52 protein-coding genes (2 of these 52 cut by a window edge) are annotated in these 57,671 nt (G+C 60.5%); 39 read left to right on the plus strand and 13 right to left on the minus strand.

Annotated features, from left to right (window positions below; genetic code table 11):
- The 4 genes from speA to KGB21_RS18770 all read right to left on the minus strand — a co-directional run.
- Positions 1–1,510: the 5' portion of an arginine decarboxylase gene (gene speA / locus KGB21_RS18755; RefSeq protein ID WP_034149725.1), read on the minus strand. The gene continues 404 nt to the left of window position 1, outside the view; the window shows 1,510 of its 1,914 coding nt (coding positions 1–1,510); the start codon lies at positions 1,508–1,510; its stop codon lies beyond the left edge, outside the window.
- A 218-nt stretch (positions 1,511–1,728) separates the two neighbouring features.
- The gene (locus KGB21_RS18760) at positions 1,729–2,100 is read right to left on the minus strand and encodes a translation initiation factor Sui1 (RefSeq protein WP_034149724.1); all 372 of its coding nucleotides are present in this window, start codon (positions 2,098–2,100) and stop codon (positions 1,729–1,731) included.
- A gap of 276 nt (positions 2,101–2,376) precedes the next feature.
- Positions 2,377–2,934, minus strand: coding sequence for an NUDIX hydrolase (locus tag KGB21_RS18765; RefSeq protein ID WP_223506269.1), 558 nt, complete (start codon positions 2,932–2,934; stop codon positions 2,377–2,379).
- Positions 2,935–2,937: 3 nt separating this feature from the next.
- The gene (locus tag KGB21_RS18770; protein WP_034149722.1) at positions 2,938–4,005 is read right to left on the minus strand and encodes a DUF2333 family protein; all 1,068 of its coding nucleotides are present in this window, start codon (positions 4,003–4,005) and stop codon (positions 2,938–2,940) included.
- Between the two features lie 520 nt (positions 4,006–4,525).
- On the opposite strand from KGB21_RS18770, the gene KGB21_RS18775 reads away from it, so the two are divergent.
- The 14 genes from KGB21_RS18775 to KGB21_RS18840 all read left to right on the plus strand — a co-directional run bounded on the left by KGB21_RS18775 (position 4,526) and on the right by KGB21_RS18840 (position 23,230).
- Positions 4,526–6,196: a PleD family two-component system response regulator gene (locus tag KGB21_RS18775; RefSeq protein ID WP_223506271.1), complete on the plus strand. Its 1,671-nt coding sequence runs from the start codon at positions 4,526–4,528 to the stop codon at positions 6,194–6,196.
- A 954-nt stretch (positions 6,197–7,150) separates the two neighbouring features.
- Positions 7,151–8,194: a methyl-accepting chemotaxis protein gene (locus KGB21_RS29655; RefSeq protein ID WP_411741403.1), complete on the plus strand. Its 1,044-nt coding sequence runs from the start codon at positions 7,151–7,153 to the stop codon at positions 8,192–8,194.
- 154 nt (positions 8,195–8,348) lie between these two features.
- Positions 8,349–10,091, plus strand: coding sequence for a protein-disulfide reductase DsbD (locus tag KGB21_RS18785; protein WP_034149719.1), 1,743 nt, complete (start codon positions 8,349–8,351; stop codon positions 10,089–10,091).
- 132 nt (positions 10,092–10,223) lie between these two features.
- On the plus strand, positions 10,224–10,679 hold the full coding sequence (aroQ, locus tag KGB21_RS18790; protein WP_034149718.1) for a type II 3-dehydroquinate dehydratase: 456 nt from the start codon (positions 10,224–10,226) through the stop codon (positions 10,677–10,679).
- Positions 10,680–10,703: 24 nt separating this feature from the next.
- A complete protein-coding gene (gene accB, locus KGB21_RS18795; RefSeq protein WP_034149717.1) occupies positions 10,704–11,168 on the plus strand; it encodes an acetyl-CoA carboxylase biotin carboxyl carrier protein in 465 nt (154 codons plus the stop codon).
- Positions 11,169–11,185: 17 nt separating this feature from the next.
- Positions 11,186–12,544: an acetyl-CoA carboxylase biotin carboxylase subunit gene (accC, locus tag KGB21_RS18800; protein ID WP_034149716.1), complete on the plus strand. Its 1,359-nt coding sequence runs from the start codon at positions 11,186–11,188 to the stop codon at positions 12,542–12,544.
- 328 nt (positions 12,545–12,872) lie between these two features.
- Positions 12,873–13,751, plus strand: coding sequence for a 50S ribosomal protein L11 methyltransferase (prmA, locus tag KGB21_RS18805; RefSeq protein ID WP_223506275.1), 879 nt, complete (start codon positions 12,873–12,875; stop codon positions 13,749–13,751).
- Between the two features lie 30 nt (positions 13,752–13,781).
- Positions 13,782–15,038, plus strand: a complete 1,257-nt coding sequence (locus KGB21_RS18810; protein ID WP_223506276.1) for a DUF3426 domain-containing protein — start codon at positions 13,782–13,784, stop codon at positions 15,036–15,038.
- Positions 15,039–15,223: 185 nt separating this feature from the next.
- Positions 15,224–16,234, plus strand: a complete 1,011-nt coding sequence (dusB, locus tag KGB21_RS18815) for a tRNA dihydrouridine synthase DusB (protein WP_034149713.1) — start codon at positions 15,224–15,226, stop codon at positions 16,232–16,234.
- The gene (gene fis, locus KGB21_RS18820; RefSeq protein ID WP_015093301.1) at positions 16,231–16,551 is read left to right on the plus strand and encodes a DNA-binding transcriptional regulator Fis; all 321 of its coding nucleotides are present in this window, start codon (positions 16,231–16,233) and stop codon (positions 16,549–16,551) included. The genes dusB and fis overlap by 4 nt, the downstream gene beginning before the upstream one ends.
- 81 nt (positions 16,552–16,632) lie before the next feature.
- Positions 16,633–18,240 (plus strand): bifunctional phosphoribosylaminoimidazolecarboxamide formyltransferase/IMP cyclohydrolase, encoded by a 1,608-nt coding sequence (gene purH, locus KGB21_RS18825; protein WP_223506278.1) that lies wholly within the window; start codon positions 16,633–16,635, stop codon positions 18,238–18,240.
- 157 nt (positions 18,241–18,397) lie between these two features.
- A complete protein-coding gene (gene purD / locus KGB21_RS18830; protein ID WP_034149711.1) occupies positions 18,398–19,693 on the plus strand; it encodes a phosphoribosylamine--glycine ligase in 1,296 nt (431 codons plus the stop codon).
- Positions 19,694–19,791: 98 nt separating this feature from the next.
- The gene (locus KGB21_RS18835; protein WP_223506280.1) at positions 19,792–22,569 is read left to right on the plus strand and encodes a hybrid sensor histidine kinase/response regulator; all 2,778 of its coding nucleotides are present in this window, start codon (positions 19,792–19,794) and stop codon (positions 22,567–22,569) included.
- A gap of 64 nt (positions 22,570–22,633) precedes the next feature.
- Positions 22,634–23,230 (plus strand): MarC family protein, encoded by a 597-nt coding sequence (locus KGB21_RS18840; RefSeq protein WP_034149709.1) that lies wholly within the window; start codon positions 22,634–22,636, stop codon positions 23,228–23,230.
- Here KGB21_RS18840 and KGB21_RS18845 read toward each other — a convergent pair.
- From KGB21_RS18845 to KGB21_RS18875, 7 genes are all read right to left on the minus strand, one after another.
- Entirely contained in the window at positions 23,199–23,957 is a 759-nt protein-coding gene (locus KGB21_RS18845) for a hypothetical protein (protein ID WP_034149708.1), read from the minus strand. The genes KGB21_RS18840 and KGB21_RS18845 overlap by 32 nt on opposite strands.
- Positions 23,958–24,020: 63 nt before the next feature.
- On the minus strand, positions 24,021–24,791 hold the full coding sequence (locus tag KGB21_RS18850; RefSeq protein WP_223506282.1) for a hypothetical protein: 771 nt from the start codon (positions 24,789–24,791) through the stop codon (positions 24,021–24,023).
- Positions 24,792–24,987: 196 nt separating this feature from the next.
- Positions 24,988–26,685: a precorrin-3B C(17)-methyltransferase gene (gene cobJ / locus KGB21_RS18855; RefSeq protein ID WP_223506284.1), complete on the minus strand. Its 1,698-nt coding sequence runs from the start codon at positions 26,683–26,685 to the stop codon at positions 24,988–24,990.
- A complete protein-coding gene (locus KGB21_RS18860) occupies positions 26,685–27,416 on the minus strand; it encodes a precorrin-2 C(20)-methyltransferase (RefSeq protein ID WP_223506319.1) in 732 nt (243 codons plus the stop codon). Before KGB21_RS18860 ends, cobJ begins: the two co-directional genes overlap by 1 nt.
- On the minus strand, positions 27,416–28,042 hold the full coding sequence (locus KGB21_RS18865) for a precorrin-8X methylmutase (protein ID WP_034149705.1): 627 nt from the start codon (positions 28,040–28,042) through the stop codon (positions 27,416–27,418). Before KGB21_RS18865 ends, KGB21_RS18860 begins: the two co-directional genes overlap by 1 nt.
- Positions 28,035–29,342 (minus strand): precorrin-3B synthase, encoded by a 1,308-nt coding sequence (cobG, locus tag KGB21_RS18870; protein WP_411741404.1) that lies wholly within the window; start codon positions 29,340–29,342, stop codon positions 28,035–28,037. Before cobG ends, KGB21_RS18865 begins: the two co-directional genes overlap by 8 nt.
- Before the next feature lie 163 nt (positions 29,343–29,505).
- Complete coding sequence (locus KGB21_RS18875) at positions 29,506–30,261, minus strand: hypothetical protein (RefSeq protein ID WP_223506288.1); 756 nt, start codon at positions 30,259–30,261, stop codon at positions 29,506–29,508.
- A 224-nt stretch (positions 30,262–30,485) separates the two neighbouring features.
- Here KGB21_RS18875 and cbiE point away from each other — a divergent pair, with 224 nt between their 5' ends.
- From cbiE to ureC, 24 genes are all read left to right on the plus strand, one after another.
- A complete protein-coding gene (gene cbiE / locus KGB21_RS18880) occupies positions 30,486–31,697 on the plus strand; it encodes a precorrin-6y C5,15-methyltransferase (decarboxylating) subunit CbiE (protein WP_223506290.1) in 1,212 nt (403 codons plus the stop codon).
- Positions 31,690–32,787, plus strand: a complete 1,098-nt coding sequence (locus KGB21_RS18885) for a cobalt-precorrin-5B (C(1))-methyltransferase (RefSeq protein WP_223506292.1) — start codon at positions 31,690–31,692, stop codon at positions 32,785–32,787. Before cbiE ends, KGB21_RS18885 begins: the two co-directional genes overlap by 8 nt.
- On the plus strand, positions 32,784–33,512 hold the full coding sequence (locus KGB21_RS18890; RefSeq protein WP_223506294.1) for a cobalt-precorrin-6A reductase: 729 nt from the start codon (positions 32,784–32,786) through the stop codon (positions 33,510–33,512). Before KGB21_RS18885 ends, KGB21_RS18890 begins: the two co-directional genes overlap by 4 nt.
- A 193-nt stretch (positions 33,513–33,705) precedes the next feature.
- Positions 33,706–34,008, plus strand: a complete 303-nt coding sequence (locus tag KGB21_RS18895) for a type II toxin-antitoxin system RelE/ParE family toxin (RefSeq protein ID WP_223506296.1) — start codon at positions 33,706–33,708, stop codon at positions 34,006–34,008.
- 3 nt (positions 34,009–34,011) lie between these two features.
- Positions 34,012–34,302 carry an addiction module antidote protein gene (locus tag KGB21_RS18900; protein ID WP_034149699.1) on the plus strand — a complete coding sequence of 97 codons (291 nt, stop codon included), beginning with the start codon at positions 34,012–34,014 and terminating at the stop codon, positions 34,300–34,302.
- A gap of 99 nt (positions 34,303–34,401) precedes the next feature.
- The gene (locus KGB21_RS18905) at positions 34,402–34,800 is read left to right on the plus strand and encodes a DUF2946 domain-containing protein (protein WP_223506298.1); all 399 of its coding nucleotides are present in this window, start codon (positions 34,402–34,404) and stop codon (positions 34,798–34,800) included.
- 48 nt (positions 34,801–34,848) lie between these two features.
- Entirely contained in the window at positions 34,849–35,328 is a 480-nt protein-coding gene (locus KGB21_RS18910; RefSeq protein ID WP_223506300.1) for a copper chaperone PCu(A)C, read from the plus strand.
- Positions 35,329–35,349: 21 nt separating this feature from the next.
- Positions 35,350–35,814, plus strand: a complete 465-nt coding sequence (locus tag KGB21_RS18915; protein ID WP_223506302.1) for a DUF2946 domain-containing protein — start codon at positions 35,350–35,352, stop codon at positions 35,812–35,814.
- A gap of 188 nt (positions 35,815–36,002) precedes the next feature.
- A complete protein-coding gene (locus KGB21_RS18920) occupies positions 36,003–38,108 on the plus strand; it encodes a TonB-dependent copper receptor (protein WP_034149695.1) in 2,106 nt (701 codons plus the stop codon).
- A 109-nt stretch (positions 38,109–38,217) separates the two neighbouring features.
- Positions 38,218–39,597: a PepSY-associated TM helix domain-containing protein gene (locus KGB21_RS18925; protein WP_223506303.1), complete on the plus strand. Its 1,380-nt coding sequence runs from the start codon at positions 38,218–38,220 to the stop codon at positions 39,595–39,597.
- 180 nt (positions 39,598–39,777) lie between these two features.
- Positions 39,778–40,566 (plus strand): ABC transporter ATP-binding protein, encoded by a 789-nt coding sequence (locus KGB21_RS18930; RefSeq protein WP_223506304.1) that lies wholly within the window; start codon positions 39,778–39,780, stop codon positions 40,564–40,566.
- Complete coding sequence (locus KGB21_RS18935) at positions 40,563–41,513, plus strand: ABC transporter substrate-binding protein (RefSeq protein WP_223506305.1); 951 nt, start codon at positions 40,563–40,565, stop codon at positions 41,511–41,513. The genes KGB21_RS18930 and KGB21_RS18935 overlap by 4 nt, the downstream gene beginning before the upstream one ends.
- The gene (locus tag KGB21_RS18940) at positions 41,510–42,520 is read left to right on the plus strand and encodes a FecCD family ABC transporter permease (protein ID WP_223506306.1); all 1,011 of its coding nucleotides are present in this window, start codon (positions 41,510–41,512) and stop codon (positions 42,518–42,520) included. Before KGB21_RS18935 ends, KGB21_RS18940 begins: the two co-directional genes overlap by 4 nt.
- A gap of 314 nt (positions 42,521–42,834) precedes the next feature.
- On the plus strand, positions 42,835–44,100 hold the full coding sequence (gene urtA / locus KGB21_RS18945; RefSeq protein ID WP_223506307.1) for an urea ABC transporter substrate-binding protein: 1,266 nt from the start codon (positions 42,835–42,837) through the stop codon (positions 44,098–44,100).
- 208 nt (positions 44,101–44,308) lie between these two features.
- Positions 44,309–45,811: an urea ABC transporter permease subunit UrtB gene (urtB, locus tag KGB21_RS18950; RefSeq protein WP_034149689.1), complete on the plus strand. Its 1,503-nt coding sequence runs from the start codon at positions 44,309–44,311 to the stop codon at positions 45,809–45,811.
- On the plus strand, positions 45,811–46,890 hold the full coding sequence (gene urtC, locus KGB21_RS18955) for an urea ABC transporter permease subunit UrtC (protein WP_034149688.1): 1,080 nt from the start codon (positions 45,811–45,813) through the stop codon (positions 46,888–46,890). The genes urtB and urtC overlap by 1 nt, the downstream gene beginning before the upstream one ends.
- Before the next feature lie 10 nt (positions 46,891–46,900).
- The gene (urtD, locus tag KGB21_RS18960) at positions 46,901–47,773 is read left to right on the plus strand and encodes an urea ABC transporter ATP-binding protein UrtD (protein ID WP_034149687.1); all 873 of its coding nucleotides are present in this window, start codon (positions 46,901–46,903) and stop codon (positions 47,771–47,773) included.
- A 131-nt stretch (positions 47,774–47,904) separates the two neighbouring features.
- A complete protein-coding gene (urtE, locus tag KGB21_RS18965) occupies positions 47,905–48,603 on the plus strand; it encodes an urea ABC transporter ATP-binding subunit UrtE (protein WP_008031204.1) in 699 nt (232 codons plus the stop codon).
- Between the two features lie 160 nt (positions 48,604–48,763).
- Positions 48,764–49,603: an urease accessory protein UreD gene (locus tag KGB21_RS18970; RefSeq protein ID WP_223506308.1), complete on the plus strand. Its 840-nt coding sequence runs from the start codon at positions 48,764–48,766 to the stop codon at positions 49,601–49,603.
- Positions 49,604–49,779: 176 nt separating this feature from the next.
- On the plus strand, positions 49,780–50,082 hold the full coding sequence (ureA, locus tag KGB21_RS18975; RefSeq protein ID WP_223506309.1) for an urease subunit gamma: 303 nt from the start codon (positions 49,780–49,782) through the stop codon (positions 50,080–50,082).
- Positions 50,083–50,091: 9 nt separating this feature from the next.
- Positions 50,092–50,625 carry a GNAT family N-acetyltransferase gene (locus KGB21_RS18980; RefSeq protein ID WP_034149684.1) on the plus strand — a complete coding sequence of 178 codons (534 nt, stop codon included), beginning with the start codon at positions 50,092–50,094 and terminating at the stop codon, positions 50,623–50,625.
- Positions 50,626–50,629: 4 nt separating this feature from the next.
- On the plus strand, positions 50,630–51,163 hold the full coding sequence (locus tag KGB21_RS18985) for a GNAT family N-acetyltransferase (protein WP_034149683.1): 534 nt from the start codon (positions 50,630–50,632) through the stop codon (positions 51,161–51,163).
- Complete coding sequence (locus KGB21_RS18990) at positions 51,163–51,471, plus strand: urease subunit beta (RefSeq protein ID WP_034149682.1); 309 nt, start codon at positions 51,163–51,165, stop codon at positions 51,469–51,471. The genes KGB21_RS18985 and KGB21_RS18990 overlap by 1 nt, the downstream gene beginning before the upstream one ends.
- 159 nt (positions 51,472–51,630) lie before the next feature.
- On the plus strand, positions 51,631–53,331 hold the full coding sequence (gene ureC / locus KGB21_RS18995) for an urease subunit alpha (protein ID WP_223506310.1): 1,701 nt from the start codon (positions 51,631–51,633) through the stop codon (positions 53,329–53,331).
- A gap of 205 nt (positions 53,332–53,536) precedes the next feature.
- Here the strand turns inward: ureC and KGB21_RS19000 are convergent, their stop codons facing one another.
- Positions 53,537–53,932 (minus strand): DUF6124 family protein, encoded by a 396-nt coding sequence (locus KGB21_RS19000; RefSeq protein ID WP_034149680.1) that lies wholly within the window; start codon positions 53,930–53,932, stop codon positions 53,537–53,539.
- Between the two features lie 496 nt (positions 53,933–54,428).
- Here KGB21_RS19000 and KGB21_RS19005 point away from each other — a divergent pair, with 496 nt between their 5' ends.
- On the plus strand, positions 54,429–54,803 hold the full coding sequence (locus KGB21_RS19005) for a DUF6124 family protein (protein ID WP_034149679.1): 375 nt from the start codon (positions 54,429–54,431) through the stop codon (positions 54,801–54,803).
- Positions 54,804–55,045: 242 nt separating this feature from the next.
- Here KGB21_RS19005 and KGB21_RS19010 read toward each other — a convergent pair whose 3' ends face one another.
- Positions 55,046–57,671 carry the end of a dermonecrotic toxin domain-containing protein gene (locus KGB21_RS19010; RefSeq protein WP_223506312.1) on the minus strand. 2,627 nt of this gene lie beyond the right edge of the window, so 2,626 of the gene's 5,253 nt are visible here — the last part of the coding sequence; its start codon lies off the right edge, out of view; its stop codon occupies positions 55,046–55,048.

A 57,671-nucleotide genomic window follows, 5' to 3' on the forward strand; every position in this document is an offset into this window, starting at 1 on the left:
GCAGGACCGCGCGACGCAGCGGCTCTTCATCGAGGCGATGCAGCGGGATGATCGGCAGTACTTGGTCGATGGCCCAGGTGTCGGGCAGGCTCTGGAACACCGAGAAGTTGCAGATGTACTTGTCGGCCAGCTTGTCATTGAGTTCGTCCAGCACCTGACGGTGGGAACGCTGACGAGCCTTCAACGAGTTGTGCAAACGACGGCACACGGCGAAGTAGCATTGCTCGGCCAAGGCTTTCTCGGCCAGGGTCAGCTTGCCGTCGGCGTACTGGGAGGCGACATCGCTCATGTAGTGCGTGGCGCGCCAGTAGGTTTCGGTGACCATCTCGATGTCGGTCGGACCCAGCAGGTCCACCAGCCACTGCACGGTTTCCGGCAGCGCTTCCTTGTTCTCGATCTGTGGCACGTCGTCGTTGTGTTTCTCGACGTCGGTCACCTGAATCACCAGCATCGCGTGGTGCGCGGTCAGGGAGCGTCCGCTTTCGGAGAAGATGTTCGGGTGCGGCAGGCTCTGCGCGTCGCAGAACTCCTTGAGCATCCCGACCACGACACCGGCGTAATCGTCCATGTCGTAGTTGATCGAACTGGCGTTACGCGAGTGCGTACCGTCGTAGTCCACGCCCAGGCCGCCACCGACGTCGATGTGATCCACTGGCAAGCCGAGGTTGCGCAGTTCGCCGTAGTAACGGATCGCTTCCTTGAAGCCGTGCTGGTAGTCAGCGAGGTTGGCGATCTGCGAGCCCATATGGAAGTGCAGCAGACGAATGCCTTGGTCGAGGCCGGCCGCGCGGAAACGCTCGACCACCGACAGCAACTGCGCCGCCGACAGACCGAACTTGGATTTCTCGCCACCGGTGTCCGCCCATTTGCTCGACGCCAGGGACGACAGACGCACGCGCAAGCCGACTTGTGGCTTGACCTTGAGCGAAGCGGCTTCCTCGATCACCAGGCCGACTTCGGATTCTTTCTCGATCACGATGAACACGTTGTGGCCGAGCTTCTGGCCCATCAACGCCAGGCGAATGAATTCGCGGTCCTTGTAGCCGTTGCAGACGATGGTGCCGCCCTTTGGCGCCAGTGCCAGCACGGCCAGCAGCTCAGGCTTGGAGCCGGCTTCCAGACCGATGGAGACGTTCTGGGTGGCGATGATGTTCTCGATCACCGCTTCTTGCTGGTTCACTTTGATCGGGTACAGCGCGGTGTACTTGCTCTGGTATTCCAGACGTTCGATGTTCGAATCGAACGCGCCGGTCAGTTGACGCACGCGGTCTTGCAGAATATCCGGGAAACGCACCAGCAACGGCAACGACAGGCCGCTCTTGCGCAGCTGGTCGACTTGCTCGAACAGATCGATAGGCGAGCTGCTCGGACCGTTCGGACGAACTTCGACGCGACCGGCGTCATTGATCGCGAAATATCCGGCCCCCCAATGGCGAATCCCGTAAACACTGCGGCTGTCCGCAACTGTCCATTGGCTGCCATCGTCTTTGCGTGTGCGTCGTACGGACATCGAAGTCCCCTATAAAGAAGTCATAGTGCGTCGCCTGGTAGCAGGCCGGCGCAGTCTAAAGAATGAAAATGACGGTTCGTCAACGAGGGGATAGACCTCGCCGACCGCAGTGAGTTTAGAAACCGGTCATGAACAGGCTCTGTGAAAACCATGGTGGCGGCGCCAGACCTGAAGGCAAACAGGCTGGATCATGCCGCGGGTGGTTTTCACAGAGGCTGCTAGCCGCCGGACTTCTTTGCTTTGAAACCGTGCTTGATCAACTCGGCCAAGAGTAGCTCGACATGATCGCCCTGGATTTCAATGATCCCGTCTTTCAACGCTCCACCGGTGCCACAGCGTTTCTTCAACGTGGTCGCCAGCTCCTTGAGCGCGTCTTCGGCCAACGGCACGCCGGTGATGGTGGTCACCGTCTTGCCGCCACGGCCCTTGCTTTCGCGACGCACGCGAGCGATGCCGTCGCCTTCAGGGATTACGGTCTGTTTGCAGATGCAAGCGTCCACCGGTTTACTGCAATCCGGGCAATGACGACCTGCGTCGGTGGAAAATACCAGGCCACCAAGGGCGGCGAAGGATGCGGCTTTTTTGGCCACCGGCAATCCTCTTGGGAGGACAAAGACTGGTCGCAGCACTTGGGAAGGCTATCGACCGCGAAGCCCCACTCAGGCAGGGGCAGCGCTACTGAAACGGTACGGCTCTTTGTAGGAGCTGACGATTGCAACGAGGCTGCGATCTTTTGATCTTCAAAAACAACATCAAAAGATCGCAGCCTGCGGCAGCTCCTACAGGAAGCCATACCGGTTCAGCTTGAAAAGGTCGCGCAGTGTAACGGCAAAAACGCCGATTGCTAAGAGCCAATCGGCGCCAATTTATAGCGCTTTTGCGACGTCTTCGCCCCGAGCCCGAAGATAGCGCTTCAACGCTGCCAGAGAGTCCGGGCAGTAAGGCTTTTCCTCGATTTCCCGAAGCACTTCATCGATCGGTATAAAACGCGCTTCCAGCACCTCCTCCGGCTGGAGGATCAATGGACCGTCCCACACCGCCGAAAACGCCGAACACCAAAGCCGATTGCCCGTGTCCTCAAAGAAAAAGTGATCATGTACGGCCAACTCCACGCCGCTCACGCCCAGCTCCTCTTCCAGCTCCCGGGCCGCCGACTCGGCGTAGGTTTCGGTGGCGAGCACCATGCCGCCCGCCGCCACGTCCCAATACCCCGGATAAATAGCCTTGCTCAGGGTGCGCCGGTGCACGCACAGCTCACCAGCAGAGTTGAACAACATAATGTAGGTACCGCGCCCGATCAGCCCGCGCTCCCGCAGGTCGGAACGGACCAGGGCGCCGAGCAGGTTGTCCTGCTCGTCGACCCAGGCGATCTGTTCGGCATCCGAGGCCGCCCGGTGGGCAGCCTCTTTGGCGCTATCGACCATGACTCAGCCCTGATTCAGCAGTTGACGCAGGTCGATCACGGCGGCGTTGGCCCGGGAGATGTAGTTGGCCATGACCAGCGAGTGGTTGGCCAGCACGCCGAAACCGCTGCCATTGAGGATCATCGGGCTCCATACCGCTTCCTGCGACGCTTCCAGTTCACGAATGATCTGGCGCACGCTGACCGTAGCGTTCTTCTTGGCCAGCACATCGGCGAAGTCCACTTCGATGGCGCGCAGCAGGTGGGACAAGGCCCAGGCCTGGCCGCGCGCTTCGTAAAACACGTTGTCGATCTGCATCCATGGGGTTTCGACGATTTCTTCGTCAACCTGCGGCACCTGCCCCGGCGCCACGACTTCGGTTTTCAGTGCGGTGTTGAGCTTGACCCGGCCAACGCTGGCCGACAGTCGTTGCGACAGCGAACCGAGACGCGTCCCGACGTCACCCAGCCAGTTGTTCAGGTTGTCGGCGCGGGCATAGAACAGCGCGCTCTTCTGGTTCGGATCGGACAGACGGGTCTGATAGCGGGTCAGGGAGTTGATGCCTTCCTGGAATTCGGACTCGCTGGACGGCAGCACCCAGCTCTTGTTATCGAAGTTGAAGCGCGGTTCGGCCTTGGCCAGGTCGGCATCTTCGGTGGACTGGGATTGCGAGCGGGCGAAGTCTTTGCGCAGCGCACGGCTCAAATCACGCACCTGCACCAGCACGCCATATTCCCAGCTCGGCATGTTGTCCATCCACAGGCCTGGCGGCAAGCGGTCGTTGGAAATGTAGCCGCCCGGTTTGTTCAGCAGGGTACCGGCGACGGTCTTCAGGGTTTCCACCGTCGTGTAGCCGATCACCATTTGCTTGCCGTCCCGTTCGGCGGCCATTTGCGCATTCTGTTGCACCGGAAACAGCGACGGTTCGTCGCTCCAGTACCAACCCAGAGCAATCGTCACCAGCAGGTAGAAGCCAATCAGCGTGGCCAGCGCCCGGCTGAAAAACAGGCCGCCCAGATAACTGCGGGTAGCCGATTTCGGTTCAGCGGCACGTTCAGGCGCGCTACCGGCGCGGTTCTTCCAGTCCAGCATGGCGATATCCTTTCAATCACTTGAGTTCAACGGTTCGACCACAACCATACAACAACGTGCCTTTGCCCGGCACCCGCCGTTCCGTAGATACGGAAAATTACCACGCCAGCGGGCAAAAAAGGGGTTTCACGCATTAGGCGAGAACCATGGGATCTGTAGGAGCCGGCTCGCTGCGATGGTCGTAAACGATAGTGCAAATGGACGGGTTAAACGCAAAGCCCCCATCGCCAGCAAGCCGGCTCCTACAGATGTTGCGGTGCGGCATCAGGGAATCCCTTAGCCCTGAGCACCTGAAATTAACCTGCAACTGGCGAATCACCACACCGCTTTCGGCAATCACCGTGAATGGGGATCTTCCCCCCCACACCCCGACTTTAAAGGCCAAACCAGACCAATCAGTCACAAACTGAATGCGCTCGCTTTGCAGATTATTGACGTACAGCTCTCATGTAACCGGAAAGAGGTGCTAGCATAGAGCCACCACTCGACCTCAGCGCGCCCCCTAACTAGTAGTCAGGATATGACCGAGCCAGAAGATCCCAGCCGCGAGCGCCTCAAGCACCACTTTGCCCAGCGGGTAATTCATCAGGCACGTCAGATACTTGAGATATGGCAGCGCCTGCAACGCAGTGAGTGGTCGACCACTGAGTTGGCGGAATTGAGCGAGGCCAACCTGCGCCTGCTGCGTTTCGCCGAACGATTCGAACAACCGGAACACGTGCAACTGGCCCACTACATCGGGCAGTCGCTGGAAGCTGTCGAGGCCAATCGTGGCCGCCTGAGCAGCGACCTGATCACTGACCTCAATCGCCTGATGCAGCGTCTGTCACGAACAGGCCTGAGGCATGGCGATCAGCTCGACCAGACCCTCCTTCCGCCCCTGCGCAAGCCGATCTACGTGATGCTGCAGGACCACGACCGTGGCGAGCGCCTGGCCAAACAACTGGAATTCTTCGGGCTCAGCGCCCAGTCTCTGGACAGCGTGCCCGCGTTTCGCTCCTCGATGATCGAACGCCTGCCCGCGGCCATCGTCATGGACGTCGACTTCAGCGGTCCCGGCGTCGGCCTGAAACTGGCCGCCGAAGCCCAGGAAGGCCTTGATCATCAATTGCCGCTGCTGTTTTTCAGCCTGCACGAAACCGACACCCCGACCCGGCTCGCCGCCGTGCGCGCCGGCGGCCAGGAGTTCCTCACCGGAACCCTCGAAGCGTCGAGCCTGCTGGAGAAAATCGAAGTCCTGACCTGCGTCGCCCAGTACGAACCTTATAAAGTGCTGATCATCGACGACTCCCGCGCCCAGGCCTTGCACACTGAGCGCCTGCTTAATAGTGCGGGCATCGTCACGCGCACGTTGATCGAGCCGATCCAGGCCATGGCCGAGCTGGCGGATTTCCAGCCGGACCTGATCATCCTCGACATGTACATGCCAGCCTGCACCGGTACGGAACTGGCCAAGGTGATCCGGCACAACGACCGATATGTCAGCGTGCCGATCATTTACCTGTCGGCCGAAGATGACCTGGACAAGCAGCTCGACGCCATGAGCGAGGGCGGCGACGACTTCCTGACCAAACCGATCAAGCCCCGGCACCTGATCACCACCGTGCGCAACCGCGCGGCGCGGGCGCGCAACCTGAAAGCGCGCATGGTCCGTGACAGCCTCACCGGCTTGTACAACCACACCCACATTCTGCAATTGCTCGAAGACTGCTCGTTCCGCGCCCGCCGCGAGAGCAAGCCACTGAGCTTTGCGATGCTCGACATCGACCACTTCAAACGGGTCAACGACAGCCACGGCCACCCCATGGGCGACCGGGTGATCAAGAGCCTGGCACTGTTTCTCAAGCAACGGTTACGCAAGACCGACTTCATTGGCCGATACGGCGGCGAAGAGTTCGCCATCGTCATGCCCGACACGGATCTCGAAGCGGCCTACGCCGTGCTGGATGAAATCCGTCAGCGTTTTGCCGAGATTCACTACCCTGCCCAGCCGCAGGATTTGTGGTGCACCTTCAGCGCCGGCGTGGTGGAAATGAGCGAAAACTCCGACAGCCTGTTAATGGCCAGTCAGGCAGACGAAGCGCTGTATCGGGCAAAAGATGCCGGGCGCAATCGGGTACAGGCCGAGCGAGCATCAAAGCAAAGTGCCACTTTTTCATCGCAAACGACCCATTCCGTCATAACGCTGTAATAGAAACGCAATAACTTCAGGCGCTTACCATTCTGCCGTTGGTAGACCGCAATGCGCCTTAAGCTGCTGACCAATCTCAACACCCTCCTTTTAGTCGCCGTGTGCGTGGCCCTTGGCGCGACACTTTGGTGGTCGCAAAAGGCCCTCGAACGCCCCTATTTATTAATGGAGCGTTACCTGGGCCTGTCCCAGCAGTTTCAAAATGAAGTGGCGCGCAACATCGAGGAGTACCTCGCCAGCGGCGACGCCCTGCGCCTGAGCAGCGCCAGCCAAGGCATCGACAGCCTGCAAAAAGAACTCGGTGAACTGCCGCCGGCACTGGCCGAAACCTTGCGCCCGAGCCTGTCGAACCTCGACCAATTCAGTAACACCGACCTGCTGGCTGCCGGCAAACTGGCGGGCGACCCGCAAGCCTTGTTGCTGCAAGCCGAACGGGAACTGGGCGCCAGTCTTGATCAACTCAGCCAATACGCCAGCGGGAACCCGGCGTATCTGACACCTTTGCTCGCCGCCGCCCAGCATCTGGGCAAACTGTCGCTGGCCCGGGACAAACTGGTCAGCAGCGGTCGCAGCGAACTGGCTGCCGATGTCGAGCGCGAAGTCGCCAACATCCGCACCCAGGCCGGACAATTGGACGCCCTGCCGTTGCTCGGCGTGGCCGCCAGCAGCGAATCGGGCACCGATGATTTCGCCGCGATGATGGGCCTGGAGAACACCGAAAAAACCGTCGCCGAAGATGCCGGCGTCGGTCTCAAGCGAGAACTGAACAGTCTGCTCACCCGTTACCCGGCGGAACTGGCGCGCACTCGCGAGCAAATCCAGAAACGCACCGATCTCAGCGCCGCGACTCACCTGAAAATCGCCGCTGTGCAGCAGGCTATCGCCGGCCTGGAACCGGTAGTGCGAGCCCAGCACGGCCAGATCCAGAGCGAAGTGCGGCTGATGCAGGGTGTGATGATCGGCCTGATTTTGCTGATCGCCTTGCTCATCGACACACTGCAACGTCGCCTGGCGCGGACGCTGACCAATCTGGCGCCGGCCCTCTCGACCTGGGCCGAAGGCGACTTCAGCCGGGACATTGAATTGGGCAAGACCAATCGTGAACTGCACGACATCCAGGCCTCGCTCAATCGCCTGCGGGCTTATCTGGTGGACTTGGTGGGGACCATTCGCCTCAATGCCGAACAGGTCGCCGGCAGCAGCCGAACCCTCGCTGATTTGAGCAACGACCTGCACAGCGGTGCCGAGCATCAGGCCGGCGACACCGCGCTGATCCGCGATTCCCTCGGTGAACTGGAAGCAACCATCCAGCAAGTCGCCGGCGACGCCAGCCAGGCCGCCGACGCCAGCCGCCATGCCGGGCTGGCAGTGGAGCATGGGCAAAAAGTCATCGGCCTGAGCCTCACCGGCCTGCATGCGCTGGTGGGGGAAGTCCAAGGCAATGCGCAGATGATCGAACACCTCGCCGAAGAGTCCGCCACCATCGGCGGCGTGTTGACCGTGATCCGTTCGATTGCCGATCAGACCAACTTGCTGGCCTTGAACGCCGCCATCGAAGCGGCCCGGGCCGGGGAAATGGGCCGTGGTTTTGCCGTGGTGGCCGAAGAAGTGCGCTCACTGGCGCAACGCACCGCCGGGGCCACCGCCGAGATCCAGACGTTGATCGCCGGCCTGCAAACCGCCGCACGGCAATCGGTCGAAGGCATGCGCGCGCAGGTCGAACATGCCGAAGCCACCGCCAATCAGGCGCAAGCGGCTGACGGTGCGCTGGATAAAATCGTCGGGGCGATCCAGACCATTTCCGACACGGCGGTGCGCATCGCCGATGTCACCGCCCAGCAGAGCGGTGCTGTCAGTGAGATCCGCGATCACAGTGAGCGGATTCACCAGCTGGGCGGGGATAACTTGCTGCGTATTGGTGAAGGGCGTGAGCAAGGGGAGAACCTTTTGGTCCTCGGCGGGCGCCTGCACACCGCCGTCCAGGCCTTCCGCGTCTAAACGCCGCCCCTGTAGGAGCTGCCGAAGGCTGCGATCTTTTGACTTTGATTTTAAAAGATCAAGATCAAAAGATCGCAGCCTTCGGCTGCTCCTGCAGGGGCGGCGTCAAGCACTGTCAGCTATCATGCCCGCATTATCGATACGCGAGATCGTCATGCGCCGTTTGCTTTGCCTGCTGCTTTTATTTCTCGCCCTGCCGGCCACCGCCGCCGGGTTGCTGGAGAGTCGCCCCAGTTCGACCCTGGGCTCGATCAACAACAGCGCCGACTTCCTGCCGGTGCGCGAAGCCTTTCAGTTGAGACTCGTAGAAAGCACGCCGCAATCGATCAAACTGCGCTTTGTCGCCACCGAAGGTTACTACCTCTACCGCCATCGCTTTCAGTTCCGCGCCGATCCGGCCGATGTCGCCCTCGGCACCGCGCAATTGCCTGACGGACAAAAAAAGCACGATGAATACTTCGGCGATGTCGAGGTCTATCACGGCATTCTCGACGTAGAACTGCCCCGCACCGATCAACGTCCGTTCACCCTGGCCGTGACCTATCAGGGCTGCGCCGACAAAGGCTTGTGCTATCCACCGGAAACCGAGCGCCTGAGCATCGATGGCGACGGCGCAACGACAAGCCATGATTGGGGCTGGCGTGAACTGGCGCTGTTTTTCCTCGCGGGCCTTGGTCTGACCTTTACCCCGTGCGTGCTGCCGATGTTGCCGATCCTTTCCGGTGTGGTGCTCCGCGGCCAGGTCGGTGGGTGGCGCGGATTCAATCTTTCTTTGGCCTATGTACTGCCGATGGCTATCTGCTTTGCATTGCTCGGCGCACTGATGGGGATGTTCGGCGCTCAGCTCAATCTGCAGGCGCGGCTGCAATCGGCCTGGGTGCTGGTGCCGTTCGCGATGTTTTTTGCGCTGTTTGCCTTGGCGATGTTCGGTGTTTTCGAACTCAAATTGCCGCAGGCGATCAGCAGTCGACTGGACCGCATTGCCGGGCGTACCGAAGGCGGTTCGCTGTGGGGCGCGGCGGTGCTGGGTGTGGTGTCGAGCCTGCTGGTTTCGCCTTGCGTCTCGGCACCGCTGGCCGGTGCGCTGCTGTATATCAGCGCCAGCGGCGATGCCTTGGGCGGCGGCTTGAAACTGTTCATGCTCGGCCTCGGCATGGGGGCGCCATTGTTGCTTGTCGCCACGGGCGGCGCTGCCTGGTTGCCGAAAAGCGGCCCGTGGCTGATCTACGTGAAAAACGCGATTGGCGTGTTGTTGCTGGGGCTGGCGATCGCGCTGCTCAGTCGAGTCATGCCAGGGCAGATCACTTTGTTGCTGATCGGCTTGCTGGCCGGCGGCGTCGGTTTGTTCCTCGGTGCGCTGGAATTCGTCTACAAACCGCCGAGAAAACGTCTCGGCCAGCTGCTCGGGATGTTCCTGCTGTTTTATGCGCTGGCCTGTTGGTACGGCGCATTCAGTGGCCAGACCGATCCGTTCAACCCGATCGGCCAGCCGCGCATCGTGGAAAGCAACGTACCAGCGCAAAACATCAGTGCCTGGCAAACCATCGACACCCCGGCAGACCTCGACCGCGTGCTCGCCGAAGCACGGGCGTCGGGCACCCCGCTGCTGCTCGACTGGTACGCCGACTGGTGCATCAGCTGCAAAGTCATCGAACGCGAAGTGCTCGACGATGCGATCGTCGTCGAACGCCTCAAGGGCTATCGGCTGGTCCGCTTCGACATCACCGCCAGCAACGCCGAACAACGCGCCCTGCTCGACCGCTACAAGCTGTTCGGTCCGCCAGCCTTGATGTTTTTTGGCAAGGACGGCGTCGAACGCGCTGATGTGCGGGTGATTGGCGAGATCAATGCCAAAGACTTCGCCGAACGTGTCGCCAAAGCGAATGACCGGATTTAATCAAGCGGTCACATATTTCGCGCAAACATCGGTAATCGTGCTGGCTATTGCAGAGAACTGGACAGTCACAAAGGCTTTGCGGCATAGTCGCCGGGTTCTGACAATTGCACACAGATAACAAAGGAACCGCCGATGGCGACGCTACTCGTTCTGCACGGACCCAACCTGAACCTGCTCGGCACCCGTGAACCGGGCACCTATGGCGCCACGACGCTGGCGCAGATCAACCAGGACCTGGAACGCCGCGCCCGCGAATCCGGCCACCATCTGCTGCACCTGCAAAGCAATGCCGAGTACGAACTGATCGACCGCATCCATGCCGCCCGTACCGAAGGCGTGGACTTCATTTTGATAAACCCGGCAGCTTTTACGCATACAAGTGTCGCATTACGTGACGCGCTGCTGGCGGTGAGCATCCCATTCATCGAAGTGCATTTGTCTAACGTGCACAAACGCGAACCTTTCCGCCATCACTCTTACTTCTCCGATGTAGCGGTGGGAGTGATCTGCGGCCTTGGCGCCAGCGGTTATCGACTGGCCCTGGAGGCCGCCCTGGAACAGCTTGAACAACAAGTTAACCGCCCCTGACCGACCCTTGGGAGTTGATGATTCATGGATATCCGTAAAGTTAAGAAACTGATCGAATTGCTGGAAGAGTCCGGCATCGACGAGCTCGAGATCAAGGAAGGCGAAGAGTCCGTACGCATCAGCCGCCATAGCAAGACCCCGGCTCAGCAGTACTACGCACCGGCTCCAATGCCTGCTCCGGCTGCCGCGCCTGTCGCTGCCGCCGCTCCGGCTGCCGCTGCCGCCCCTGCTGCTCCGGCCGCACCTGTGTTGAACGGCACCGTTGCCCGTTCGCCGATGGTCGGTACGTTCTATCGCAAATCTTCGCCAACCTCGCCGTCCTTCGTTGAAGTCGGCCAGACCGTGAAGAAAGGCGACACCCTGTGCATCGTTGAAGCCATGAAGATGATGAACCACATCGAAGCTGAAACCAGCGGTGTGATCGAATCCATCCTCGTCGAAGACGGCCAGCCGGTTGAGTACGACCAACCGCTGTTCACCATCGTTTGAACCGCGGAGAGCCTTTGATGACTGCGAAGTTGGAAAAAGTTCTGATCGCCAACCGCGGTGAGATCGCACTGCGGATTCTGCGCGCCTGCAAAGAGATGGGCATCAAGACCGTCGCCGTTTATTCCAAGGCTGACAAGGAACTGATGCACCTGGGCCTGGCAGACGAATCCGTCTGCATCGGTCCGGCATCGGCCGCCCACTCCTACCTGCACATCCCGGCAATCATCGCCGCGGCCGAAGTGACCGGCGCCACCGCCATTCACCCTGGCTACGGTTTCCTCGCGGAAAACGCCGACTTCGCCGAACAGGTCGAGAACTCCGGCTTCGCCTTCATCGGCCCGAAAGCTGAAACCATCCGCCTGATGGGCGACAAGGTTTCGGCCAAGCACGCCATGATCGCTGCCGGCGTACCGACCGTTCCGGGTTCCGACGGCCCGCTGCCGGAAGACGAAGAAACCGCTCTGCGCATTGGTCGCGAAGTCGGTTATCCGGTGATCATCAAAGCCGCTGGCGGCGGTGGTGGTCGCGGCATGCGCGTTGTGCATAAAGAAGAAGACCTGATTTCCTCGGCCAAACTGACCCGCTCCGAAGCAGGCGCGGCGTTCGGCAACCCGATGGTCTATCTGGAAAAATTCCTGACCAACCCGCGCCACGTGGAAGTTCAGGTTCTTTCCGACGGCCAGGGCCACGCCATCCATCTGGGCGACCGCGATTGCTCGCTGCAACGTCGTCACCAGAAAGTTCTCGAAGAAGCGCCGGCACCGGGCATCGACGAGAAGGCTCGCCAGGAAGTTTTCGCGCGCTGCGTCAAGGCGTGCATCGACATCGGTTACCGTGGCGCGGGCACTTTCGAGTTCCTGTACGAGAACGGTCGCTTCTACTTCATCGAGATGAACACTCGTGTCCAGGTAGAGCACCCGGTTTCGGAAATGGTTACCGGCATCGACATCGTCAAGGAGATGCTCAGCATCGCCGCCGGCAACAAGCTGTCGTTCACCCAGGATGACGTGGTCATCCGCGGTCACGCGCTGGAATGCCGGATCAACGCCGAAGACCCGAAAACCTTCATGCCGAGCCCGGGCACGGTCAAGCATTTCCACGCACCAGGCGGCAACGGCGTTCGCGTCGACTCGCACCTGTACAGTGGTTATGCCGTTCCGCCGAACTACGATTCGTTGATCGGCAAGCTGATCACCTACGGCGCAACCCGTGACGAAGCCATGGCGCGCATGCGCAATGCGCTGGACGAGATCGTGGTCGACGGGATCAAGACCAACATCCCGCTGCACCGCGACCTGACCCGCGACGAAGGCTTCTGCAAAGGGGGCGTGAACATTCACTACCTCGAGCACAAACTGGCTGGCGAGAAGCACTAAGCTTCGAACCTGCACCTGACAAAGCCGCCTTCGGGCGGCTTTGTTGTTTCTGGAAGCGGCTCAATGCAAAACCCTGTGGCGAGGGAGCTTGCTCCCGCTCGGTTGCGCAGCAACCGCCAGATTATCCCACCGCGCAGAATCAGACAGATCCAGCTCTGCCATTTTGGGACCGCTTCGCGCTCCAGCGGGAGCAAGCTCCCTCGCCACAGGTTATGCATTCGCTCCCGTGCATTGCCAACCCGGTCGTCATCTGCCGCTCTCTCGCGTAAACTTGCGCGCTTCTCGCAGCCCGCTAGGCTGCAATCAATATTTTTCAAAGGTGCCCGCCATGCCTTGGCTGCAAGTCCGTCTCGCCATCAGCCCAGAACAAGCCGAAACCTACGAAGACGCTTTCCTTGAAGTGGGCGCCGTGTCGGTGACCTTCATGGACGCCGAAGATCAGCCGATCTTCGAGCCGGAACTCAACACCACGCCACTGTGGTCGCACACGCACCTGCTGGCCCTGTTCGAAGGCGGCACCGAGCCGGGCCCGGTGCTGGCACATCTTGAGCTGTTGACCGGCAGCCCGCTGCCCGAGCATCACAGCGAAGTCATCGAAGACCAGGACTGGGAACGCAGCTGGATGGACGGCTTCCAGCCGATGCGTTTCGGCCAGCGCCTGTGGATCGTGCCGAGCTGGCACGCCGCGCCGGAACCTGATGCGGTGAATCTGTTGCTGGATCCGGGCCTGGCATTCGGCACCGGCACCCACCCAACCACCGCGTTGTGCCTGGAATGGCTCGACGGTCAGGACCTGAAAGACTGCAATGTGCTGGACTTCGGCTGCGGCTCGGGGATTCTGGCAATTGCCGCCCTGCTGCTGGGCGCCAAGGAAGCTGTCGGCACCGACATCGACGTGCAGGCGCTGGAAGCCTCCCGCGACAACGCCGGGCGCAATAATATCGCCGACGAGTCGTTCCCACTGTATCTGCCGGAAGATTTGCCGCAGGTTCAGGCCGATGTGCTGGTGGCCAATATCCTCGCTGGCCCGCTGGTGTCCCTGGCGCCGCAGTTGTCCGGCCTGGTCAAGTCCGGCGGGCGCCTGGCGCTGTCGGGCATCCTTGCCGAGCAAGGTGACGAAGTCGCCGCAGCCTACGCCAAGGACTTCGATCTGGATCCGATCGCCAATCGCGATGGCTGGGTGCGCATCACAGGCCGTCGGCGCTAGAATGGGCGCCTGCATAAACCGGATCGCCGCATGACCGACAGCTTCGTCACCCAGTGCCCGCATTGCCAAACCAGCTTCCGCGTCAGCCATGCTCAGTTGAGCGTGGCACGCGGGGTCGTTCGCTGTGGCTCATGCCTTCAGGTGTTCAATGCCGCCAAGCAATTGCTTGAGCAGGCCGGCAAGGAGCCGGTCGCGCCAGCCCCTGCGGCCATCGTTGAAGTGCCGGAACCGGTAGAACCAAAGGCCATCAGTCAAAAACAATGGTCCGCCGCCGAGCTGGACCTGGACACCCTGGACCTCGACGAAGAACTCGCCCGCCTCGAACAGCGGGAAATCCAGCCAACCACAGAGTTTGGCCGGCACCGCGATGACACGCTCAGCGCCCGTCGCGATAGCATCGAAACCGACCAAGAGCCGTGGTCCGACAGCCTGTTCAGCGAATCGGCTGCTGATCGCGCGCAAACGGCCGAGGACCTCGACGCCCTCGATGCGCTCGACGACCCGCAACCGATACCAGAGCCGAGCAAAAACTCCCGCACCGAACCGTCTCTGTCGTTGTCGCTGGAACCGATAGAACTGGACGACGAAGCACAGCCGCCACAATTGCGCCTGCACGACCCGCTCGATACCCCACTTCCTAAAGAACGCCTGTCAGCAACTACCACCGATGAAATCGAAGAAGACCTGCCGTCGGTCGAACCGTTGCGCAAACGCCGCGAACGCAGCGAACCCGGCGTTCGCGCCGACGTACTGCAAGACCTGACCGACGATCCGCTGCAGCTCGACTGGCAAAGACGCCGCTCGCCATGGGCGCGCCGGCTTTTCTGGCTGCTGCTGGTCCTGCTCGGTGCCGGCGCTCTGGTAGGTCAATACGTTGCCTACCACTTCGACGAACTGGCGCGGCAGGACCAATACCGCCCGTGGTTCCAACAGTTTTGCCCGCAAATCGGCTGCACAGTGCCCTCCAAGGTCGACATCGCAAAAATCAAAAGCAGCAACCTGGTGGTCCGCAGCCATCCAGAATTCAGCGGCGCGCTGGTGGTCGACGCGATCATCTACAACCGCGCGCCATTTTCCCAGCCGTTCCCGCTACTGGAACTGCGCTTTGCCGACCTCAATGGCCATCTGATTGCCAGCCGCCGCTTCAAACCCGGCGAATACCTCAATGGCGACCTTGAAGGCATGGTGGAAATGCCGCCGCAGACGCCGATCCACATTGCCCTGGACATTCTCGACCCAGGCGCCAAAGCGGTGAACTACAGCCTGAGCTTCCACTCCCCCGAGTAAAACGGTTCTCTGATCCTCAGTTGACGACGGCTTTCTGACTTTGCCCCTTCAGACCAAACCGCTGGCGATAACAGAATAACTGTTCAGATTTTGTTCAATTCAGCCTTTATCCAGTCATCGAGAGCGGGTATCATGCCAACCCTTTTTCGAACTCTCATGATCCGGCCCCACAACAGGGAAGTCCTATGTCGGCGGTACGCATCGGTCCATACACATTACATAACGGCTTGATTCTCGCCCCAATGGCGGGTGTCACCGATCAACCCTTTCGTCAGCTGTGCAAGCGATTGGGCGCGGGACTAGTAGTCTCGGAAATGGTCACCAGTGACATGAGTTTGTGGAACACCCGCAAGTCGCGCATGCGCATGATCCACGAAGGTGATCCCGAGCCCCGCTCGGTACAGATCGCCGGTGGCGACGCGCAGATGCTGGCGGATGCAGCCCGGGCAAACGTTGAGTTGGGCGCTCAGATTATTGATATCAACATGGGCTGTCCGGCCAAGAAGGTCTGCAACAAGGCTGCCGGTTCCGCACTGTTAAAAGATGAAGCACTGGTCACCGAAATCCTGCAAGCCGTCGTGGCTGCGGTTGATGTGCCGGTGACCCTGAAGATCCGTACCGGCTGGGACCGGGACAACAAGAATGGCTTGACGGTGGCGAAGATCGCCGAGCAGGCAGGCATTACGGCGTTGGCGGTCCATGGCCGCACCCGTGCCGATCTGTACACCGGTGAAGCCGAGTACGACACCATCGCCGCGATCAAGCAGGCGGTGTCGATGCCGGTCTTCGCCAATGGCGACATCGATTCGCCAGAAAAGGCCCGATACGTGCTCGACGCGACCGGTGCCGACGGCCTGCTGGTTGGCCGGGCTGCCCAGGGGCGGCCATGGATTTTTCGCGAGATCGACCATTTCCTGCGTACCGGCGAGAAACTCCCGGCGCTGGACCTGATCGAGGTGGAACGCATCCTGCTAGAGCATCTGGCTGCGCTGCACGCCTTCTATGGAGACGTGATGGGCGTACGCATTGCTCGAAAGCATGTGGGCTGGTATCTCGCAACCTTGCCGGGCGCCAGGGAGTTTCGCGCCCACTTCAATCGTTTGGAAGATACGGAAGCACAATGCGCCAACGTTCGGGGCTTCTTTGCCGGGCGTTACAAGAGCCTGACAGGGGACGGAGAGTGGGTGGCCGCATGACGATGATGACCGAGACTTTAGTGAGTGGAACAACACCCGTGAGCGACAACGTAAATTTGAAACAGCACCTCAATACCCCGAGCGAAGAAGGTCAGACCCTTCGCGGGAGTGTCGAGAAAGCGCTGCACAATTATTTCGCCCACCTTGAGGGCGCGGCCGTCACGGATGTGTACAACCTGGTGCTCTCCGAAGTCGAGGCTCCCCTGCTCGAATGCGTGATGAACTACGTCAAGGGCAACCAGACCAAGGCCAGCGAGATGCTCGGACTGAACCGGGGCACGCTGCGCAAGAAACTCAAGCAGTACGATTTGCTGTAAGCATTCAATCAAACCAGAAAGGCGCCCGCGTAAAACCGGTCGCCTTTTTTGCTGACTCCTTTGCTTTTGATGGAAATTGAAATGACCGACCAGACTACCCGCCTGCCGATCCGCCGCGCCTTGATCAGCGTTTCCGACAAGACCGGGATCCTTGAATTCGCCAAAGAACTTGAAGCCCTGGGCGTCGAGATCCTCTCTACCGGCGGAACGTTCAAGCTGCTGCAGGACAACGGCGTTGCCGCAGTGGAAGTCGCGGATTACACCGGTTTTGCCGAAATGATGGACGGTCGGGTGAAAACCCTGCACCCGAAAATCCACGGCGGGATCCTCGGTCGTCGCGGTATCGACGACGCCATCATGAACGAGCACGGCATCAAGCCGATCGACCTGGTAGCGGTCAACCTGTACCCGTTCGAAGCCACCATCAACAAGCCAGGCTGCGACCTGCCGACCGCGATTGAAAACATCGACATCGGTGGCCCGACCATGGTTCGTTCGGCAGCCAAGAACCATAAAGATGTGGCCATCGTGGTCAACGCCAGCGATTACGCCAGCGTCCTCGAAAACCTGAAAGCCGGCGGCCTGACCTACGCTCAGCGATTCGACCTGATGCTCAAGGCCTTCGAACACACCGCTGCCTACGACGGCATGATCGCCAACTACATGGGCACCGTGAACCAGGCTGCCGAAACACTGAGCACCGAAGGTCGCAGCGAATTCCCGCGCACTTTCAACAGCCAGTTCATCAAGGCCCAGGAAATGCGCTACGGCGAGAACCCGCACCAGAGCGCGGCGTTCTACGTGGAAGCCAAGCCTGCCGAAGTCGGCATCGCCACCGCGACCCAGCTGCAAGGCAAAGAGCTGTCCTACAACAACGTGGCTGACACCGACGCCGCGCTGGAATGCGTGAAGAGCTTCGTCAAACCGGCTTGCGTGATCGTCAAGCACGCCAACCCTTGCGGCGTGGCCGTCAGCCCGGACGCAGAAGGCGGTATCCGCAAGGCCTACGACCTGGCCTACGCCACCGACACCGAATCCGCGTTCGGAGGCATCATTGCCTTCAACCGCGAACTGGATGCTGAAACCGCAAAAGCCATCGTCGAGCGTCAGTTCGTCGAAGTGATCATCGCGCCGAGCGTCAGCGAAGAAGCCCGCGCCATCGTGGCCGCCAAAGCCAACGTACGCCTGCTGGCCTGCGGCGAGTGGTCGGCTGATCGCGCCGCTGCCTGGGACTACAAACGCGTCAACGGTGGCCTGCTGGTACAGAGCCGCGACATCGGCATGATCGGCGCCGATGACCTGAAAGTCGTGACCAAACGCGCTCCGACCGAACAGGAAATCCACGACCTGATCTTCGCCTGGAAAGTGGCCAAGTACGTCAAGTCCAACGCCATCGTCTACGCCAAGAACCGCCAGACCATCGGTGTCGGCGCCGGCCAGATGAGCCGCGTGAACTCGGCACGTATTGCTGCGATCAAGGCTGAACATGCCGGCCTGCAGGTAGCCGGTTCGGTAATGGCCTCCGACGCGTTCTTCCCGTTCCGCGACGGCCTGGACAACGCGGCCAAGGTCGGCATCACTGCAGTGATCCAGCCAGGCGGTTCGATGCGTGATGCTGAAGTGATTGCTGCTGCCGACGAAGCCGGCATCGCCATGGTCTTCACCGGCATGCGCCACTTCCGTCACTGATTCAACTCGATCCAAATGTGGGAGCTGGCTTGCCAGCGATAGCATCCCCTCGGTCTAACTGATGAACCGAGTCGCCTGCATCGCTGGCAAGCCAGCTCCCACAGAAAAGCAGCTCCAACGCTGCCCACAGAATTTAGCGTCATCCGAGGTTTTTTAAATGAATGTTTTGATCATTGGCAGCGGTGGCCGTGAACACGCCCTGGCCTGGAAAGTGGCTCAGGATCCGCGCGTACAGAAAGTTTTCGTGGCTCCGGGCAATGCCGGCACTGCCATCGAAGCCAAGTGCGAGAACGTCGCCATCGACGTGCTGGCCCTTGAGCAGCTAGCAGACTTTGCCGAGAAAAACGTTTCCCTGACCATCGTCGGCCCGGAAGTGCCACTGGTCGCTGGCGTCGTTGACCTGTTCCGCTCCCGTGGCCTGGACTGCTTCGGTCCTACCGCTGGTGCTGCTCAGCTGGAAGGTTCGAAAGCCTTCACCAAGGATTTCCTGGCGCGCCACAAGATCCCGACCGCCGACTACCAGAACTTCACGGAGATCGAGCCAGCCCTGGCTTATCTGCGTGAAAAGGGTGCACCGATCGTGATCAAGGCCGATGGCCTGGCCGCCGGTAAAGGCGTGATCGTTGCCATGACCCTGGCCGAAGCCGAAGACGCCGTGCGTGACATGCTGGCAGGCAACGCTTTCGGCGACGCCGGTTCGCGCGTAGTCATCGAAGAGTTCCTGGACGGCGAAGAAGCCAGCTTCATCGTCATGGTCGACGGCAAGAACGTACTGCCGATGGCCACCAGCCAGGACCACAAACGCGTCGGTGACGGCGACACCGGTCCGAACACGGGCGGCATGGGTGCCTACTCCCCGGCTCCGGTGGTCACCAGCGAAGTCCACCAGCGCGTGATGGATCTGGTGATCTGGCCGACCGTGCGCGGCATGGCCGAGGAAGGCAACGTTTACACGGGTTTCCTGTACGCCGGCCTGATGATCGACAAGGCTGGTAACCCAAAAGTTATCGAATTCAACTGCCGTTTCGGCGACCCTGAGACCCAACCAGTCATGCTGCGCTTGCAGTCGAGCCTGGTGCTGCTGGTCGAAGCGGCCCTGGCGCAGGCGCTGGACAAGGTCGAAGCGCAATGGGATCCACGTCCGAGCGTCGGTATCGTGCTGGCGGCGGGCGGCTATCCTGGTGACTACGCCAAAGGCGCGGCCATCAATGGTCTGGATGCAGCCGCGGCGTTGGAAGGCAAAGTCTTCCACGCTGGCACTGCGCTCCAGGACGGTCAAGTCGTGACGGCCGGTGGTCGGGTGCTGTGCGCCACTGCCATGGGCGCCAGCGTCGATGCGGCCCAACAGCAGGCTTACAAACTGGCGGCAAAGATTGATTGGGAAGGCTGTTTCTATCGCAAGGACATTGGCTACCGCGCCATTGCCCGCGAGCGTGGCGAAAATCAGGAATAAGTTTCCATTCGGCCGGGCAAGGGCTTCGGGCCCTTGCCTGACTATTCCGGCGCCGCGCATAGTTGTAATCTGGCATTAACCTACGAAGGGATTTCGCCGTGCGCTGGCTCAGGATTGCCATAGGTTTCACCGTCACTCTGCTGACCCTGCTCTGCATGCTCCCGGCCCAGGCCGCGCAAGGCAGTGGTTGGGCGGTATTGCTCGACGAACAGGGCGACCTGCAACTGAGCGACATCCGCTCTGCTCGCTACACCAATCAATTCAGCCCCATCGAACTCGACAGCCTCACCGCCGCCGAGCCCGACGGAGCGCTCTGGCTACGTTTCCGCCTCGCACCCGGCAAGCATGAACAATTGCTGCGCGTGTTTGCGCCGGACCTGTTGCATTTCAATATGTATGTGCTGGACGGCGACAAGCTGATCGAGCAATCCAACACCGGCAATCGACAGCCTCTGGTTGACCGGCCCCTGCCGAGCAGCGACTTCATGGTGCCGTTGCCGCAGAGCGACAAAACCCTCGATGTTTATTTGCGACTGGTTTCCGAGCACCAGTTACGGCCTTACATCACCCTGCAATCGGCCGTCATGACCGCCGCCAATCAGCATCAAACGCTGATCTACGGCCTGTTGCTGGGCAGCATCGGCATGCTGATCCTGCACAATCTCGTCCGTTACGCCTACTCGCGCTCGCGCAGCAGCCTCTGGCTGGCGGCGGCCGAAGGCTGTCTGATGCTCAGCCTGATTCTGTTGCTGAACCTGGCAGGCCCCTGGCTGCCCGACTGGCAAGCCGTACAAACGCCGGGCGCTTATCTCGCCTTATTGCTGACGGCGCCCTGCGGCCTGATGTTCGCCCTGCGCTTCTTCGCGCCTCTGGGCCCGCACCCGCTGAACAGACTGATTCAAGTCGACATCCTGTTGATCATGATTTGCAGTCTGTTGCTGCTGTTCGTCAACACGCTGCCGCTGAACATCATTACTTATGGACTGGTCGCCCTTGCGGGCCTGACCATGTTGTTCGTCAGCGCCTATCACTGGCAAAAAGGCTATCGCCCGGCACGACTGTTCGTGGCAGCGATGGTGGTGTTCAACCTCGGTACGCTGATCATCCTCCCGGCCCTGCTGGGGCTGACCCTGATTGAACCGCACGACCTGATCACCACGCTGCTGGCGTTCATCTGCATCAGCGGCCTACTGATGGGCATTGCCCTGAGCGAGCGCCAACGCAGCATCACCGAAGACCGTTTCAGCATCAGTCGCGACCTGGCGGCCAGCAATGCCGAGATCAACGCCAAGGCCGAATTCCTGGCGAAGATCAGCCATGAAATCCGCACCCCGATGAACGGCGTACTGGGCATGACCGAGTTGCTGCTGGGCACGCCTCTGTCGGTCAAGCAGCGCGACTATGTGCAAACCATCCATAGCGCTGGCAACGAACTGCTGACGCTGATCAACGAAATCCTCGACATCTCCAAGCTCGAATCAGGACAGATCGAGCTGGACGATGTGCAGTTCGATCTCAATGCGTTGATCGAAGACTGCCTGAGCATCTTCCGCGCCAAGGCCGAGCAGCAGAACGTTGAGCTGATCAGTTTCATTCAGCCGCAAGTGCCGCGGGTCATCAGCGGTGACCCGACACGCCTGCGTCAAACGTTGTTGAGCCTGCTGGAAAACGCCCTGAAGAAAACCGATGAAGGCGAAATCCTCATCGTCGTCGCGCTCGATGAGCGCACCGCCAAACCACGCCTGCGCATCGCCGTTCAGGACAGCGGCGAACCCATGGACGCCGAAGAGCGCGACGCGCTGATGCACGCGGAACTGCACAGCAAGCACTTCCTCTCGGCCAACCGCCTGGGTGGCAATCTGGGCCTGGTGATCGCCCGTCAACTGATCCGCTTGATGCAAGGCGAATTCGGCATCAAGAGCGGCAGCACCCAGGGCAGCACCTTGTGGCTGACCTTGCCGCTCGATCCTGATCGCCTCGAACACCCGACCTCCGACCTCGACGGTCCGTTGCAGGGCGCACGGGTGTTGGTGGTGGACGACAACGACACCTGTCGCAAGGTGCTGGTGCAGCAGTGCAGCGCCTGGGGCTTGAACGTCAGCGCCGTGCCGTCTGGCAAGGAAGCCCTGGCACTGCTGCGCACCAAGGCGCACCTGCGCGACTACTTCGACGTGGTCCTGCTGGACCAGAACATGCCCGGCATGACCGGCATGCAACTGGCCGCCAAGATCAAGGAAGACCCGAGCCTGAACCACGACATCCTGCTGATCATGCTCACCGGCATCAGCAATGCGCCAAGCAAGATCATCGCGCGCAATTCGGGGATCAAGCGCATCCTCGCCAAACCGGTCGCCGGCTACACCCTCAAGACCACCCTCGCCGACGAGCTGACCCAGCGCAACAAGGGGCTGGCCGTCATGCCGCATCTGCCATCAGGTACAAGCCTGCCGGTGAAGGTGCCCAGCGATTTCCGCATTCTGGTGGCCGAAGACAACAGCATCTCGACCAAGGTGATCCGCGGCATGCTGGGCAAGCTCAACCTGCAACCCGACACTGCCAGCAACGGTGAAGAAGCCTTGCAGGCCATGAAGGCGCAACGTTACGACCTGGTGTTGATGGACTGCGAAATGCCGATCCTCGACGGTTTCTCGGCCACCCAGCAATTGCGTGCGTGGGAAGTCGGCAACCAGCGAATTCGTACCCCGGTGGTGGCATTGACCGCACACATCCTGGCCGAGCATAAAGAACGCGCGCGCCAGGCGGGTATGGACGGGCACATGGCCAAACCGGTCGAGTTGTCCCAGTTGCGTGAACTGATCGAACACTGGGTGGCCCAGCGCGATCAGCAGAACCGCACGGCGACACCCACGTCCTGAGCCGACAGACTCCGTAGCGCCTGATAGACTCCCCCTCGACTTCCCTCGCCAGTGAGCCTGCACCATGCTCCACGTGTTGTTCAGCGTTTACCTGAAGATGCTGGTGCTCTACAGCCCCTTCTTCGTGTTGTCCTGCTTCATCAGTCTGACTCGCGGTTATTCGCGCAAGGAACAGCGCCGGCTAGCCTGGAAAGTGGCAATCGCCACACTGGTGTCCAGTGTCTTGCTGTACTTGTTCGGTCGAGTAATTTTCAGCGTCTTCGGCATCACCGTGGACGCCTTCCGCATCGGTGCGGGCAGCGTGTTGTTCATCTCGGCGCTGGGCATGGCCCAGGGCAAGTCAGCCGTGCAGACCGACAACGTGCAGCAGGACGTGACCATCGTCCCCCTGACCATCCCGCTGACCGTCGGCCCCGGCACCATCGGCGCCTTGCTGGTGATGGGCATCGGTCAGCCGCACTGGGACGACAAGCTCACCGCGATCCTCAGTATTGCCCTGGCCAGTTTCACGGTGGGCGTGGTGTTGTATCTGTCCAATCACATCGAACGTATTCTCGGCGACCAGGGTTTGCAGATCGTCAGCCGATTGATGGGGTTGTTCGTGTGTGCATTGGCGGCGCAGATTATTTTCACCGGTGTGAAGGGTTATCTGGTGCCATGACGGCGTCACAGGTCGAGGTCACCGGCATCAACCCGATACCCGGCGTGATCGGCATCAGCTGATGTCCCTGCACAAAAGCGACGATTTGCGCCCTGCTTCTGGCGAATGCCCTCGCTGCCATCTCGAACGCGTGATGCTTCACGGCTACCGGTGACGTGAAGCTGGACGGCACAAAGGCCTGCTGCAGAAATTGCTCATCCACGCATTGGGTCGTTTCAAACTCAAGGTAGAACAGGTCGATGCAGGCTTTGCGTGCACTTACCGCCAGCATCCAATGCACCGTGAAGCGCTGCTCTTCCTTTCCCCCTTCCACCTCCACCCTGCGCTGACTGAACGACCGCTCGCGAAAGCGCACCGCCGGTGGCGCATCCGTCGACAGCTGCGCGAAAGCATCCAATGCTTCGAGCGCAAGCTCACACGGTTCTTGCAACGCCTCGCCGGCCATCGCATGCGCAAACACATTTTGCAGCGTCACCGTGGATGGCTGATTAAACACGGGTTTCAGGTCTTGCTCACGCCTGAGCGTCCACCCGCATCGCTCGAGGGCCTCAGCAAATCTGCTGTGCCATTGCGGGAAGTCACCGACGTCGGGAAAACTGTTTGAAGCCATCACCCGAGCAGCCAGCAAAGAATACAAAGTGTCGCATTTCATCTGCTGATCCAATGAAAGCGACAAGACACCGAGAAGCCCGGAGTCGACAAATGATTCCTGACGAAAACTTTCCATGTTTCACCTTGCAACTCGAATACAAAAAAAGAGAACTTCCAGCACGGAAGCTCTCAAGAATGTTTACAGCGGTGTTTTAAAGTAATCGAGTCGGGCTTTATCGACTGCCGCCTGAACAACATCCTTAACGACATTGTAAGCACGTCGATTCAATACACGCCGAGTAGCAGCATTGTAGATCCTGACTTCCTCACCTCGATACTTGAAGAATAAAATTTTTGTAATGAGCTCCTTTGTTTCCATTTGTATAGCACACGCAATCATAGTTGCCCGCCCACCCAACAACAGGCATGGAGTGGCCTGAAAGTTGCCGGACTTATTTTGTTTACTTTTCAGCTCTATCAATTTTAGAGCGCCGTCGTTCTTTTCCAGCGAATTGAAGGCTGCGGAGATCAGCGGCAAAACCTTCAGTTTGTCGGCACCGGCGGCCAGGGCGATGATCTGCAATGCAGCCTCATCCATAGTGAAGTTTAGCTCCCGGCTGACGTACTCCTTGTAAGGGTCGCTCATGGTCGGCCAGCCACACATGGTCAGTGCCTTGCTGTATTCGCCATACCATTCGCGGCGCTGGGTTTCGCGATGGAAGAGTTTGTCCGCACGTATTTCCGCATAAAGAATCGTGTCGTCGAAGGCTTCGCGATCCTCATATGACAGCTCCTCATCATAGGCAGCGACAGTTGTCCCCAGCACCGCAGCCGAATCGCTACCCTGTTGTTCCGAGGCCAGACTCATTCGCGACATACGCGCCATCGGCTGAACCATCTCAGCCGACTTGAAATATTCCCGCTGAGCGGCATAGTCGAATGCATCACCCATAACTTCATTCAAAATCATATTATTAACTTCCATGTTATTTAATTAGGCCTGCCTCTTGCAGACAAATAAAACTTAGCAACCAGACAAGAACCGGTCAAACAAGAAAGAACCACAAGATATTGTCACGCAAAAACGACGATTGAAAAATCGGCACTTGAATTAAAAACAACCAACTAAACAATAAGGCCGGCATTGCGCCGGCCCGTTATCCAACTTACGGTTTATTGCCATACCAGCGAGGCGTGTAAACCCAAGTTCCGCCATCTGCTCGAGCAAACACACAAGTCGTCGAGGAGCCAACAAGCACCATGGTCCGCATATCAACCTGATCAGGAGTGAGTTGCCCGAGCGTCGTCACCCGAAGCGTCTGACCCGGACGACCGATATCGCGTCCCAGTACCACGGGTGTTTCAGGCACGCGGTGCCGAGCGACGATTTCCAGGGCTTGCCCCAGTTGCCACGGACGTGAGCGGGAGATCGGGTTGTAGAACGCCAGGGCCAGATCTGCCTGGGCCGCGAGGTCCAGTCGTTTCTCGATGATCGACCAAGGCTTGAGGTTGTCCGAAAGCGATAGTACGCAAAAATCATGACCCAACGGTGCCCCGGCCTGGGCCGCTGTTGCCAGCGAGGCGGATACGCCCGGCAAGATCTCGAGTTCGACGTTATGCCAATGCGCATCGGTCGACTCATGAAGCGCTTCGAGCACCGCGGCAGCCATGGCGAAAACACCCGGATCACCGGAGGACACCACCACCACCGATCGCCCTTGGGCGGCGAGTTCGAAAGCGTGACGCGCACGTTGCATCTCTTCGCGGTTATCCGTGCAGTGCAGCTTCTGGTCGGCGCGGAATGGCCCGGCCATGCGTACATACGTTTCGTAACCCAACACATCGTTGGCTCGAGCGAGTTCAGCCTTCACCGCCGGCACCATTAATTCGGTAGCGCCCGGCCCCAGACCAATCACCGCCAAGCGCCCACGCGCACGGCCGATCTGCATCGGGTCCAATGGCTGCGCGGCCAGTGCAACCGCAACAGTGTCATCACCGACAATGGAAACGACCGGTTCGATAGCCTGACGCGCCATCTCGATTGCCCCACCCATGGCACGGGCAAAACGCAACGGCACACCAAGCTCCAGTGCAGCCTCACGCAACGCAGGGCTGGCCATTTCGGAATCCGGCGCCAATAGACAGGCCAGCGACTGCACGGCTACGCAAGATTGATGCAACGCTTCGCGTACCACGTTCGGCACATCTGCAGCGCCAGCACTGACCGCGACCAACACACTCCGTGGATAGATCAACAATTCGTTGGCCGCCGGACTGCGTTCGGCATGGCTGACATGCACCGTCAGCCGCGCCTGTGCATCTTCAGGCAGTTGCGCTTGCGCCAGCCAAGGCGCCGAACCTTCGATGCGCACTGACTCGCCGCCGAGCAAATCAGAAACGAACCGCTTGCCCAGTTCCAGATCGCCCAGGGTATAACCGCCAGGGGGATTGAGCAGGCAGGTGCCGAAACGCAGTTCGCCGCTGGTAGTTATCGCCGGCGCGACGTCGAGATGTGCGGCAATCTCCCGCGCCATCACATTTACGCCGCCCAAGCCGCCGAGCAACGGCACCACCGCGCTACCATCTTCGGCCACGACCAGCACCGGCGGCTCAGCACCCTTTTCAAGCAGCAACGGCGCCAAGGTACGAATCACGATCCCGGCGGCGCACAACGCAATGATCGGCGCGTCCTGCTGATACAGCTCTCGCAGGGTCGCACCGAACTCGTGATAGACACGGTCCGCGCCATCAACCCGTTCGGCCAACCCATGGATCAGGGCGTCGGGGTAAATCTGTTGAAGCATGCGCGCAGTGGCGAGGCTGCCATTGCCAAGAATGACAATCGCCGGAGCTGGACGGGTCATCAGCCTTGCCACCTTTCGCCAGGAACGATGATCAGCGAGAAGTACGGCGAAGACATCGGCTCGACTTCATCCAGCGCAACGATTTTCTGATTGGCCATGGTTGCGCGTTCGACGTACAGCGCGCGCTCGGCCAGACCGAGTTCTTCCAGCACCTGGCGAACCTTGGGGAAGTTGCGCCCCAGCTTCATGATCACCGCCGCGTCAGCATCCGCCAGACGACGCTTGAGCTCGTCGTGTGGCAATACCCCGGACAACACCGACAGGCTCTGATTGCGATACACCAGCGGCGCGCCGAGTACCGAAGCACCGCCGAGCATCGAGCACACGCCCGGCACGACTTCGGCATCGTAACGTTCGGCCAGACGATCATGCAGGTACATGTACGAGCCGTAGAAGAACGGGTCGCCTTCGCAAATCACTGCCACATCGCGACCGGCATCCAGATGCGCGGCCAGGTGCTCACCAGCGGTATCGTAGAAATCGCTGATCACTTGCTCGTAGGACAGCGGCGCCGGCAGTACCTCGGTGGTCACCGGATAAACCAGCGGCAGCAGGGTTTGTGCTTCCTGCAAATGGGCTTCGATGATGCCGAAGGCGTTGCCCTTTTTACCCTTGGCAACGAAGTACGCCACCACCGGTGATTCGCGCAGCAGGCGCAGGGCTTTGACGGTGATCAGTTCCGGATCACCCGGACCGACGCCAAGGCCGATCAAACGTCCAGGTTGTTGCATCATTCGATCTCCGTGGCGAGGGCATTGACGGCGGCGGCGGCCATGGCGCTTCCGCCCAGCCGGCCTTGCATGATGACAAAGGGCACGCCGCGACTGTCGGCCGCAAGCGCTGCCTTGGATTCGGCGGCGCCGACGAAACCCACCGGGAAACCGAGGATCAGCGCCGGTTTGGGTGCGCCGGCGTCGAGCATTTCCAGCAGGTAGAACAGCGCGGTCGGCGCGTTGCCGATCACCACAACACTGCCTTCCAGGTGCGGGCGCCACAGTTCCAGCGCGGCGGCCGAGCGGGTATTGCCCAACTCACGGGCCAATTCGGGAACGCTTTCATCGCGCAAGGTGCAGATCACCGGGTTGTTTGCCGGCAACCGCGCACGGGTCACGCCTTCGGAGACCATCCGCGCATCACAGAGGATCGGCGCACCGGCGGCCAGTGCATCGCGCCCCGCCTTGCCCGCGCCTTCGGAAAACTGCAAACCGTCGATGGCATCGACCATGCCGCAGGCGTGAATTACCCGCACCGCGAGTTTTTCCAGATCGGCCGGGATTCGCGTGAGGTTGGCCTCGGCACGAATGATCGCGAAGGAGTTGCGATAGATCTCCTGACCGTCGCGGATGTAATCAAGCATCAAGGGGGCTCCGTAAGCGGGCGTCGAGCAACGCGCCGACCGCTTCAATAGTAAGGTTGCGTGCGTGCAGCGCGCCGAAACCGGGCTGCGCTGCATCGCGAAAATAGAGGTCGTAATGACCGGGTGAAACGGCGAGCAAGGTGACCGGGGCGGTGTGCGCGGCCGCACAGGAACGCGAGCAACCGCTCAGGTGCATATTCAGAACCTGACCGTAACGCTGGAGCAGTGAGGCCAGTTGCAAGGCGTCGTCCTTGGTGTCAGCCAGGCCTTTGCCGCAACCGTTTGAGCCGGTACAGGCGATCAACCGGGACAACGGCTGACCGGCTTCGCACAACAGGCCCAGTTGCTCCAGCGCGCCAATAACTTCAGAAACGTGCTCATGGCGAACATTGGGCAACAGCAGGCTTTGCCAAGGGGTAAAACGCAAACTCCCGTCGCCGAACGTTTCCGACAGTTTGGAAACGCCTCGAAGCATCGCGGGGTTTAGCCGTCCCAGAGGAGGCACGGCCCCCACGTAAAACCGGCCACTTTGAGCCTGGGGATGAGCGCCAATATGTAAGGTTCTTGAACTCGAAACGCGCTGCCAACCCGAAATGGCATGGAGGTCTACACGCTCCGCCAAGCGGCTTAGAAAGTCTTCGCGCGCGATCTCAGCCAGCAGATGACGCATTCGCGTTTGCTCGGGGCGCGCCAGCTCTAGAAACAATTCAAGCACCGCGATCACCAGGTTGTAACCATCGACCAGAGCGATAGAGCCTGCCGGCTCGTCCGTGGGGCATCCCGCCAGACCGAACGCCAGCCATCGCTCACCGTCTCGCTCAAAAACCGAAAGCCACAGGTCGTGTGGGTGTTCAAGCATGGCCAAGGCCTCGCCGCCATCGAGCTGCACGGCGAACTTGGCGCTGAGGTCGTGAAAACGTTCGTGGAGCTGCACCGTGGTCAGAATCTGCTCCGCCAGCGGCATTGTGTCGAACAGCATCTGCCGATCGATCCCGGCACTTGGACTGAGCATCAGGTTGCGCACGTCATCGCCCGCCGCATTTTGCGGCCCGAGACCTGCGGCTAGCAGGCTATCGATCAATGCTGCTTGCTCGCGGCCAATCCCTCGAATCTGCAGATTGGCACGATTGGTTGCCTCGATAGCGCCCCCGGCGAAGCGCTCGGCCGCATCCGCCACCGCCTTGGCCTGAGCGGTGCTGATCGAACCACCGCTGAGTTTGATCCGACAGATCCCGCCATCCAGTGCCGGGACAATACGCAGCAATCCCGGACAGGCCGAGGGGCGTAAGGCGGTGGACAGTGGGCGTTCGTTCAAGGGGATGACCCGTTCAGGTGGCGAGGCACTTCGCGGGCGAAGCGGGCGGTATTATGCCTGCTTTGCAACGGGGGATGAAAAGCTTGTCGGACGACGGGAAGGTTAACGTCTCCCAAGGCCCGGCCCGTTCGAACGAATGCGCCACGCCTCACATCCGCAACAGGTACTCACGGCTGCGCTGGGTGATTTTGTCGCGCATGGCAGCCGCCAACGGATCAAAACGTTTCCTGTCCAGCGTGAACGTCCCGTAATGCTGAATCAACGTGACATCGTGATCCAGCCACTTCAGGAACAGAAACTGCGCCGGGTTAACGGCAGCGACATACCATGAGTGAATCAACATGAGAGTCAGGCGTCCGTCGGCATCGTAGGCACAGGGCATCGTTTGAAATTGTCGTCCACGCTCCCTTCCGCTTTTTTGCGCCAGCAGCATGGATGCCTGAAGATTGTCTTTCAACGCCTCGAAAGCGTACATCGCGGCGCTGTACATGCTCCCGCTGACATTGGGTTTGAGTGTCTCGAGAATCGAACTGGAGATGGGTTCATGCAGCTCGATATGGCGACTGTCGAGCATGACCGGACGCTGATGAATCCAGCCAAAATGCCAGAGCCCCAACGTAAAATGTTGCAACCACTCGTACCACTGGGTTTCCCGGTCATAGCGTGTGTCTGTGTATTGTTCCAGATAGAGCGCGCAGTCGAGCGTATCTTGCTCATCTTCTGCGGACACTCCCTCGGCCATAGAGACGATGGTGCTCCCCGCAATAGCTGCCCGGACCGGGGTGGGGATACTGCGCGCCAGAGCGACCGCCTGTGAACGTGCGGTGGCCGGCACGGCATCGCTCAATCCAAGAAAAGCCAGACGCTGTTCCAGTGCTGGAAACTCGATAGTTGTGTCGAACATAAAATTCCTTTTTGTATGTTTGAGAGGTTGATCCAACGTCAACCAACAACGACAACTAACCAGATATCGGGCCTGTCAACAATCTGCGGACTAACACAGGATGTTTGGCCGTCACGGTTTGGGTGGCACGCAATGCGTAAAAGCCACAACGCCGCGGTATCATTGCGCCCAGCCCCGAACCCGGTTGCAACCCATGCTACGGGGCATTTTTACAAGGAGCAGGCATGAAGCCCTGGCTGACGGTAGTAGGCATCGGTGAAGACGGTTTCAAAGGTCTGGGCAAAAATGCCCGGCACGCGTTATTGCGTGCCTCACGGATCTTCGGCGGCCAGCGGCACCTGGATCTGTTACCAGCATGCATTCGTGGTGAGCGCCAACGCTGGCCGAGCCCGTTTTCCGTTGAGCCTGTGCTGGCACTGCGTGGAGAGCCGGTCTGCGTACTGGCCAGTGGCGACCCCATGTTCTTTGGGGTGGGCGCAAGCCTTGTGCGGCATCTATCCAACGATGAAATGCTAACGCTGCCGGCCCCGTCTTCATGCTCGCTGGCCGCCGCCAGGATGGGCTGGGCGTTGCAGGACGTCGTCACCTTATCGGTGGTGGCCCGCCCCGTTGCAGCGCTCAACGCACAGTTGTTCAGCGGCATGCGTTTACTGGTATTGAGCAACGACGGACAAAGTCCCGCCGCCATCGCCGAACTGCTGCGCGAGCGCGGGTTCGGGCCGAGTCGCATGAGTGTGCTGGAGCATTTGGGCGGTGAAACCGAGCGACGCAGCGACGGCGTCGCCAACAACTGGAACGACCAGGCAATCGCCGATCTCAATCTGATTGCCATCGAGTGCATCGCCGAGCCGAACACACAACGCCTGTCTCGCCTCGCCGGTTTGCCGGACTCAGCGTTCAAACACGACGGCCAACTGACCAAACGCGATGTGCGTGCAATCACGCTTGCACGCCTGGCGCCGGTGCCCGGCGAACTCTTGTGGGACGTCGGCGCCGGCAGCGGTTCGATCGGCATCGAATGGATGCGCGCCCATCCGAGTTGTCGGGCGTTGGCCATCGAGGCCGATGAAGGACGCCAGCAATTGATCGAACACAACCGCGACGCCCTCGGCGTCCCCGGCCTGCAACTGATTCGCGGCAGTGCGCCGCAGGCACTGGCCGGGCTCGAACGGCCGGATGCGATTTTCATCGGCGGCGGCGTCACCCGCGAGGGCGTGCTCGATACCTGCTGGGCCGCACTCAAACCCGGCGGCCGGCTGATCGCCAACGCTGTCACGCTGCAAAGTGAAATGACCTTGATGGCCTGGCGCGAACAGCACGGTGGCGAGTTGACGCGCATTCATATCGCCCAGGCCCAGCCGCTGGGCGACTTCGATACCTGGCGTCAGGCCCTGCCGATTACCTTGCTGGATGTGACGAAGCCTTTCGATGCGTGACGAAACCGCCGAACAACCCGCGCCGCTGCGCAGCGGCCTGACCACCGGCAGTTGTGCCACGGCCACCAGCCTGGCGGCGGCTCGTCTGCTGCTCGCAGGGATCGCGGCGGATGCCGTGGAAATCGTCCTGCCCAAAGGCAAGCGAGTGCAGATGCGCCTGGAGTTCTGCCGCCTGATAGAGGGCGGCGCCGAGGCCGGCACGATCAAGGATGCCGGCGACGATCCCGACGTGACCCACGGTGCGCTGCTCTATTCCCAAGTGCGCCTGCGCAGCGAGCCCGGCGTTGGGTTCAATGCCGGCCACGGTGTCGGCACGGTCACCCGACCTGGGCTGGTGCTGGCTGTGGGTGAACCGGCGATCAACCCCGTACCGCGCAAAATGATCACCGATCACCTGAACCTGCTCGCCAACGAACTCGGCTATAGCGGCGGTTTCGAGGTCACGGTGAACGTCGAGGGCGGCGAGGCGCTGGCACTGAAAACCATGAACCCGCGCCTGGGGATTCTCGGGGGACTGTCGATCCTCGGCACCAGCGGCATCGTCCGGCCGTTTTCTTGCGCGGCCTACATCGCCTCAATCCACCAGGGTATCGATGTCGCTAAAACCAACGGCTATCTGCACATCGCCGCGTGCACCGGCAACGCCAGCGAAGACACCATGCGCCGGGTCTACAACTTTCCGGAAATCGCCCTGATCGAAATGGGCGATTTCGTCGGCGCGGTGCTCAAACACCTGCGCAAAGTGCCGGTGGAAAAACTCAGCATCTGCGGCGGCTTCGGCAAGATCAGCAAACTGGCGGCCGGGCACATGGACTTGCACAGTCGGCATTCCAGTATTGATCTGCCACAACTGGCCGAATGGGCGGCGGCGGTAGGCGCCGATGCCGTATTGCAGCAAGCCATCCGTGACGCCAACACCAGTCAACAGGCGTTAGCCATGGCCAGCGCCGCCGGCATCGCCCTCGGCGATGCGGTGTGCCAGCACGCTTTGGATTTTGCCCGCAGCGTGGTCCTGGCGCAGGTTCAGGTCGAAGTCTTCGCCATAGACCGCCAGGGCGGAATCGTCGGCCATGCGGGAGTTTTTCAATGAAACGCATTCTGTTGCTGGGTGGCGTGACCGAGGCGTTGGCGATCGCCCGTACCCTCGGGCCACAACACATCTATAGCCTGGCCGGTGTCGGTCGGGTGCCGACGGATCTGACTTGCCAGGTTCGCGTGGGCGGCTATGGTGGCGCCGAAGGCCTGGCGCAGTTCATCCGCGATGAAGGGATTGAACTGCTGCTCGATGCCACCCATCCCTACGCCGCCCGGATCAGTCAAAACGCTGCAACCGCAGCGCGTTTGAGCGGCATTGCCTGCTGGGCGCTGCGCCGTCCGGCGTGGCAGCCACAAGCCGGCGACGACTGGCGTGAAGTCAGCGATTGGGCCGAGCTGATCGAAGCGCTGAAACCGTTCCGGCGCCCGCTGTTCACCCTTGGACGCGAGCCCTTGCAGCACCTGGGCGAAATTCCTCCTGAACAATTCTGGACGTTGCGTGCACTGGACGTTTATCCCGGCAACGAACGCTGCGAAGTAATCGGTGCACGCGGGCCGTTCCTGATCGACGATGAGCGCGAGCTGTTCGAACGGCGGCAGATCGATGTGTTGATTAGCAAGAACAGCGGCAGCACCGCCACCGAGCCGAAGCTGGAAGTGGCGCGGGAGCGAGGGGTACCGGTGTTGGTGTTGAAGCGGCCGGTGTTGCCGGGGGTTGAGCGGGAGTTTGAGTCGGTTGGGCAATTACTCAAAGCCCTACCCGTGTCAGACCATTCCTGACACCCGCAGAAACTTGCGAATTTGCTGGCAACCTTCCAGGAAGGAGCTGACTGTTCTACTTAGTAGCTTCCCTCCTATATTCGAATTCCTCTAAATCGATCGAGTCCACAAAGCCGCCTTTTAAAGGATCTCCAGCCTCATCCTCAGAAAGCGTCGCTTGCCAGCTTGTATCCCAAGGAATACGATTCACGACATGATCGACTTCAAACGATCCCGTGTGTTTGCCGATTGGCTCGACTCACTGAAAGACACCATCGGCAAGGCTCGAATCATCGCCAGGCTCCGGGCGGCCGAGCATGGAAACTTTGGTGATTGCATGCCGATAGCGGCGGCAGTTTATGAAATGCGAGTCCACCATGGTCCCGGCTACAGGATGTATTTCACTCGCAGAGGAGAAGTGGTCTACCTGCTACTCATAGGCGGTGACAAGTCGACTCAAAAACGAGATATCAAACGTGCCATTCAAATGGCGCAACACATCGGTAATGAGGAGTAAGTCATGACCGAACAATTCGTCCGTTTCGATGCTGCAGAGTTTCTCAAATCTCCAGAGGAAATGGCCGCATATCTGGATGCCTGCTTTGAAGAAGATGCAGGCGACGGCGTTTTGATACGCGCTGCACTCAACGACATTGCCCGCGCGCAAGGCATGACACAAGTTGCCCGTGACGCCGGTTTAGGTCGTGAGAGTCTGTACAAAGCGCTGAGCAGCACTGGCAATCCAGAATTCGCGACTATCATGAAAGTTATGAAAGCTTTGGGCATGCGTTTGCATGCCGTTGTTGTCTGATCGCGCTGCGACACCAAACCGCACGCCGCTTTTTTACTTATCGGCCCTGATCAGGCTAAATAGCCCGCGCCTGATCGCCCACCCAAACGGATTTTTCCCATGTCCCGACAACGGCTCGCAATTGCCTGGATAGCCTGCTTCGCAGTGCTGTTCAACATGCTCGCCATGCCGATGTCCGGAGCGATGGCGCAGACGGCGAAGTCGCCTGCCGAACAGTTGTTGTGGGGCAGTTTCTGTTCGTCCAGCGGCACCAAAATGGTCGCGATTTCGTTGGGCGACATCGAGCAAAAAGCCCCGCAAAGCGACGATCATTCCAACATGCAGCATTGCTGGTGCTGCTCAGGCTCCGCACCAATGGTGGCGTTGCCAGGCCATGAACCTCAGCTGTATTTCGCGAGCTACGAAGCCAATAGAGCCCTGCCCCCCGCGTTTCTCAACACCCCCACACCGCGCCAGCAATGGCCGAGTCTCAACCCCCGCGCGTCCCCTCTGGTGTGATTCCTTCTCGCAATTGATCTGCGTTTTGAATCGCTCTGGAGAACTGCCATGTTGAACAAACTCATCGTTCTGGCCGCGTTGCTGCTGCCTGCCTGCTTTGCCAATGCCCACGAATACAAGGCTGGCGAACTGGAAATCACTCACCCCTGGTCCCAGGAATTGCCACCCAACGCGCCGACCGTCGCGGCGTATTTCGTGATTCACAACCAAGGCAAAACCGCCGACCGCCTGCTCAGCGTTGACTCGCCCATTGCCGGCGAAGCGCAATTGCATGAGCACGTGATGCAAGGCGACGTGATGAAAATGCAGCACGTTCCTAACGTGCAAATCCCCGCTGGCGGCGAAGTCACCTTCGCGCCAATGGCTTACCACGTGATGCTGCTGAACCTGAAGGATCGCAGCCTGCTGAGCGATGGCAAACGCTTCCCGCTGACGATGCATTTCGAGAAGGCCGGTGACGTGCAGGTCGAAGTGGCGGTGGAAAAACAGGCGCCGCAAGCCATGCAAAAGCACGCGCACGTCCAGTAATCGACCGAGCTGAATACGCCCATGCGCCCGCTTAGCGCCAGGTCATCCGCACCACGCCGTCAGCCATTGAGCTTGACGCGCGGTAGCTGGATCAGCCTGTTCGCCATGCTGATGATCTTCATCGGCCCGCTGATTTCTCAGTCGATGCCGATGGATTCGCGCACCCCGATGTCCATGAGCATGTCGATGGACATGAGCATGTCGATGGACATGAGCATGGATATGTCGGCGATGGATCACGCCGCCCACGGCGCGCAACCCGACGCCGAGCACTGTCCGCCACAAACCGGTCATCACGCTCTCTGGGAAAAGTGCGGCTATTGCAGCCTGCTGTTCAATTGCCCGGCGCTTACCGGTGGTGCTTCATTCGCAGCATTCGACACACCGCCCGACAACACTTTCACCACACCCTCCCCTCGCCTGGGCCATGCCCGGCAAACCTTCTTCCCCGGCGCCCGCACCCGCGCGCCACCCGTCGTCGCGTAAACCCACCCCTGATTTCACACGGTTCGCAGACAAGCAAAGCTACCTATGGGAGCGAGCCGGCTCGCGAAAAGGGAGTGTCAGTCAACATTCATGTCGCCTGATACACCGCTATCGCGAGCAAGCTCACTCCCACAGGGATTGCGCAGGTTGTCAGCCGTGTCGTTTACGACTGTTCGATGGAAATTGTCATGTCCAGGTTTTCTGCTGACTCACGCTTGAGCCCTGCCCAAGCCTCTTTGACCCTGAATGAATCCGCGATTCGATTCAGGCACGCCACCGCCATTCTGTGCGGTGCTTTACTTACGCCCTCAGTGCTGGCCGATGAACACGCCGGCCACAGTGAAGAACTGAGCCCGACGGTGATCACCGCCATTGCCCCGAGCTCTCCGCTGACCATCGTCACCAATCCCAAGGACCCGCGCCAACCGGTGCCGGCCAGCGACGGTTCCGATTATCTGAAAACCATTCCGGGTTTCGCTCAGGTGCGCAACGGCGGCACCAATGGCGACCCGGTGTTGCGCGGCATGTTCGGTTCGCGGCTGAACATCCTCACCAACGGCGGCATGATGCTCGGCGCCTGCCCCGGCCGGATGGACGCGCCAACCTCGTATATCTCGCCAGAGACCTACGACAAACTGACCGTGATCAAAGGCCCGCAAACCGTGCTTTGGGGACCGGGCGCCTCGGCCGGCACGATCCTCTTCGACCGTGAGCCGGAAAGCTTCGGCGAACTCGGCACCCGCGTGAACGCCAGCGTGCTGGCCGGTTCCAACGGCCGTTTCGACAAACTGGTGGACGCCGCTGCCGGCGGTCCGTTGGGCTACGTGCGAGTCATCGGCAACACTGCCCACGCCGACGATTACAAGGACGGCAACAACGACATCGTGGCCTCGCGCTACGACAAATGGAACGGCGACGTCGCGCTCGGCTGGACCCCGGACGCCGACACTTTGCTGGAGCTGACCGCCGGCAAAGGCGATGGTGAGGCGCGTTACGCCGGACGCGGCATGGACGGCTCGCAGTTCAAACGCGAAAGCCTTGGCCTGCGCTTCGAAAAGTCCAACCTCAGTGACGTGTTTGAAAAGCTCGAAGCGCAGGTCTACTACAACTACGCCGACCACGTGATGGACAACTACACCCTGCGCACGCCGTCCGGCACCGGAATGATGGCCGGGCCCATGGCGTCCAACGTCGACCGCCGCACCCTCGGTGCACGAATCAAAGGCACCTGGCGCTGGGCCGATGTGCAGTTGATCAGCGGCATCGACGCGCAGACCAACGAACATCGCCAACGCAGCGGCATGGGCATCGACACCTATAACGACGGCCCCTATAAAAAGGATGCCGACTTCCACAACTACGGGGTATTCAGCGAACTGACCTGGTACGCCGCCGACCGTGACCGACTGATCAGCGGCGCACGCCTGGACCGCGCTTCGGCCAAGGATTTCCGCCAGACCCTCGGCTCGGGAATGATGACCCGGCCCAATCCGACCGCCGATCACACCCGCGCCGACACCTTGCCCAGCGGCTTCACTCGCTACGAGCACGACCTGGCCGACAGCCCGACCACGCTGTACGCAGGCCTCGGGCACACCCAGCGTTTTCCGGATTACTGGGAGCTGTTTTCGCCCAACTCCGGACCCACCGGATCGCTGAATGCCTTCGATTCGATCAAACCGGAAAAAACCACCCAGCTCGACTTCGGCCTGCAATACAAGACCGAAGACCTCGAAGCCTGGGCCTCGGCTTACGTCGGCCAAGTGCGCGACTACATATTGTTCAACTACACGACCACAACCTCCCAGGCCGAGAACATCGACGCACGAATCATGGGCGGCGAACTGGGCGCAGCTTACAACCTGACCAACCACTGGAAAGCCGACGCAACCCTGGCGTACGCCTGGGGCAAGAACAGCAGCGATGGCAATGCGTTGCCGCAAATGCCGCCGCTGGACGCACGTTTCGGCCTGACTTACAGCGAAGAAAACTGGAGCGCCGGCGCACTGTGGAGAGTGGTCGCCGGGCAAAACCGCATCGACCAGAACAAAGGCAACGTCGTCGGCAAGGACTTCGACAAGACCCCGGGCTTCGCCGTGTTCTCGCTCAACGGCGCCTACCGGATCAACGACAACTGGAAGGTCAGCACCGGCGTCGACAACCTGTTCGGCAAAGCCTACGCCGAACACTTGAACCTGGCGGGCAACGCCGGTTTCGGCTACCCGGCGAATGACCCGCAAGCCATCAAGGAACCGGGGCGCACGCTCTGGACCAAGGTGGACATGAGCTTTTAAGAGCATCGCGGGCAAGCCCGCTCCCCTGTAGGAGCGAGCCTGCTCGCGATCGGTTGCGCAGCAACCGCAAACCAACAACTAAAAGATCCAGCCAAGCGGAGCACACGTGATGAAACAGCCCAAAGTGAATTTCTACAACCTGGCCTGGCGCTGGCATTTCTATGCCGGATTGTTCGTTGCGCCCTTCATGGTGATGCTGGCCCTGACCGGCACCATTTACCTGTTCAAACCGCAACTCGATTCGCTGATGTACAGCAGCCTGCTCAACGTCCCGGCCGGTCACCACACGGTTCCCGCCGACGACCTGCTCAAGCGGGTAAAAGACGCCTATCCACAAGGCACGATCAAACAGTACCTGCCACCGGTCAACGCCGAACGCAGCGCCCAGTTCGTCGTGCTCAATGGCGGCAACGAACTGAACGTGTTTGTCGACCCGTACCACGGTGACATCCTCGGCGAGCAAGACGCCAAGAAAAACCTGCAAGCCATCGCCCGGGCAATTCACGGCGAACTGATGATCGGCACCGTCGGTGACCGCCTCATCGAGATGGCCGCCGGTTGGGGCGTGGTGTTGGTGGTTTCCGGGGTGTTCCTGTGGTGGCCGCGCGGTCAGGCCGCCGGCATTTTGTGGCCACGCCTGAGCAGCCGCGGGCGAGTGCTTTGGCGTGACTTGCACGCCGTCACCGGGTTCTGGGGCGCCTCCCTGTTGTTGGTGATGTTGCTCAGCGGCATGACCTGGACCGGGTTCTGGGGCCAGCAATACGCGGCCGTGTGGAACGTCTTTCCGGCGGCGATGTGGGACAACGTGCCGAAGTCCGACGTCGAGGCCCGCAGCCTCAACAGCGCCACTCGCCAGACCGTGCCGTGGGCGATGGAAAATACCCCGATGCCGATGTCCGGCGACCACGCCGAACACATGGCCCGCGGCGATGCGCAAGCCGGCCCCGCCGCGCCGACCATCAGCCTGCAAGACGTGCAAAACATCGCCGTACAACGCAAGGTCGAGCCGGGTTACAGCATCACCTTCCCGACCACGGCCACCGGCGTGTTCACCATCGCCGTGTTCGCCGACGACCCGCGCAACGACGCCACACTGCATGTCGATCAGTACAGCGGCGACGTCCTCGCCGACGTGCGCTTCGAGCACTACGGCACCGTCGCCCGCGCCACGGAAATCGGCGTGATGCTGCACGAAGGCAAGATGTTCGGCACGCTCAACCAGATCATCGTGTTGCTGATCTGCCTGATGATCCTGCTCAGCGCCGTCAGTGGCGTGGTGATCTGGTGGAAGCGTCGCCCGCAAGGCAAGTTCGGTGTGCCGCCGCTGCGCCACGACCTGCCGAAATGGAAAACCGCGATGGTCATCATGTTCGCCCTGGCCGTGGCGTTCCCGTTGGTGGGTGCTTCGCTGGTGGTGGTCTGGGTGTTGGATCGTGTGCTGCTGTCGCGTTTCAACCGGCAAACTGAGTCGGCCTCATCTTCATCTTGAAACAGGCGAGATGCGCGGGACTGTCAGCCATGTAGACTTCCCCCGCGTATCACTCGGGCAACTCCGGGTTTCCTTTCGGGCCTCATCGCGGGCAAGCCCGTTCCCACAGGGTTTGCGCGAACCCTGTGGGAGCGGGCTTGCCCGCGATGGGGCCATCAGCTTCACCTCAAGAGCCACGGCATGACCTCGCTTCACCTCAAAAACATCACCTGGACACCCCTGGGCCACGGCCACTGTCATCACCAGTTCCAACTGCACGATGCCTCGCTGCACGTCGCTGCCGGGGAGTTCGTCGGATTGATCGGCCCAAACGGCAGCGGCAAGACCAGCCTGTTGCGTTGCGCCTGGCGCTTCAGCAAACCGGAGAGAGGTGAAGTCCGGCTCGATCATCACAACGTCTGGAAACAATCCTCTCGCTGGTGCGCGCAACGCATCGCCGTGGTGTTGCAGGAATTCCCCGACGCCTTCGGCCTGACCGTCGAAGAAGTGGTCGCCATGGGGCGCACACCGCACAAAGGCCTGTTCGATGGCGACACGATCGAGGATCGAAACCTCGTGATCCACGCGCTGGAATCAGTCGGCCTCCGAGGCTTTGAGGACCACGCCTTCTCCACCCTTTCCGGCGGTGAAAAACAGCGGGTAATCCTTGCCCGCGCGCTGGCCCAGCAGCCGCAAATGCTGATCCTCGACGAACCGACCAACCACCTCGACCCGCGCTATCAGCTTGAGCTGTTGAGGCTGGTCAAGCGCCTGAAAATCGGCACCCTGGCGAGCATCCATGACCTCAATCTGGCGGCTGCGTTTTGTGATCGTCTCTACGTGATCAACTACGGGCGCATCGTCGCCAGCGGCACGCCGCAAGACGTTCTGACTACTGAGTTGCTACGCAATGTGTTCGACGTCGAAGCGCTGATCGATGAACACCCCTTGCACGGCTACCCACGAATTACCTGGATTACCCAACCATGAATCTGCTGCGCTCCTGTCTTCCCTTCGCCCTGTTGCTGGGCACTGCCCAGGCGTTTGCCGAGGCCACGCATTATCCGTTGACCATTCAGAGCTGCAACCGCGAAGTGACCTTCACCGAAGCGCCGAAACACGCGCTCAGCCACGACATCAACATGACCCAGATGATGCTCGCCCTCGGCCTCAAATCGAAAATGGCCGGCTACAGCGGCGTGTCCGGATGGAAAGCGGTAACGCCCGACATGCAGAGCATCCTCGACGGTTTGCCCGAGCTGGCGGCCAAGTACCCGTCGGTGGAGACCCTGCTCAACGCCAACGTCGATTTCTTCTTTGCCGGCTGGGATTACGGCATGCGCGTAGGCGGCGACCTCACGCCGCAAACCCTGCAACCGCTGGGCATCAATGTCTATGAGTTGACCGAGTCCTGCGCCTTCGTAATGAAGCGTCCACCGGCCACGCTGGAAGACACCTACAACGACCTGCGCAACCTCGGCAAAATCTTCGACGTGCAGGATCGTGCCAGCGCGGTGATTGCCGGTATGCAGGCGAAAATTGCCGACATTCAGAAAAATCCGCCGGCCGACAAACCCCGCGTGTTTCTCTACGACAGTGGTGAAGACCGGGCGATGACCTCGGGCCGCCTCGGCATGCCGCAAGCGCTGATCGACGCGGCGGGTGGGCGCAATGTTCTTGATGATGTCGACGCGAGTTGGACCCGGGTCAATTGGGAAAACGTGGTCGAGCGCAATCCGCAGGTCATCGTGATCGTCGACTACGGCGAAGTCACTGCCGAACAGAAGATTCTATTTCTGCGCAACAACAAGGCCCTGCAATCAGTGGATGCGATCAAGCATCAACGCTTCGTGGTCATTCCTTACGTGCAGGCCACGCCGGGAATCGATAACGTGCTGGCGGTCGAAACCTTGGCCAAGGGCTTCCACGGCGCATGATCAATCGTCGTTATGCCTTGTTGCTTATTGCTCTTGGCGTGCTGTTGCTGGTGTCGTGCGTGGTGTCGCTGGGTTTCGGCCCGGCGCGGGTGCCGGTGGATGTGGTGTGGCGGATTTTGCTGCACAAACTGCTCGGTCTCGGCGAGACGGATTGGACTGCCGGGCAGGAGCATATCGTCTGGCTGATTCGTGTGCCGCGTATGGTGCTCGGTGCCCTGGTGGGCGCCGGACTGGCGCTGATAGGCGCGGTGCTGCAAGCCGTAACGCGCAACCCGTTGGCTGATCCGCACCTGCTCGGGGTCACGTCCGGTGCAACCCTGGGCGCAGTGATCGTGGTGTTGCATGTGGGTGAAATCGTTGGCCTGCTGACCTTGCCCATCGCAGCGTTTATCGGCGCGTTGTTGAGCATGCTGGTGGTGCTGATGATCGCCAACCGCAGCGGTCGGCTGGACAGTGATCGCTTGCTGCTGTGCGGCGTGGCGGTGTCGTTCGTGATGATGGCGATCGCCAACCTGTTGCTGTTTCTCGGCGACCACCGTGCCAGTTCGGCGGTGATGTTCTGGATGCTCGGCGGTCTCGGACTGGCACGCTGGGAGCTGCTCGCGGTGCCGGCCGCCAGCGTGTTGCTCGGATTAGTGCTGCTGCTCGGCATGGCGCGACCGCTCAACGCTTTGATGGCGGGCGAACAGACTGCCGTGACCTTGGGATTGAATGCGCGCGCGGTGCGCTTGCGGGTGTTTGTGATCGCGTCGCTAATGACCGGTGTACTGGTTTCCATCAGCGGCTCGATCGGTTTTGTCGGGCTGATGGTGCCGCACATTGCGCGGCGCCTGGTTGGGGCGGAGCACCGCCGATTACTGCCGGTGTGCGTGTTGCTTGGCAGTGTGTTTCTGGTGTGGGTCGACGTCGCCGCCCGGACGCTGATCGCCCCGGAAGACCTGCCCATCGGCGTCGCCACCGCTGCCATCGGCGGCCTGTTCTTCATCGGCCTGATGCGCCGCCGCTGACTCACCTCAATCAAAACTGTGGGAGTGAGCCTGCTCGCGATGGCGATCTTTCAGTCAACGCCGATGTTGTCTGATCTACCGCTATCGCGAGCAGGCTCACTCCTACAGGTGATCAGCGCCACCTGCCCCAATCTGGCGCAGCACAACGCACCAACGCGCCAGACGCGATCGTTGATGGTGCACCCCTCAACCGCCCGACCGCTCTAAACCGACATTTCCCTACCTTTTCCCGACCGGGCACAGCCCTTGCTAAAGACCCTTCAGTAGTCCGCATCTGCCACCAAGAAAATTCATAAGTTCATGGAGATCGCACAATGAAGCGTCGCAGTTTGATCAAGGCTTTCACACTCTCGGCATCGATTGCCGCGATGGGCATGACCTGGACTGTCCAGGCCGCCGAGACCATCAAGGTCGGTATTCTGCATTCGTTGTCCGGGACCATGGCGATCTCCGAAACATCGCTCAAAGACATGGCGTTGATGACCATCGACGAGATCAACGCCAAGGGCGGCGTGAACGGCAAGATGCTGGAGCCGGTCGTTGTGGACCCAGCGTCGAACTGGCCGTTGTTCGCCGAAAAGGGCCGCCAGCTGCTGACCCAGGACAAGGTCGCCGTGGTGTTCGGTTGCTGGACGTCCGTGTCGCGTAAATCGGTGTTGCCGGTGTTCGAAGAACTCAACGGCCTGCTGTTCTATCCGGTGCAATACGAAGGCGAAGAGATGTCGCCAAACGTGTTCTACACCGGTGCCGCGCCGAACCAACAGGCGATCCCGGCCGTTGAATACTTGATGAGCGAAGAAGGCGGCGGCGCCAAGCGCTACTTCCTGCTCGGCACCGACTACGTCTACCCGCGCACCACCAACAAAATCCTGCGTTCGTTCCTGCACTCCAAAGGCGTGGCCGACAAAGACATCGAAGAGGTCTACACCCCGTTCGGTCACAGCGACTATCAAACCATCGTCGCCAACATCAAGAAATTCTCGGCCGGCGGCAAGACGGCGGTCATCTCCACCGTCAACGGCGACTCCAACGTGCCGTTCTATAAAGAACTGGCCAACCAGGGCCTGAAGGCGACCGACGTGCCGGTCGTGGCGTTCTCGGTGGGCGAAGAAGAACTGCGCGGCATCGACACCAAACCGCTGGTGGGCAACCTGGCGGCGTGGAACTACTTCGAATCGGTTGAGAACCCGGCGAACAAGAAATTCGTCGCCGACTGGAAAGCCTACGCGAAGAAACACAACCTGCCTGGCGCCGACAAAGCGGTGACCAACGACCCGATGGAAGCCACTTACGTCGGCATCCACATGTGGGCGCAAGCGGCGGAAAAAGCCAAGTCCACTGACGTAGACAAAGTCCGCGAAGCCTTGGCCGGCCAGACCTTTGCCGCACCGTCGGGTTACACCCTGACCATGGACAAGACCAATCACCACCTGCACAAACCCGTGATGATCGGCGAGATCCAGGCGGACGGTCAGTTCAACGTGGTCTGGCAGACCGAAGGTCCGATTCGCGCCCAGCCGTGGAGCCCGTTCATCCCGGGTAACGACAAGAAACCTGACTACGCGATGAAGAGCAACTAAGCCCAGCGATGCCGGGCCTGAGCATGGAGCTCGGGCCTGACACAAATCCTGTGGTCGCAAGCTTTTGTGGCGAGGGAGCTTGCTCCCGCTGGGCTGCAAAGCGGCCCCTTATCCCGAAAAGAAGGGGACTGCTGCGCAGTCCAGCGGGAGCAAGCTCCCTCGCCACAAGAAATCTGCTGCCACATTTAGTCCGCGCAAGGCCATAAATATGCCCACTGCCCTTTACCGCTTTATCCTCGCCATCGCACTTTTGCTGCCGATGGCCACTCACGCTGGCGACGCCGAAGACTTCGTTGCCGCCAATCCCGTACAGCAAGCAAAACTTCTGGAAACCTGGGCCGCGCAGCCTGATCCGGCCCGCATCGAGTTGATCAACGCCCTGCAACAAGGCGAGTTGACCGTCGATGGACAGCCGAAAACCCTGCGCCTGAACAACCGCCTGCGGGGTCTGATCGACACCGCTTTGGCCAGCCACCAATTGCTCGCCGCCGACGCCAAAATCCGTCTGGCCGCTGCGCAGCAATTGCAGAAAAGCGCCAAACCCGCGCAGCTGAAATTCCTCGACCAGCAACTGGCTGGCGAACAAGACGAAACCGTCCACGCCGCCCTGAGCCTGGCCCTGGCCAACCTGCAACTGGTGGACACCGACCCCGCCGTGCGCCTTGCCGCTGTGCGTCTACTGGGCGAAACCGGCGACCCGCTGGCCCGCACGCGCCTCGAAAGTCTGCTGGAGCCTGGTGTTGAAGCCGATGCGACTGTTCGCACCGCCGCTGAAACCAGCCTCGCTCAGGTCAAACGCAAACTGCTGGTCGGCGAATTGCTCGGACAAGCCTTCAGCGGCATGTCCCTCGGTTCGATCCTGCTGCTCGCCGCACTGGGACTTGCGATCACTTTCGGCCTGCTTGGCGTGATCAACATGGCCCACGGCGAGATGCTGATGCTCGGCGCCTACTCGACCTATGTCGTGCAGCTGATGTTCCAGCGCTACGCGCCGCAGGCCATCGAGTTCTATCCATTGATTGCACTGCCGGTGGCGTTTTTCGTCACCGCCGCCATCGGTATGGCGCTGGAGCGCACGGTGATTCGCCACCTCTATGGCCGTCCACTGGAAACCCTGCTCGCCACCTGGGGCATCAGCCTGATGCTGATTCAACTCGTGCGACTGCTGTTCGGCGCACAGAACGTCGAAGTGGCGAACCCCGCGTGGCTGTCGGGCGGGATTCAAGTGCTGCCTAATCTCGTGCTGCCATACAACCGTATCGTCATCATCGCGTTTGCCTTGTTTGTGGTGGTGCTGACCTGGCTGCTGCTGAACAAGACTCGCCTGGGCCTCAATGTTCGCGCCGTCACCCAGAACCGCAACATGGCTGCCTGCTGCGGCGTGCCCACCGGGCGCGTGGACATGCTCGCCTTCGGCCTTGGCTCGGGCATCGCCGGTCTCGGCGGTGTGGCGCTGAGCCAGATCGGCAACGTCGGTCCGGACCTCGGCCAGAGCTACATCATCGACTCATTCCTGGTGGTGGTGCTCGGCGGCGTCGGTCAACTGGCCGGTAGCGTTTTGGCCGCGTTCGGCTTAGGGATCGCCAACAAGATTCTCGAACCGCAAATCGGTGCCGTACTCGGCAAGATCCTCATCCTCGCGCTGATCATTCTGTTCATCCAGAAACGTCCGCAAGGCCTCTTCGCACTGAAAGGACGGGTGATCGACTGATGAACCAGCCTCTACTGATTACGGCCACGCAAAAGGCCGGCCCCAAAGTCACCCTCGCGGTTGGCGCGGTGATTCTTGTTCTGCTGCTGGCGTTGCCGCTGCTGTCGCTGTTATCGCCCGTCAGTGTGTTTCACGTCTCGGCCTACACCCTGACACTGGTGGGCAAAATTCTTTGCTACGCCATCGTCGCTCTGGCGCTGGATCTGGTCTGGGGTTACGCCGGGTTGCTGTCCCTCGGCCACGGTTTGTTCTTCGCCCTCGGCGGCTACGCGATGGGCATGTACCTGATGCGCCAGGCCTCGGGCGATGGTTTGCCGGCGTTCATGACGTTCCTGTCGTGGACCGAATTGCCGTGGTTCTGGACCGGCACCAGCAGCTTCCTCTGGACCCTGTGCCTGGTGGTACTGGCGCCGGGGTTGCTGGCGTTGGTGTTCGGCTTTTTCGCCTTCCGTTCGCGGATCAAGGGCGTGTATTTCTCGATCATGACCCAGGCCCTGACCTTCGCCGGGATGCTCCTGTTTTTCCGCAATGAAACCGGGTTTGGCGGCAACAACGGCTTTACCAACTTCCGCACGATTCTCGGCTTTGGCATTACGGAACCGGGCACTCGCGCGGTGCTGTTTTTCGCCACGGTGTTGTTGCTGGTGGCCAGCCTGTATATCGGCTGGCGCCTGGCGCAGAGCAAGTTCGGCCGGGTGTTGACCGCGTTGCGCGATGCGGAAAACCGCTTGATGTTCTGCGGCTACGATCCGCGTGGCTTCAAGCTGTTTGTGTGGGTGTTGAGCGCGGTGCTCTGTGGTCTCGCCGGTGCGTTGTATGTGCCGCAAGTCGGCATCATCAACCCGAGTGAAATGTCGCCGACCAACTCCATCGAAGCCGCTGTTTGGGTGGCCCTCGGCGGTCGCGGCACGCTGATCGGCCCCTTGCTCGGCGCTGGCGTGGTCAACGGCATGAAGAGCTGGTTCACCGTGGCTTTCCCGGAATACTGGCTGTTCTTCCTCGGCGCGCTGTTCATCGTCGTGACCCTGTACCTGCCCAAAGGCGTGATCGGCTTGCTGAAAAAGAACGGCGAACAATGAGGCTTTTAAAATGAGAACCACTGCGACCGCTGAATTCATGCTCGAACCGGCGTTCTTTCCGCCGCTGGAGCCCAACCGCGACGCCGGCACCAGCCGCGATGCCCTCGGCCTCGGCCAGCGTGCCGGCAAGGGTCTGAACACGCGCCACGGTACGATCCTGACCCTGGAAGACATCAGCGTCAGCTTCGACGGTTTCAAGGCGCTGAACGATCTGAACCTGTACATCGGTGTCGGCGAACTGCGCTGCATCATCGGTCCCAACGGCGCGGGCAAGACCACGCTGATGGACGTGATCACCGGCAAGACCCGGCCCAGTCACGGCAAGGCCTGGTTCGGCGAAACCCTGGACCTGACGCAGATGAGCGAAGTGCAGATTGCCCAGGCCGGCATCGGTCGCAAGTTCCAGAAACCAACAGTGTTCGAAGCCTTGAGCGTGTTTGAAAACCTGGAGCTGGCGCAGAAAACCGACAAGTCGGTGTGGGCCAGTCTGCGGGCGCGGCTCAATGGTGAGCAGAAGGATCGCATCGCCGAAGTGCTCGACACCATTCGCCTGACCGCCTCGGTCAATCGCCCGGCAGGCTTGTTGTCCCACGGGCAAAAGCAGTTTCTGGAAATCGGCATGTTGCTGATGCAGGACCCGCAACTGCTGCTGCTCGACGAACCGGTGGCGGGCATGACCGACGCCGAAACCGAATTCACCGCCGAGCTGTTCAAGACCCTGGCGGGCAAGCATTCGCTGATGGTGGTGGAACACGACATGGGTTTCGTTGGCTCCATCGCCGACCACGTCACCGTGTTGCACCAGGGCAGCGTGTTGGCCGAAGGTTCATTGGAACAGGTGCAGGATAACGAGCGGGTGATCGAGGTTTATCTCGGTCGATAGCTCTGCAAATACAAAACCTGTGGGAGCTGGCTTGCCAGCGATCGCGGTGGGTCAGGCAATATTGATGTTGGCTGATGCGCCGCCATCGCCAGCAAGCCGGCTCCTACAAGGGATTTGAGGGGAATTCAAAGATGCTGCAAGTCGACAAACTGCACCAATACTACGGCGGTAGCCATATCCTGCGCGGTCTGACGTTCGACGTGAAAGTCGGTGAAGTCACCTGCCTGCTGGGCCGCAACGGCGTCGGTAAGACCACGCTGCTCAAATGCCTGATGGGTTTGCTGCCGGCCAAAGAAGGCGCGGTGAATTGGGAAGGCAAGCCGATCACCACGTTCAAGCCGCACCAACGAGTGCATGCCGGGATCGCCTACGTGCCTCAGGGCCGGGAAATTTTCGGTCGCCTGACCGTGGAAGAAAACCTGCTGATGGGCCTGTCGCGCTTTCCCGGCTCGGAAGCCAAGGAAGTGCCGGCGTTCATCTACGAGTTGTTCCCGGTGTTGCTGCAAATGAAGCAACGCCGTGGCGGGGACTTGTCCGGTGGTCAGCAACAGCAACTGGCCATTGGTCGTGCATTGGCCAGCCGGCCTCGTTTGCTGATTCTCGACGAACCCACCGAAGGCATTCAGCCGTCGGTGATCAAGGAGATAGGCGCGGTAATCAAGAAGCTTGCCGCACGCGGTGACATGGCGATTTTGCTGGTGGAGCAGTTCTACGATTTCGCAGCTGAACTGGCCGACCAATACCTGGTGATGTCCCGGGGCGAGATTGTGCAACAGGGTCGCGGCGAGAATATGGAAGCGGAAGGGGTGCGCGGGCTGGTCACGATCTGAGTCCTTGCCACGGCGGCTTCAAAGCACCAATTTGTCGCACCATCTTCCACGCCGCGCCCCCAAGTGGTGCGCGGCGGCGATTCATAGCCCCCTACACCCGGCAATACCCTGCGGCACAGCCTTTGCAACCCTCCTGAGGACCTCTCGATAAGCACTGACCATGACTCTTCCTGCATCCGGCGTTTTGTTTACCCCCAGTTGGCATGCCGAACTGGAACTGGGCTACGCCCGATTCGCCAACACCACTCGCCCGGTCCAGCGTCGACACAAAGGCCCGCTGCGGGTGCAAAAGCACCTGTATGCCGAAGGGCCTGAAGTCTGCCAGCACATCATCGTCCACCCGCCGGGCGGGATTGCCGGCGGTGATCGGCTGGACATTTCGGCCAGCGTCGGCACAGGTGCCTGGGCGCAGATCACCAGCCCCGGCGCCGCCAAGTGGTACCGCGCGGTCGGCCCCGCCTATCAGCGGCTGGACTTGCAAGTGGCCGCCGGTGCGACATTGGAATGGCTGCCCCAGGAGACGATCATTTTCAGTGCGGCGCAGGCTGAACTCAGCACCAGCATCGACCTTGAAGGCGATGCCCGTTTGTTCTACTGGGACGTCGTGGCCCTGGGGCGCCCGGCCAGTGGCGAGCGTTTCGACCTCGGGCATTTTCAGGCACAACTGGATATCCGCCGCGACGGCCAGTTGCTCTGGCACGAACGCCAGCGCATTGTCGGGGGCGATGGCTTGCTCGATTCGCCGATTGGCCTGGACGGGCAACCGGTGTTTGCCACCCTGTTGGTAACAGGGGAAATCGATAGCGATTTGCTGGAGCGCTGCCGCTCGCTGCCCAACGATGTGCGCGGGGATCTCACCCAATTGCCAGGGCTGTTGGTCGCCCGGTGCCTGGCCAGCGAAGCGCTGTTGGCCCGTGGCTGGCTGATTGATTTATGGAGGTTGCTGCGCCCGACACTGCTTGGCCGCGAAGCCATGCCACCGCGAATCTGGAACACCTGAACACAATCCCCTGTAGGAGCTGCCGCAGGCTGCGATCTTTTGATCTTGATCTTCAATGGCATGGAAAAGATCAAGATCAAGATCAAAATCAAAAGATCGCAGCCTCGTTGCACTCGTCAGCTCCTACAAGGTGCACGACTCAAGATTTGTTTAACTGCCGATAATGGATTCCAACAATGGACCTGACCCCACGCGAAAAAGACAAGCTGCTGATCTTCACCGCCGGCCTCGTGGCCGAGCGGCGCTTGGCCCGCGGCGTGAAACTCAATTACCCCGAAGCCATGGCCTACATTTCCGCGGCGCTACTCGAAGGTGCCCGTGACGGCCAGACCGTGGCCGAGCTGATGCACTTCGGCACCACCCTGCTCTGCCGCGAACAAGTGATGGACGGCATCCCGGAAATGATCCCGGAGATCCAGGTCGAAGCGACGTTCCCCGACGGCACCAAACTGGTCACCGTCCACCAACCGATCGCCTGAGGCCGTGCCATGATTTATCACATCCGCGATGCCGTACATGCCGACCTGCCGGCGATCCGCGACATCTACAACGACGCCGTGCTCAACACCACGGCGATCTGGAACGAACAGGCCGTAGACCTCGGCAATCGCCAGGCTTGGTTCAGCGCCCGGCAAGCCCAGAGTTATCCGATTCTGGTGATCGTCGACGGCGACAACTCGGTGCTGGGCTACGCTTCATTCGGCGACTGGCGGCCGTTCGACGGTTTCCGCCACACCGTCGAGCACTCGGTTTACGTGCGCAGCGACCAGCGCGGCAATGGTCTCGGTCCGCAATTGATGGATGCCCTGCTGGAACGCGCCAGAGGCTGCGGCAAGCACGTGATGGTCGCCGCCATCGAGAGCGGTAACGCCGCCTCGATCCGCCTGCACGAACGCATCGGCTTCGTGACCACCGGGCAGATGCCCCAGGTCGGCACCAAGTTCGGTCGCTGGCTGGACCTGACCTTTATGCAACTGACCCTCAATCCTGGCGCCGAACCTCCGACCGCCAACAAGGAGTGACCCCATGAACCCCGCCCAACTGCGACGCGTCAACATTGAAAGCTTTGCGCACTACCGTCAGGGTTTGATTGACCTGCTGCTCGATGCCGTCGGCTATGGCGCCAGTGTCGGTTTCATGGCCGACCTGGACGCAACTCAGGCCCGCGCTTACTTCGATGACGTTCAGGAAAACCTGAACAAGGGCAACGTGCTGCTGTGGGTGGTGGTCAAGGACGAACAAGTGCAGGCCAGTGTGCAACTGACTTTGTGCCAGAAAGCCAACGGCCTGAACCGCGCCGAAGTGCAGAAACTGCTGGTACGCGAGCACGCGCGTCGTCGCGGCTTGGGCCAACAGCTGATGAGCGCACTGGAGCAAGCGGCCCTGCAACACAAGCGCGGCATGCTCTACCTCGATACCGAAGCGGGTTCACCGGCTGAAGATTTCTACAAGGCCTTGGGTTACACCCGCGCCGGTGAAATCCCCGACTACGCCTGCGACCCGAGCGGCCTCTACAGGCCAACCGCCCTCTATTACAAAGTTCTCCAAGGAGCCCATTGATGATTCCCGGTGAATACCAGATCCAGCCCGGCGACATCGAACTCAACGTTGGCCGCCGCACCCTCAGCCTGAAGGTAGCCAACAGCGGTGACCGGCCGATCCAGGTCGGCTCGCATTACCACTTTTTCGAAACCAATGACGCCCTGACCTTCGACCGCGCCGCCAGCCGTGGCATGCGTTTGAACATTCCTGCGGGCACTGCGGTGCGTTTTGAGCCGGGGCAAAGCCGCGAGGTTGAGCTGGTGGATCTGGCCGGGCATCGCCGTGTATTCGGGTTTGCCGGGCGGATCATGGGCAATCTCGACTGAAATACTCCCCTGTGGCGAGGGAGCTTGCTCCCGCTCGAGTGCGAAGCGCTCGCACACCCGGGGAACGCGGTATGTCTGAAAGAAATCATTGGCAGGTTTTGCGCGCAGCCCAGCGGGAGCAAGCTCCCTCGCCACAATAAATTTGTGCAAGGAATTGAGATGAAAATTTCCCGTCAGGCCTACGCCGACATGTTCGGCCCCACCGTCGGTGACAAGGTCCGTCTGGCCGACACCGAGCTGTGGATCGAAGTGGAAAAAGACTTCACCACCTACGGCGAAGAAGTGAAGTTCGGCGGCGGAAAAGTCATCCGCGATGGCCAGGGCCAAAGCCAGTTGCTCGCCGCCGAAGTGGTCGACACGGTGATCACCAACGCATTGATCATCGATCACTGGGGCATCGTCAAAGCGGACGTCGGCCTCAAGGACGGACGTGTCGCCGGCATCGGCAAGGCGGGCAATCCGGACGTGCAACCGAACGTCACCATCGCCATCGGCGCCAGTACCGAAGTCATCGCCGGTGAAGGCATGATCCTCACCGCCGGCGGCATCGACACCCACATCCACTTCATCTGCCCGCAGCAGATCGAAGAAGCGCTGATGAGCGGCGTCACCACCATGATCGGCGGCGGCACCGGGCCGGCCACCGGCACTAACGCCACCACCTGCACCTCCGGGCCTTGGCATTTGGCCCGTATGCTCCAGGCTGCCGATGCCTTCCCGATGAACATCGGTCTCACCGGCAAAGGCAACGCCAGCCTGCCCGAACCGCTGATCGAACAGGTCAAGGCCGGCGCCATCGGCCTCAAGCTGCACGAAGACTGGGGCACCACGCCGGCGAGCATCGACAACTGCCTGAGCGTCGCCGATCAGTACGACGTGCAGGTGGCGATCCACACCGACACCCTCAACGAATCCGGTTTTGTCGAAACCACCCTCGCCGCGTTCAAGGACCGCACCATCCACACCTACCACACCGAAGGTGCCGGTGGCGGTCATGCGCCGGACATCATCAAGGCCTGCGGTTTTGCCAACGTGCTGCCGAGCTCGACCAACCCGACCCGGCCGTTCACCCGCAACACCATCGACGAACACCTCGACATGCTGATGGTCTGCCACCACCTCGACCCGAGCATTGCCGAGGACGTAGCCTTCGCCGAGAGCCGTATCCGCCGCGAGACCATTGCCGCCGAAGACATCCTGCATGACCTCGGTGCGTTCTCGATGATCAGCTCCGATAGCCAGGCCATGGGCCGCGTCGGCGAAGTCATCACCCGCACCTGGCAGACCGCCGACAAGATGAAAAAACAACGCGGCCCGCTGCCGCTGGACGGCGAAGGCAACGACAACTTCCGCGCCAAACGCTACATCGCCAAATACACCATCAACCCGGCGATCACCCATGGCATCAGTCATGAAGTGGGCTCGGTGGAAGTGGGTAAATGGGCGGACCTGGTGCTGTGGCGTCCGGCATTTTTCGGCGTCAAACCGACGCTGATCCTCAAGGGCGGCGCCATCGCGGCGAGCCTGATGGGCGACGCCAACGCCTCGATCCCGACGCCCCAACCAGTGCACTACCGCCCGATGTTCGCCAGCTACGGCGGTTCGTTGCACGCCACCAGCATGACCTTCATCAGCCAGGCTGCGCAGGAGGCCGGGCTGCCGGAAGCGTTGGGCTTGAAGAAAAAAATCGCCGTGGTCAAAGGCTGTCGCGACGTGCAGAAAACCGATCTGATCCACAACGACTACCTGCCGAACATTGACGTCGATCCGCAGACCTATCAGGTCAAGGCTGATGGCGTGTTGTTGTGGTGCGAGCCGGCGGATGTATTGCCGATGGCCCAGCGGTATTTCCTGTTCTGAGTGTGGGTGGCTTGCCCAATACGTTGCTGGTATTGACGGTGAAGCGCAGGTGCTCGTCATGCTGAAAGGCCCAAGATCAAAGGATCGCAGCCTTCGGCAGCTCCTACAGGGTGTACCAGATCCCATGTAGGAGCTGCCTAAGGCTGCGATCTTTTGATCTGGCTGTTGCTGTCCTCCCGGTGTCAGGGTGTTTCTGCTTTGTGAATCAGCTCATTCGGCTTTGTTGCCTGGCGACGACTGCCGCCATGTCTGGCTCATCCAGATGATCCAGCGCTTGGTCCACCAACAAATACACGCCATCGGCCATGCGGCTCAGCGCCAGGGCCACGGAACGGCTTGAGCCCTGCACATGGTCGGCGAGGTCGGCCGCGATGGCGCTGATGGAGAGCAGGTCTTCCGAGGCATTGGCCAGCAGCGCTTCCGTATTGACGTCGGGGCAGACGCTGAAGAGTTGGCCTTTGCGTTTCGGTGGTTTCCGCTCGGCGGGTGGGAAGTGATGGTTGAGGGCTCGTTCGGCGGCCTCGTTGAGTTTGTTTGAATCGGCGTTTTCGTAAGGCGATGCGGGATCGCTGTCCGGCGGATTGGGTGTGACCTTGAACATGTGCTGATTACTCCTGAATGGAGCCGCCAACACTTCTCTACTAAAAGAAGGGTGGCGGCTGTGCGCAGGTTAGTAGACCGGGGAGATCAGCATTTACCGGCGCGCCGAAGCGCCCTGCGCACAACCACCATCAAGTTCAGGGATGGGATACCTGACTGAGAGAGCTTCTGCACCTTGCTGATAACACCACGGGCTACTAAACCCGATCACTGACAATCAGTGACGCGAATCAAGTTACCGAGTGGCCGCGAGGCGCACAAGCCGGCGGATTCTGGCGCAACTGTAGGCAATGGCACAAGGTTTTGTAGCTCTCGGGAAGTAACCCCGGGCGGTTTTAAACAAGCCCTTTCGCATGCCGTTTAACCTGCGCAATGAAACGTTTAGATACGATGAAAAACCTCGAAAAATCGAGGAAGCATCCGACGTCTTTTTAAGGTTGGCCGTCGGAAGTGAGGCGAGTAGCGTTGCAGCTCCAGACCTACCACGGAGACTCACCATGCCCAACGTCACCGACTCACCCGCGGGATCAGAAGCAGAAAGCACCAACGCCTACCTCTCCACGGCTTCAAAAAAACTGCACCCCGCTGTCGACCGCGCCCTGGACTTTTACCTGAATCCCACCACGCCAGAGTTGGCCACTGCACATACGCCCAGCACCATTTTTGTGGTTGCACCTGACATCGACAACGAAACGCTATTGGCCCATGCCTGTGAATCATTGGCCTCGGCAAGCGTGATGGCGAGTGAGTTTGCCGGGATGCTCGAAGGCGCGAGTCGCAACGCCATGCTGGCACTGCAGCAGGTGATCATGCTCAGTGAGCTGGCGGTAAACCGGGTGCTGGATAATGTTGGCCCGCCACACCGTGCATGAGTCCAGTCACGAAGGGGGTTTCAACCGCCCCCCTGTGGCGAGGGAGCTTGCTCCCGCTCGGCTGCGTAGCAGCCGTAAACCCGGTAGTTGCGGCATCCCTGACGAACCCGGTGGCAGATTTCAGGGTTGCTACGCACCCCGGCGGGAGCAAGCGCCCTCGCCACAACGACCACTCACCACACGCCATACGTTGCCTCACAAAGCCTCGAACACAGAATTCGAGGCTTTGATCCTGGCCGTAATTATTGAGCTGGGGTCACCCTGGCACGCTGCAAGCGCGTGCGCACCATCGCTTGTTGAGTAATCGATTTCAGCTTTTCCCGGATTTGCTCGTCGATGCCAGTCAATGCGTGGGTGTAGTCCTCGTCACTCATGACTTGCCCTTCAGCGAAAGCGCTTTCCTCTCGGCCCAATTCACGACAAAGCGCTTTGACCTCCACCTCCAAAGCAGCCTTGGCGGCCGGTTCGACGGCCTCGGCCCGACGTTGCAGCACATCCTGCAAATCCGTGGTGGCGTCGATCTGTCGCTTCAGATCACTCAGTTCTTCACCGTACGAAGACTCGAGCCAGGCTTTCCACGCGGGCTGTTCGACGATGCGATCCGTGAGCAAGTCGCCTTCCTCCAACGCCACAATCCGCAGGAACGCCGCTTCGATCATTTCCTTGCTGACCCCGGCGATCTTGCGAAACTGCATGCCCCGCGCCTGCCACGGCAGATCGAGACGCTGCGCCAGATCGGTCATGTAGGCCAGGTGAACTTCCACTTCATCGATGGTGCCGGTGACATTGCCCAGCCTATCGACCCGACGGAAGCTTTCGCCCGCCGCCAACCGCGCCGCCACCCGCTGACGGGCGATCGCACCGAGCTCATCGAGCCGCGATTTGCCCTGGGCCAACTCCAGCAATCGGGCCTCGATGAGGTCTGAGTTGCCCAGTGCGTACGCCTCATGAATCAGCACTTGCATGCCCATGGCATTGAACAGTTGTGTACCGCCATCCACGCATTCGGTGGGGGTCGCGGCTTCGTTGAACAGCTTGAGGCGCAGCTCACTGTTCTCGGCCATGGCTTCGATCATGCGCCAGACCTTGGCCGTCAGGCTCGCCTGATAGATCCGGCCCACCGTGAAGTCGGCGGATTCGGTGAGCCTGCGGATTTCATTGAAAAACGGCAGCGAGTCGAACTCATCCTCGACCGCGTTCCAGGCTTCCTGCCTGTCGTGCCATTGCCGCTCCGTCATGCCTGCCGACCAATCGGCACTGTCCATTGTGCCCCGGGGCGGGTACGGGCGTTCGGGGTCCATGCCGAGGGATTCGGTGTACATCTTCAGGGTGTTGAGGTTGTCCGGCGAGATCCAGCGCGGTTCCCGACTGATGACGGTACGCGCCAGCAACTCCGCGCGAAACGAGCCAGGCGCGACTTCCGGTATCTGGCTGATAGGGTTGTGGCGCAGATCGATATAAATACTGCGCGGTCGCGATTGGGAGAACAGTCCGACAGGCCAGCCTTCCAGGCCCGTTTCGTTCAGCAACAGCACCTGCAACCATGGCATGCGGCTGATGTTGGGGGTGAGTTTCAACGGATTGCCGCGTAGCCCCAGGGACCTGAGCATTGTCAGATTCTTCAATCGGTCGACCGCCAACACATCCAGCTCTATACGGTTGTCATTGAGAAACAGGTCGGTGAGATGGTTCATGTCGCTGATCACCGGCGGGACGGCGGTCAGCAGGTTTTCTTGCAAGTTGAGATAGCGCACCTTGCGGAACGAATCCAGGAAAGGCATGTGCGTGTCGCGCAGTGCGCCATTGCGCAGGCTTAACTGGGTGACATGGTCGAAGTTGGCTTCCAGTGTTGGCAGCGTTTCCAGTAGCAGGCGCAGATTGGAAAAGTTATCGAGCATTAACGCTTGAGGCCGGACCACACCTGCAACGGCAACGCCTTCGGGCCCGGTTCGTTGCCAACACTGCCGGATCGCTTTGCAGAAAAGATCGCGCGCTTGCCACTCCGACATGCCCGCCGGGGTAAACCGGAACGACGTGGTCGGTGAGGTCGACCAGGTTCGCAGTGTTCGGTTGAGTTGATTGAACTCGGCCTCCAGCGCAGCAACCCTCTGATGCACCGAACCCCCGTTGCGACTGAACTCTGTCATTAGCATGTCGACCTGCTCTGCGGTGCAGCCCGGATACAGCGATCGCAGCCGCCAATGCTGATCCGACCCGGGCGTCACCTGCTGCGCGAAACCTTGCATACCGCCACGAAGCCGCATGACTTGTGGATCGTAGGCCGGTTTGAGCTCGGGGTTTTCACGCACAATCGGCTCGAATGACTGACGATCCAGCGGCTGTGCCTTTACCGCTTGCTCAAGCCCTGAGGCGTCGTGAATTTCGAAGCCCAGCGCAACGCGCTGCGGGTCAGGCAATGCGTGCAGCACCGCCGCGTACAGCGTGTCAGCACCGTGCAGGTGTTGATCTTGCGCATCCCGTGCCTCGTATTGACCGTCCTCGCCCCTGATCAGCACTTTGCGCGTCGCTGCGTCCGATTGACCGATGCTGTCGCTCAAAGCGCCGTCGAAAGAATACTCACGAACTTCCAGGCGCAGGTCCGCCGGCCAGCCCGGCAGTTTTGCCAGTGAATGCAGTTCGAGTCGCAGCGTGTCGGGGTTGTGCAGTTCGTCGAGGTAAAGCCCTTCGTAGGCACGCGAAAGTCGTAGTTGATGTTCGGCCTCCCGCGCTTGTTCCGCCAGCCTCAAAGGGACGCGTTTTTTCTCGGTCAGGTGCTGTACATCCGAGGGTTGCGCATGAGCCAACAGCTCTTCGGCCATGCTGGTCGATAGCTCTGCGCCGTCGCTTTTAAGCAGGCTCACCGAGGGA

This window comes from Pseudomonas sp. GL-RE-29 (assembly GCF_019947275.1).
Classification (GTDB): domain Bacteria; phylum Pseudomonadota; class Gammaproteobacteria; order Pseudomonadales; family Pseudomonadaceae; genus Aquipseudomonas; species Aquipseudomonas fluorescens_A.

Coding starts and splice junctions, on each gene's coding strand:
- KGB21_RS18765 (WP_223506269.1), bottom strand. CDS start 2,934: ATGGTCGATAGCGCCAAAGAGGCTGCCCACCGGGCGGCCTCGGATGCC.
- KGB21_RS18770 (WP_034149722.1), bottom strand. CDS start 4,005: ATGCTGGACTGGAAGAACCGCGCCGGTAGCGCGCCTGAACGTGCCGCT.
- KGB21_RS18775 (WP_223506271.1), top strand. CDS start 4,526: ATGACCGAGCCAGAAGATCCCAGCCGCGAGCGCCTCAAGCACCACTTT.
- KGB21_RS29655 (WP_411741403.1), top strand. CDS start 7,151: ATGATCGGCCTGATTTTGCTGATCGCCTTGCTCATCGACACACTGCAA.
- KGB21_RS18785 (WP_034149719.1), top strand. CDS start 8,349: ATGCGCCGTTTGCTTTGCCTGCTGCTTTTATTTCTCGCCCTGCCGGCC.
- aroQ (WP_034149718.1), top strand. CDS start 10,224: ATGGCGACGCTACTCGTTCTGCACGGACCCAACCTGAACCTGCTCGGC.
- accB (WP_034149717.1), top strand. CDS start 10,704: ATGGATATCCGTAAAGTTAAGAAACTGATCGAATTGCTGGAAGAGTCC.
- accC (WP_034149716.1), top strand. CDS start 11,186: ATGACTGCGAAGTTGGAAAAAGTTCTGATCGCCAACCGCGGTGAGATC.
- prmA (WP_223506275.1), top strand. CDS start 12,873: ATGCCTTGGCTGCAAGTCCGTCTCGCCATCAGCCCAGAACAAGCCGAA.
- KGB21_RS18810 (WP_223506276.1), top strand. CDS start 13,782: ATGACCGACAGCTTCGTCACCCAGTGCCCGCATTGCCAAACCAGCTTC.
- dusB (WP_034149713.1), top strand. CDS start 15,224: ATGTCGGCGGTACGCATCGGTCCATACACATTACATAACGGCTTGATT.
- fis (WP_015093301.1), top strand. CDS start 16,231: ATGACGATGATGACCGAGACTTTAGTGAGTGGAACAACACCCGTGAGC.
- purH (WP_223506278.1), top strand. CDS start 16,633: ATGACCGACCAGACTACCCGCCTGCCGATCCGCCGCGCCTTGATCAGC.
- purD (WP_034149711.1), top strand. CDS start 18,398: ATGAATGTTTTGATCATTGGCAGCGGTGGCCGTGAACACGCCCTGGCC.
- KGB21_RS18840 (WP_034149709.1), top strand. CDS start 22,634: ATGCTCCACGTGTTGTTCAGCGTTTACCTGAAGATGCTGGTGCTCTAC.
- KGB21_RS18845 (WP_034149708.1), bottom strand. CDS start 23,957: ATGGAAAGTTTTCGTCAGGAATCATTTGTCGACTCCGGGCTTCTCGGT.
- KGB21_RS18850 (WP_223506282.1), bottom strand. CDS start 24,791: ATGATTTTGAATGAAGTTATGGGTGATGCATTCGACTATGCCGCTCAG.
- cobJ (WP_223506284.1), bottom strand. CDS start 26,685: ATGACCCGTCCAGCTCCGGCGATTGTCATTCTTGGCAATGGCAGCCTC.
- KGB21_RS18860 (WP_223506319.1), bottom strand. CDS start 27,416: ATGCAACAACCTGGACGTTTGATCGGCCTTGGCGTCGGTCCGGGTGAT.
- KGB21_RS18865 (WP_034149705.1), bottom strand. CDS start 28,042: ATGCTTGATTACATCCGCGACGGTCAGGAGATCTATCGCAACTCCTTC.
- KGB21_RS18875 (WP_223506288.1), bottom strand. CDS start 30,261: ATGTTCGACACAACTATCGAGTTTCCAGCACTGGAACAGCGTCTGGCT.
- cbiE (WP_223506290.1), top strand. CDS start 30,486: ATGAAGCCCTGGCTGACGGTAGTAGGCATCGGTGAAGACGGTTTCAAA.
- KGB21_RS18885 (WP_223506292.1), top strand. CDS start 31,690: ATGCGTGACGAAACCGCCGAACAACCCGCGCCGCTGCGCAGCGGCCTG.
- KGB21_RS18890 (WP_223506294.1), top strand. CDS start 32,784: ATGAAACGCATTCTGTTGCTGGGTGGCGTGACCGAGGCGTTGGCGATC.
- KGB21_RS18895 (WP_223506296.1), top strand. CDS start 33,706: ATGATCGACTTCAAACGATCCCGTGTGTTTGCCGATTGGCTCGACTCA.
- KGB21_RS18900 (WP_034149699.1), top strand. CDS start 34,012: ATGACCGAACAATTCGTCCGTTTCGATGCTGCAGAGTTTCTCAAATCT.
- KGB21_RS18905 (WP_223506298.1), top strand. CDS start 34,402: ATGTCCCGACAACGGCTCGCAATTGCCTGGATAGCCTGCTTCGCAGTG.
- KGB21_RS18910 (WP_223506300.1), top strand. CDS start 34,849: ATGTTGAACAAACTCATCGTTCTGGCCGCGTTGCTGCTGCCTGCCTGC.
- KGB21_RS18915 (WP_223506302.1), top strand. CDS start 35,350: ATGCGCCCGCTTAGCGCCAGGTCATCCGCACCACGCCGTCAGCCATTG.
- KGB21_RS18920 (WP_034149695.1), top strand. CDS start 36,003: ATGTCCAGGTTTTCTGCTGACTCACGCTTGAGCCCTGCCCAAGCCTCT.
- KGB21_RS18925 (WP_223506303.1), top strand. CDS start 38,218: ATGAAACAGCCCAAAGTGAATTTCTACAACCTGGCCTGGCGCTGGCAT.
- KGB21_RS18930 (WP_223506304.1), top strand. CDS start 39,778: ATGACCTCGCTTCACCTCAAAAACATCACCTGGACACCCCTGGGCCAC.
- KGB21_RS18935 (WP_223506305.1), top strand. CDS start 40,563: ATGAATCTGCTGCGCTCCTGTCTTCCCTTCGCCCTGTTGCTGGGCACT.
- KGB21_RS18940 (WP_223506306.1), top strand. CDS start 41,510: ATGATCAATCGTCGTTATGCCTTGTTGCTTATTGCTCTTGGCGTGCTG.
- urtA (WP_223506307.1), top strand. CDS start 42,835: ATGAAGCGTCGCAGTTTGATCAAGGCTTTCACACTCTCGGCATCGATT.
- urtB (WP_034149689.1), top strand. CDS start 44,309: ATGCCCACTGCCCTTTACCGCTTTATCCTCGCCATCGCACTTTTGCTG.
- urtC (WP_034149688.1), top strand. CDS start 45,811: ATGAACCAGCCTCTACTGATTACGGCCACGCAAAAGGCCGGCCCCAAA.
- urtD (WP_034149687.1), top strand. CDS start 46,901: ATGAGAACCACTGCGACCGCTGAATTCATGCTCGAACCGGCGTTCTTT.
- urtE (WP_008031204.1), top strand. CDS start 47,905: ATGCTGCAAGTCGACAAACTGCACCAATACTACGGCGGTAGCCATATC.
- KGB21_RS18970 (WP_223506308.1), top strand. CDS start 48,764: ATGACTCTTCCTGCATCCGGCGTTTTGTTTACCCCCAGTTGGCATGCC.
- ureA (WP_223506309.1), top strand. CDS start 49,780: ATGGACCTGACCCCACGCGAAAAAGACAAGCTGCTGATCTTCACCGCC.
- KGB21_RS18980 (WP_034149684.1), top strand. CDS start 50,092: ATGATTTATCACATCCGCGATGCCGTACATGCCGACCTGCCGGCGATC.
- KGB21_RS18985 (WP_034149683.1), top strand. CDS start 50,630: ATGAACCCCGCCCAACTGCGACGCGTCAACATTGAAAGCTTTGCGCAC.
- KGB21_RS18990 (WP_034149682.1), top strand. CDS start 51,163: ATGATTCCCGGTGAATACCAGATCCAGCCCGGCGACATCGAACTCAAC.
- ureC (WP_223506310.1), top strand. CDS start 51,631: ATGAAAATTTCCCGTCAGGCCTACGCCGACATGTTCGGCCCCACCGTC.
- KGB21_RS19000 (WP_034149680.1), bottom strand. CDS start 53,932: ATGTTCAAGGTCACACCCAATCCGCCGGACAGCGATCCCGCATCGCCT.
- KGB21_RS19005 (WP_034149679.1), top strand. CDS start 54,429: ATGCCCAACGTCACCGACTCACCCGCGGGATCAGAAGCAGAAAGCACC.